At 62.2% G+C, this 55,018-nt stretch carries 53 protein-coding genes (1 of these 53 cut by a window edge); 29 read left to right on the top strand and 24 right to left on the bottom strand.

The window, feature by feature from the left end:
- On the top strand, positions 1-48 hold the 3' portion of the coding sequence (locus AC0Z2B_RS07375) for an N-acetyltransferase family protein (RefSeq protein ID WP_476295758.1). It extends 396 nt beyond the left edge of the window; 48 of the gene's 444 nt are visible here — the last part of the coding sequence; its start codon lies off the left edge, out of view; it ends in the stop codon at positions 46-48.
- A gap of 227 nt (positions 49-275) precedes the next feature.
- On the opposite strand, the gene AC0Z2B_RS07370 is transcribed toward AC0Z2B_RS07375, so the two are convergent.
- Positions 276-875, bottom strand: coding sequence for a histidine phosphatase family protein (locus tag AC0Z2B_RS07370; RefSeq protein ID WP_476295757.1), 600 nt, complete (start codon positions 873-875; stop codon positions 276-278).
- A gap of 206 nt (positions 876-1,081) precedes the next feature.
- Here AC0Z2B_RS07370 and AC0Z2B_RS07365 point away from each other — a divergent pair, with 206 nt between their 5' ends.
- Positions 1,082-1,693, top strand: coding sequence for a histidine phosphatase family protein (locus AC0Z2B_RS07365; protein WP_476295756.1), 612 nt, complete (start codon positions 1,082-1,084; stop codon positions 1,691-1,693).
- Positions 1,694-1,720: 27 nt separating this feature from the next.
- On the opposite strand, the gene AC0Z2B_RS07360 is transcribed toward AC0Z2B_RS07365, so the two are convergent.
- Together AC0Z2B_RS07360 and AC0Z2B_RS07355 are read right to left on the bottom strand one after the other, a co-directional pair.
- On the bottom strand, positions 1,721-2,167 hold the full coding sequence (locus AC0Z2B_RS07360; RefSeq protein ID WP_476295755.1) for an NUDIX hydrolase: 447 nt from the start codon (positions 2,165-2,167) through the stop codon (positions 1,721-1,723).
- 1,043 nt (positions 2,168-3,210) lie between these two features.
- A complete protein-coding gene (locus AC0Z2B_RS07355) occupies positions 3,211-3,819 on the bottom strand; it encodes a class I SAM-dependent methyltransferase (protein WP_476295754.1) in 609 nt (202 codons plus the stop codon).
- 853 nt (positions 3,820-4,672) lie between these two features.
- On the opposite strand from AC0Z2B_RS07355, the gene AC0Z2B_RS07350 reads away from it, so the two are divergent.
- From AC0Z2B_RS07350 to AC0Z2B_RS07340, 3 genes are read left to right on the top strand one after another with little or no spacing between them, the layout of a single operon-like run.
- A complete protein-coding gene (locus tag AC0Z2B_RS07350; RefSeq protein WP_476295753.1) occupies positions 4,673-5,107 on the top strand; it encodes a nuclear transport factor 2 family protein in 435 nt (144 codons plus the stop codon).
- Positions 5,104-6,573: an FAD/NAD(P)-binding protein gene (locus tag AC0Z2B_RS07345; protein WP_476295752.1), complete on the top strand. Its 1,470-nt coding sequence runs from the start codon at positions 5,104-5,106 to the stop codon at positions 6,571-6,573. Before AC0Z2B_RS07350 ends, AC0Z2B_RS07345 begins: the two co-directional genes overlap by 4 nt.
- The gene (locus AC0Z2B_RS07340; RefSeq protein ID WP_476295751.1) at positions 6,570-7,235 is read left to right on the top strand and encodes a glutathione S-transferase family protein; all 666 of its coding nucleotides are present in this window, start codon (positions 6,570-6,572) and stop codon (positions 7,233-7,235) included. Before AC0Z2B_RS07345 ends, AC0Z2B_RS07340 begins: the two co-directional genes overlap by 4 nt.
- A 7-nt stretch (positions 7,236-7,242) precedes the next feature.
- Here AC0Z2B_RS07340 and AC0Z2B_RS07335 read toward each other — a convergent pair whose 3' ends face one another.
- Entirely contained in the window at positions 7,243-7,971 is a 729-nt protein-coding gene (locus AC0Z2B_RS07335) for an ArsR/SmtB family transcription factor (protein WP_476295750.1), read from the bottom strand.
- 137 nt (positions 7,972-8,108) lie between these two features.
- Between AC0Z2B_RS07335 and AC0Z2B_RS07330 the strand changes: the two genes are divergently transcribed.
- The 6 genes from AC0Z2B_RS07330 (at position 8,109) to AC0Z2B_RS07305 (ending at position 15,154) form a co-directional block, all read left to right on the top strand.
- Complete coding sequence (locus AC0Z2B_RS07330) at positions 8,109-9,485, top strand: MFS transporter (RefSeq protein WP_476295749.1); 1,377 nt, start codon at positions 8,109-8,111, stop codon at positions 9,483-9,485.
- A gap of 87 nt (positions 9,486-9,572) precedes the next feature.
- Positions 9,573-10,913 carry a lysine N(6)-hydroxylase/L-ornithine N(5)-oxygenase family protein gene (locus AC0Z2B_RS07325; RefSeq protein WP_476295748.1) on the top strand — a complete coding sequence of 447 codons (1,341 nt, stop codon included), beginning with the start codon at positions 9,573-9,575 and terminating at the stop codon, positions 10,911-10,913.
- Positions 10,914-10,929: 16 nt separating this feature from the next.
- On the top strand, positions 10,930-11,283 hold the full coding sequence (locus tag AC0Z2B_RS07320; protein ID WP_476295747.1) for a cupin domain-containing protein: 354 nt from the start codon (positions 10,930-10,932) through the stop codon (positions 11,281-11,283).
- A complete protein-coding gene (locus tag AC0Z2B_RS07315) occupies positions 11,280-12,404 on the top strand; it encodes an NAD(P)/FAD-dependent oxidoreductase (protein WP_476295746.1) in 1,125 nt (374 codons plus the stop codon). The genes AC0Z2B_RS07320 and AC0Z2B_RS07315 overlap by 4 nt, the downstream gene beginning before the upstream one ends.
- A 4-nt stretch (positions 12,405-12,408) precedes the next feature.
- Positions 12,409-14,031, top strand: a complete 1,623-nt coding sequence (locus tag AC0Z2B_RS07310) for a methionine--tRNA ligase (RefSeq protein ID WP_476295745.1) — start codon at positions 12,409-12,411, stop codon at positions 14,029-14,031.
- Positions 14,012-15,154, top strand: coding sequence for an NAD(P)/FAD-dependent oxidoreductase (locus AC0Z2B_RS07305; RefSeq protein WP_476295744.1), 1,143 nt, complete (start codon positions 14,012-14,014; stop codon positions 15,152-15,154). The genes AC0Z2B_RS07310 and AC0Z2B_RS07305 overlap by 20 nt, the downstream gene beginning before the upstream one ends.
- A 282-nt stretch (positions 15,155-15,436) precedes the next feature.
- Here AC0Z2B_RS07305 and AC0Z2B_RS07300 read toward each other — a convergent pair whose 3' ends face one another.
- A complete protein-coding gene (locus AC0Z2B_RS07300; RefSeq protein ID WP_476295743.1) occupies positions 15,437-15,976 on the bottom strand; it encodes an Imm57 family immunity protein in 540 nt (179 codons plus the stop codon).
- Positions 15,977-16,355: 379 nt separating this feature from the next.
- Between AC0Z2B_RS07300 and AC0Z2B_RS07295 the strand changes: the two genes are divergently transcribed.
- Complete coding sequence (locus AC0Z2B_RS07295; RefSeq protein WP_476295742.1) at positions 16,356-16,772, top strand: DUF4279 domain-containing protein; 417 nt, start codon at positions 16,356-16,358, stop codon at positions 16,770-16,772.
- 631 nt (positions 16,773-17,403) lie between these two features.
- Here AC0Z2B_RS07295 and AC0Z2B_RS07290 read toward each other — a convergent pair.
- The 3 genes from AC0Z2B_RS07290 to AC0Z2B_RS07280 form a co-directional block, all read right to left on the bottom strand.
- Positions 17,404-17,919 (bottom strand): hypothetical protein, encoded by a 516-nt coding sequence (locus AC0Z2B_RS07290; RefSeq protein WP_476295741.1) that lies wholly within the window; start codon positions 17,917-17,919, stop codon positions 17,404-17,406.
- Positions 17,920-18,158: 239 nt separating this feature from the next.
- Entirely contained in the window at positions 18,159-19,169 is a 1,011-nt protein-coding gene (locus AC0Z2B_RS07285; protein ID WP_476295740.1) for an Imm50 family immunity protein, read from the bottom strand.
- A 93-nt stretch (positions 19,170-19,262) separates the two neighbouring features.
- Positions 19,263-19,556, bottom strand: coding sequence for a hypothetical protein (locus tag AC0Z2B_RS07280; RefSeq protein WP_476295739.1), 294 nt, complete (start codon positions 19,554-19,556; stop codon positions 19,263-19,265).
- A 528-nt stretch (positions 19,557-20,084) separates the two neighbouring features.
- Between AC0Z2B_RS07280 and AC0Z2B_RS07275 the strand changes: the two genes are divergently transcribed.
- Both AC0Z2B_RS07275 and AC0Z2B_RS07270 read left to right on the top strand, forming a co-directional pair.
- The gene (locus tag AC0Z2B_RS07275; protein ID WP_476295738.1) at positions 20,085-20,489 is read left to right on the top strand and encodes a hypothetical protein; all 405 of its coding nucleotides are present in this window, start codon (positions 20,085-20,087) and stop codon (positions 20,487-20,489) included.
- Between the two features lie 572 nt (positions 20,490-21,061).
- Positions 21,062-21,529 carry a DUF1203 domain-containing protein gene (locus tag AC0Z2B_RS07270; protein ID WP_476295737.1) on the top strand — a complete coding sequence of 156 codons (468 nt, stop codon included), beginning with the start codon at positions 21,062-21,064 and terminating at the stop codon, positions 21,527-21,529.
- A 97-nt stretch (positions 21,530-21,626) separates the two neighbouring features.
- On the opposite strand, the gene AC0Z2B_RS07265 is transcribed toward AC0Z2B_RS07270, so the two are convergent.
- Both AC0Z2B_RS07265 and AC0Z2B_RS07260 read right to left on the bottom strand, forming a co-directional pair.
- Positions 21,627-24,338, bottom strand: a complete 2,712-nt coding sequence (locus AC0Z2B_RS07265) for an AAA domain-containing protein (protein WP_476295736.1) — start codon at positions 24,336-24,338, stop codon at positions 21,627-21,629.
- Positions 24,339-24,443: 105 nt separating this feature from the next.
- Positions 24,444-25,238 (bottom strand): alpha/beta fold hydrolase, encoded by a 795-nt coding sequence (locus AC0Z2B_RS07260; RefSeq protein WP_476295735.1) that lies wholly within the window; start codon positions 25,236-25,238, stop codon positions 24,444-24,446.
- A 189-nt stretch (positions 25,239-25,427) separates the two neighbouring features.
- Here AC0Z2B_RS07260 and AC0Z2B_RS07255 point away from each other — a divergent pair, with 189 nt between their 5' ends.
- From AC0Z2B_RS07255 to hpaR, 7 genes are all read left to right on the top strand, one after another.
- Entirely contained in the window at positions 25,428-27,374 is a 1,947-nt protein-coding gene (locus AC0Z2B_RS07255; protein ID WP_476295734.1) for a hypothetical protein, read from the top strand.
- A 97-nt stretch (positions 27,375-27,471) separates the two neighbouring features.
- Entirely contained in the window at positions 27,472-28,479 is a 1,008-nt protein-coding gene (locus AC0Z2B_RS07250; RefSeq protein WP_476295733.1) for an SEL1-like repeat protein, read from the top strand.
- Between the two features lie 101 nt (positions 28,480-28,580).
- Complete coding sequence (locus AC0Z2B_RS07245) at positions 28,581-28,820, top strand: hypothetical protein (RefSeq protein ID WP_416425010.1); 240 nt, start codon at positions 28,581-28,583, stop codon at positions 28,818-28,820.
- A 264-nt stretch (positions 28,821-29,084) separates the two neighbouring features.
- Positions 29,085-30,584 (top strand): APC family permease, encoded by a 1,500-nt coding sequence (locus AC0Z2B_RS07240; protein ID WP_476295732.1) that lies wholly within the window; start codon positions 29,085-29,087, stop codon positions 30,582-30,584.
- Entirely contained in the window at positions 30,565-31,131 is a 567-nt protein-coding gene (locus tag AC0Z2B_RS07235; protein ID WP_476295731.1) for a DUF3156 family protein, read from the top strand. Before AC0Z2B_RS07240 ends, AC0Z2B_RS07235 begins: the two co-directional genes overlap by 20 nt.
- Positions 31,132-31,245: 114 nt before the next feature.
- Positions 31,246-32,202, top strand: a complete 957-nt coding sequence (gene feaR / locus AC0Z2B_RS07230; protein WP_476295730.1) for a transcriptional regulator FeaR — start codon at positions 31,246-31,248, stop codon at positions 32,200-32,202.
- A gap of 76 nt (positions 32,203-32,278) precedes the next feature.
- Positions 32,279-32,704, top strand: a complete 426-nt coding sequence (hpaR, locus tag AC0Z2B_RS07225; protein ID WP_473002963.1) for a homoprotocatechuate degradation operon regulator HpaR — start codon at positions 32,279-32,281, stop codon at positions 32,702-32,704.
- A 67-nt stretch (positions 32,705-32,771) separates the two neighbouring features.
- Here hpaR and hpaI read toward each other — a convergent pair whose 3' ends face one another.
- The 7 genes from hpaI to AC0Z2B_RS07190 all read right to left on the bottom strand — a co-directional run bounded on the left by hpaI (position 32,772) and on the right by AC0Z2B_RS07190 (position 38,869).
- Positions 32,772-33,566 (bottom strand): 4-hydroxy-2-oxoheptanedioate aldolase, encoded by a 795-nt coding sequence (gene hpaI, locus AC0Z2B_RS07220; RefSeq protein ID WP_476295729.1) that lies wholly within the window; start codon positions 33,564-33,566, stop codon positions 32,772-32,774.
- Positions 33,567-33,681: 115 nt separating this feature from the next.
- Positions 33,682-34,485: a 2-oxo-hept-4-ene-1,7-dioate hydratase gene (hpaH, locus tag AC0Z2B_RS07215; protein ID WP_268150593.1), complete on the bottom strand. Its 804-nt coding sequence runs from the start codon at positions 34,483-34,485 to the stop codon at positions 33,682-33,684.
- Positions 34,486-34,499: 14 nt separating this feature from the next.
- A complete protein-coding gene (locus AC0Z2B_RS07210) occupies positions 34,500-34,904 on the bottom strand; it encodes a 5-carboxymethyl-2-hydroxymuconate isomerase (RefSeq protein WP_473002958.1) in 405 nt (134 codons plus the stop codon).
- Between the two features lie 12 nt (positions 34,905-34,916).
- Entirely contained in the window at positions 34,917-35,840 is a 924-nt protein-coding gene (gene hpaD, locus AC0Z2B_RS07205; RefSeq protein WP_476295728.1) for a 3,4-dihydroxyphenylacetate 2,3-dioxygenase, read from the bottom strand.
- Between the two features lie 125 nt (positions 35,841-35,965).
- Positions 35,966-37,426 carry a 5-carboxymethyl-2-hydroxymuconate semialdehyde dehydrogenase gene (hpaE, locus tag AC0Z2B_RS07200; protein ID WP_476295727.1) on the bottom strand — a complete coding sequence of 487 codons (1,461 nt, stop codon included), beginning with the start codon at positions 37,424-37,426 and terminating at the stop codon, positions 35,966-35,968.
- A gap of 5 nt (positions 37,427-37,431) precedes the next feature.
- The gene (locus AC0Z2B_RS07195) at positions 37,432-38,199 is read right to left on the bottom strand and encodes a fumarylacetoacetate hydrolase family protein (protein ID WP_476295726.1); all 768 of its coding nucleotides are present in this window, start codon (positions 38,197-38,199) and stop codon (positions 37,432-37,434) included.
- Positions 38,200-38,209: 10 nt separating this feature from the next.
- Positions 38,210-38,869: a fumarylacetoacetate hydrolase family protein gene (locus AC0Z2B_RS07190; RefSeq protein WP_476295725.1), complete on the bottom strand. Its 660-nt coding sequence runs from the start codon at positions 38,867-38,869 to the stop codon at positions 38,210-38,212.
- Between the two features lie 151 nt (positions 38,870-39,020).
- On the opposite strand from AC0Z2B_RS07190, the gene hpaA reads away from it, so the two are divergent.
- The gene (hpaA, locus tag AC0Z2B_RS07185; protein WP_473002947.1) at positions 39,021-39,926 is read left to right on the top strand and encodes a 4-hydroxyphenylacetate catabolism regulatory protein HpaA; all 906 of its coding nucleotides are present in this window, start codon (positions 39,021-39,023) and stop codon (positions 39,924-39,926) included.
- Between the two features lie 389 nt (positions 39,927-40,315).
- Here hpaA and AC0Z2B_RS07180 read toward each other — a convergent pair whose 3' ends face one another.
- The gene (locus AC0Z2B_RS07180; RefSeq protein ID WP_476295724.1) at positions 40,316-41,620 is read right to left on the bottom strand and encodes an MFS transporter; all 1,305 of its coding nucleotides are present in this window, start codon (positions 41,618-41,620) and stop codon (positions 40,316-40,318) included.
- Between the two features lie 288 nt (positions 41,621-41,908).
- Between AC0Z2B_RS07180 and AC0Z2B_RS07175 the strand changes: the two genes are divergently transcribed.
- Together AC0Z2B_RS07175 and AC0Z2B_RS07170 are read left to right on the top strand one after the other, a co-directional pair.
- Positions 41,909-43,078: a p-hydroxyphenylacetate 3-hydroxylase oxygenase component gene (locus AC0Z2B_RS07175; RefSeq protein WP_473002941.1), complete on the top strand. Its 1,170-nt coding sequence runs from the start codon at positions 41,909-41,911 to the stop codon at positions 43,076-43,078.
- A 34-nt stretch (positions 43,079-43,112) separates the two neighbouring features.
- A complete protein-coding gene (locus AC0Z2B_RS07170; RefSeq protein WP_476295723.1) occupies positions 43,113-44,039 on the top strand; it encodes a p-hydroxyphenylacetate 3-hydroxylase reductase component in 927 nt (308 codons plus the stop codon).
- A gap of 60 nt (positions 44,040-44,099) precedes the next feature.
- Here the strand turns inward: AC0Z2B_RS07170 and AC0Z2B_RS07165 are convergent, their stop codons facing one another.
- On the bottom strand, positions 44,100-44,921 hold the full coding sequence (locus AC0Z2B_RS07165; protein WP_476295722.1) for an AraC family transcriptional regulator: 822 nt from the start codon (positions 44,919-44,921) through the stop codon (positions 44,100-44,102).
- A 147-nt stretch (positions 44,922-45,068) separates the two neighbouring features.
- Here AC0Z2B_RS07165 and AC0Z2B_RS07160 point away from each other — a divergent pair, with 147 nt between their 5' ends.
- Genes AC0Z2B_RS07160 through AC0Z2B_RS07150 form a run of 3 tightly spaced genes read left to right on the top strand, consistent with a single transcriptional unit; the run spans position 45,069 to position 47,988 of the window.
- Positions 45,069-46,205 carry a tyramine oxidase subunit B gene (locus AC0Z2B_RS07160; RefSeq protein WP_476295721.1) on the top strand — a complete coding sequence of 379 codons (1,137 nt, stop codon included), beginning with the start codon at positions 45,069-45,071 and terminating at the stop codon, positions 46,203-46,205.
- A gap of 29 nt (positions 46,206-46,234) precedes the next feature.
- Positions 46,235-46,657: a RidA family protein gene (locus AC0Z2B_RS07155; protein WP_476295720.1), complete on the top strand. Its 423-nt coding sequence runs from the start codon at positions 46,235-46,237 to the stop codon at positions 46,655-46,657.
- Between the two features lie 35 nt (positions 46,658-46,692).
- Positions 46,693-47,988, top strand: a complete 1,296-nt coding sequence (locus tag AC0Z2B_RS07150; protein WP_476295719.1) for an NAD(P)/FAD-dependent oxidoreductase — start codon at positions 46,693-46,695, stop codon at positions 47,986-47,988.
- 32 nt (positions 47,989-48,020) lie between these two features.
- Here the strand turns inward: AC0Z2B_RS07150 and AC0Z2B_RS07145 are convergent, their stop codons facing one another.
- Positions 48,021-49,247 (bottom strand): MFS transporter, encoded by a 1,227-nt coding sequence (locus tag AC0Z2B_RS07145; RefSeq protein ID WP_416425009.1) that lies wholly within the window; start codon positions 49,245-49,247, stop codon positions 48,021-48,023.
- Between the two features lie 262 nt (positions 49,248-49,509).
- Here AC0Z2B_RS07145 and AC0Z2B_RS07140 point away from each other — a divergent pair, with 262 nt between their 5' ends.
- Positions 49,510-50,274: a hypothetical protein gene (locus AC0Z2B_RS07140; RefSeq protein ID WP_476295718.1), complete on the top strand. Its 765-nt coding sequence runs from the start codon at positions 49,510-49,512 to the stop codon at positions 50,272-50,274.
- A gap of 260 nt (positions 50,275-50,534) precedes the next feature.
- Entirely contained in the window at positions 50,535-50,789 is a 255-nt protein-coding gene (locus AC0Z2B_RS07135; RefSeq protein WP_473002926.1) for a hypothetical protein, read from the top strand.
- A gap of 62 nt (positions 50,790-50,851) precedes the next feature.
- Here the strand turns inward: AC0Z2B_RS07135 and AC0Z2B_RS07130 are convergent, their stop codons facing one another.
- The 4 genes from AC0Z2B_RS07130 to AC0Z2B_RS07115 are packed head-to-tail and all read right to left on the bottom strand — an operon-like array spanning position 50,852 to position 54,761.
- Positions 50,852-51,718 (bottom strand): urea carboxylase-associated family protein, encoded by an 867-nt coding sequence (locus AC0Z2B_RS07130; RefSeq protein ID WP_476295717.1) that lies wholly within the window; start codon positions 51,716-51,718, stop codon positions 50,852-50,854.
- An 11-nt stretch (positions 51,719-51,729) separates the two neighbouring features.
- Positions 51,730-52,407, bottom strand: coding sequence for a GntR family transcriptional regulator (locus AC0Z2B_RS07125; RefSeq protein WP_416425005.1), 678 nt, complete (start codon positions 52,405-52,407; stop codon positions 51,730-51,732).
- Positions 52,404-53,906 (bottom strand): amino acid ABC transporter permease/ATP-binding protein, encoded by a 1,503-nt coding sequence (locus AC0Z2B_RS07120; protein WP_476295716.1) that lies wholly within the window; start codon positions 53,904-53,906, stop codon positions 52,404-52,406. The genes AC0Z2B_RS07125 and AC0Z2B_RS07120 overlap by 4 nt, the downstream gene beginning before the upstream one ends.
- A 15-nt stretch (positions 53,907-53,921) precedes the next feature.
- Complete coding sequence (locus AC0Z2B_RS07115) at positions 53,922-54,761, bottom strand: transporter substrate-binding domain-containing protein (protein WP_476295715.1); 840 nt, start codon at positions 54,759-54,761, stop codon at positions 53,922-53,924.
- Between the last annotated feature and the right edge of the window lie 257 nt (positions 54,762-55,018).

Genomic DNA, 55,018 nt, shown 5'->3' with positions numbered 1-55,018 from the left:
ACCGGGCTCGGTGCGCATGATTACCTGACGTACGAGCGCCTCGTTTGAGAGGGTTTTGTTGTTTGTCCGCTTCTGGACGAGAGCCGTCTCTGGTAACCAGCCATTCCCGCTCCAACGCGGACAGCCCTCGATCGACTCGGTGTCACTCGCTAACTCAGCGCCAGAGCTCTTTGAGTCTTTTGCGCAACAACTCCAGTGCTCGCTGGAACACCGAATGGCATTCGGTGTAGGGGAGGTCTTCGAGCGAAGCTGAGGACGAGAGCACGACTGCACAATTATCCAGGTGGGAGCGAGGCCTGTAACGTCTCCAGATCGACTCTCGGGAGTTCGAAGTTTTCCAAAACGAGCATACTGCCGTTGGAGAGCTGCCAGCTGTAGAAGTCTGAAAAGTCGCTTCTGGCCAGTGCACGGATTGTCTTTGCGACGAAGCCATGCGCAACGAGAAGAATACGCTTCGATACGTATCTCGACTCCAAATCGATCAACCCGTCTCTGACCCGTTGCACAACGTCAACGATCGACTCCCCGCCGGTCGGGGCAAGCCCCCATTGGCGCGTTATATTTCGCGACCAAAGCTGCGGATATCGCGCCTTCGCTTCTGCCTGAGTCAACCCCTCGAAAACCCCAACATCACGCTCTCGAAAGCAGTCCGTTATCTGCACCGGGAGAACAAGTCTCTCGTTCAGGATACTGGCGGTTTCTATCGCCCGTAAACGTGGGGACACGATAAGTGCGTCCAGCTCAGGGGGCATATTCGCGGCCAGCGCCCTGGCTTGTTCACGTCCTCGTGCTGTAAGCGAAGGATCGAGCGAACCCAGGTAACGTTGTTCGGCATTCGCCCAGGTTTCTCCATGCCGCACCACATACAAATCCATGAGTTCCACCTCATCAGGCCAAGAGCGGGAATTGTAGCCATCTTGCAGTGGCTGGCGCTGCTGATCTCGAACAGCCGCTTCTGGCCGGAAGCGCTTATTCAGAGGCTTGGTATCTGTCGAGCAAGGTAAGGGTTCACATGCCTGTCACGCACATACCCTCAAGATATCGCGACAGGGAGCGGACGACCATAAGGTGAGGCGAACGCATGAAACGGTACTACGTTGTAACGCACGGAGAAGCACAGCATCATCTCGATCAAGTCGTCGGGGGCTGGTTTGATTCAAGTCTGACCCCGAAAGGAATCAAGCAAGCCTATGCGTTGGGAAGTTTTTTCGCCTCCGCGCACCTGGCGCAGAGCGTGGCAATCTACTCGTCAGACTTGCTGCGGTGCCGAGAAACCGCAGCAGTCCTCGGCGAGGCCATGGGGCTTGAAGTGAACTACGACCAGCGGCTGCGAGAGATGTCATTTGGCGAGCATGAAGGCATGGACCAGGCGCTGCACAATACGGTCATGCAAGCTTCGGCTGCAACGCCGTGTGGCCGCATGGACCATGCTATCTGCCCGGGTGCGGAAACCCGACGGCAGCTGGCGCAGCGCCTGTCCGACTTCGTCCGGGATTTGAACGCCGAGGTTGAATGCAACGTCTTCGTGACTCACGGTTTTGCGGCAAGCCTTTTGATTAGCGCGTTGCAGCGGGTTTCCGTGGATAGCATGGCGTTCGTGTCGTTCAAAATGTCTCCCGGGAGCCTTTCCGAACTGGTAGAGGATGACGTGTTCAAGAACATCACGCTGATGCAGCTCAACGTGCGGGTGTAGTCGCTCCTGACCGGCAGGCCAGCCTCGTCAGATGCCCGCGCGCACGAGGATGTCTACAAGCCCTTCCGGAAATACCCGCTCATTGGTGGACCTCAATTCTTCAATGGACCACCAATAATGGTCTGTCATGACCTGGCGCTCATGGGGTGACCACTCCGAACGGGATAGGGGCTGGTCCCCGGCATGCACGACAAAATATTGCTCCACGGCCAGCACCGTCTCGCCACTGGGTAGAAGCAGCGAGACACGCCGGTGCGCCACTGCTTCCCCCGTTACTGAAGCTTGCAGACCGGTTTCCTCACGCAACTCGCGCATCGCCGCAGCGTGGAATGTCTCGCCTTGCTCCAGGCCACCTCCAGGGGTTGCCCAGTGGCAAGTGCCTGCCAAAGCATCCTGGGTATGGGTAAACCTGAAAAGGAGCACTTTTCGAGACGGGCTGATAACGAGCAATCGCGCTGCCTTGCGTTCGCGCATACGTGGTTTCTCCTTCTACAACCGCGGACCGTAAATGCTGGATAACCCAGATGATATCCACGGCTCTTTTGCTGATGAGCAAATTGGCTCAACCGGGTGTTCCAACTGGCAAAACGCCTAAAAGTCTGCGGGCCTGCTAATTGGTGGTTTGCTGCCAAGCTTGGCTAACTCATCCCATTCAGTAATCTGGGCCTGTCTTCGTTGCGGAAAATACAAGCACAACTCAGCGCCCACTTGGCCCTTCATGGAGGGGGCCGGTTTCGTGCCCTGGATCACTACCGCAATGATCCCGCCCGGCCCGGAGAAATAAGCGTTCGAGCGAAAAAGCGATGGCCCGGTCAAGGTGCTCAAGGTTTTGCAGGCTGCCCGCGCCGCGTTTATCAACGCCGGTTCGCGGACAGCATCAGCATTTGCCGTTACCCACCCCAGCAAAGCTATCCAGAAAGCCAAGCACTTCCATGTCAATTTCCGAATCTCCAGTCGGTGAAAAAGCTATTTATCGCGCAATGCGAGCAGCTAGCCAGCTGATGACGTTATCCGAAAAAAATGACCGTTGTAGTCCGCAGGCTGTGGTCATAAAAGTGGAATCTCACTCGTGGATCATGCTGGGTATTAGCGGAGGAGGGATACCCCATGGATTGGAAGCTGGCGCTGGTATTGTCTGCAACGATTTTCACTTGTCAGGCCCACGCGGATTCAGTTGCACAAGTACTGGGAGGCGCGCTCGGCTCGCTGGATTGCGTTGAGATTAACGATGTAAGTAGCAAGCGTGTGTGCGAAGCACGCGCGGTATCAAACGGCGGGGGATGCCGTCAGCTGTCATCCTCTGCTGATCGTGAAACCTGCCGGGATAGATCTGTCTTTCCACGCAAGGCTCGGCTCGCGCGGCTTGGGGGGTGATCCGATAAAGGCAGATCTGCGCTGGCCGCCGATCGAACAGGCCGCGCCTGCTGCGCCGCGCTTGCCCGGTACCGAACTTGATCGCTTCGCGGGCGGCTTGGGAATAAGCCCGTTGAGGACGACGGCGCTCAAACCCTGACACCTCAGCAAGTTACGGTAATGGTTTCGGGCTTTCTGACGATGAGGTCGAAGCGGTGCCAGTTGAGTGGGCCGTCGCCTCTTTCAATCAACGTTTCAGTTTCCCGTAGCAGCGCGATCTCCATGCCGCCGCAGAGCCGGCGAATATCCTGCTCGGTGTGCAGAGTGAGGTTTTCTAGCGCGGACCATCCATGTCGGACTCCGAAAAAATGACCGACAAACACGCCACCTGGTATCAGGGCACACCGAATGTGGTCCCACAGCAATGCAAAATGGCCAGGCCGGCAGAAGGGCAGCGACAGGCCGGCATGGATCAAGCCTGAGCGCGGCAACGGTGGCATTTGTTCAAAGCTGGCGAGCGCAGTAGTTAATTTTCCGTGCTTTTCCGCTGGGCACGTCGCCGTAGTTAGCGCAATGGCTCCAGGCTCTTTATCGATAGCCAATACGTGCCAGCTCGCGTCTAGCAACTGTCTTGTCTCATTGCCCGCACCACAGCCCAGATCAACGGCCCACGGAGCGCTTGTCCATTCAGGCGCTAGGTCCAGCGCTTTGGCTAGCAGTGCGGAGGGGCCGCGTGTGGCGGTTTGCTGATAAAAGGCGTTCCAAGAGGGCACCGTTAAACCTCAATTCGTCCATGCTTTGGGGTACAGGAACCCTAAACCAGATTCGATTGCAGGTTGTCGATCGGATGTCTGAATTTGGCCGAAAGCGGACTGTAGTGACCGGCGGCTTCTGATGGCCAGCCCCAGCGCTGTAGCCGCTGCCGCAGGCTGCGCTGGCCTTAGGCCCGGCCAAATATCTCCAGGGTTCACGCAGGCCAGCGCAGCCTGGCGGCAGCGGCTACAGCGCGTGGCTGAGCCTTAGCCGTCGGGGGGATCTGCAGCTTCTGGCCGAAAGTGGCCTGTGATAGCCAGCCGCCCCCAACCCAAAGCGCACAGTCAGTGACCCGCTCGGCGCTCGCTAACCCAGCGCCGCGACTCTTTAAACGTGTTGCACAAAAACGTCAGTGCTCGTTGGAACACCGGATGGCACTCGATGGTAGGGGATATCTACGAGCGAAGCCCAGAAAAACTCGAACACGTGGCCGTGGTCGTCCAGTGTCTGGTGGGTCCAGTGCTCGGGCAGGGCTTGCCCTGAGCGGCAAAGATGAAACGAGCATATCTGCTCTAGATGGTCAGCTTTCCAACATCCCAGATCTGTCTCAACCATAGCGTTTCGGATACCGGGCGCCTCTGCCAGTTCGCGCAAAGCAGCCTGGCCAGGGGACTCTTTGTCCTCGATATTACCTGTCGTTGGGGAGCACCTGCCAAACCTTCCGGTAGCGCGTTGAGGTTTCACCGGCTTCAGTACTACGCCGCGGGTACCGCCGCCTGACGGACACTTCGGGCTGGGTCGAAGTAAAACAGATGCGGGATCCATTATTGTCTTGCTCTCTTTTGGCGCGGTGCTGTTACCCGAGGAAAAGCCATGACTTCATCTATAGATTCTGGCCTCTTGAGTATTTATGAGGCTTGGCACGCCACTGTCTGTGCAGGCGACCTAGCCGCCACTGCAGCACTGTATTCATCTCAAGCCGTCTTTGAGACACCCCTGGTGCTGGCGATCTACCCCGACCATGGCAGCGGGGTACTGGTGGGGCGTGAAGCCATCCAGCAGTTTATGGAAGACAGCAAGCGTAAGTTTCCTGGTGATCTCGCTGAGTGGTATCGCACTGACAAGGTGTTTATCAACGGTCGCAACCTGACGTGGGAATACCCGCGCAAAACGCCAACGGGCGAACAGGTCGACTTGATGGAAATGCTCGAAATTGATAACGGCCTGATCACCTACCACCGCGTTTACTGGGGCTGGTATGGCGTGCGGTTGCTGGCGCCGATCCTGGCCAGGGCGCGGTCGCTGTGAGCCTGCGTAAGACGGTTACAATTATCGGTGGGTCAGCCACCGCAATTGCGGCATTTATCAAGCTGGTGCGTACCACTGCGGCTAGTCGCATCGACATCATTGATCCCAAAGGGATGGGTGACTCAATCGCCTTCACCGCCTCCCAGGATGGGCTGTTGTGCAACACCTCGGTGCAGACCATGTCGGTGCTGGACGATGACATGCATGACTTCCAGCATTATCTTCAGGCACAAGGAATCAAGGTCAGTGCAGACGCTTTTGTTCCCCGTGCCTGGGTTGCGGGCTACCTCACGCAACGATACGCCGAGTACCGGGATCTTGCCGAAATCCGGGGTATCCAACATCACGTGGTGCGCTCAACTGTGCGCCATATCAAGCTGGCGGATCCGGGCGAATATGTGTTGGTGCTGGATGATGCTACCTGTCTCTCATCCTGTGCCGTGTTGGTATGCACCGGCAGTGCGGCGCCCTTTGTGCCGGCCTTGGTCAGCCCCCACGTGGGAGCCCCAGGCATTTTCTCGACGCCATACCCAACCCGGTCCTGGATGAAGAGCCTGACGAAACCTTCACGGGTCTTGGTACTGGGTAGCCGCTTATCGGCCATCGATAGTGTGTTGCTGCTATGCGGTGCAGGGCATACGGTATTGATGGCTTCGCCGTCCGGTCGCCTGCCAGGGGTGCGTACCGCCACCCCCCGGGATTGCGCGGTCACCTTGGATAAGACTCGATTTGCGGATTTGGACCTGGAGAGTCCCAGGTTGTACTGGCATTTACTGCGGATCGTTGCGCGCTCGGCGAAGGCTATCAATGGTCGATCACTGCGTGAGCAGATTGATCGTGGCATGGAGCCTGCCCAGCGTTTGCGTGGGGAAGTCGCCTTGGCCAGCCGTGGCGTGACAGATTGGCAAAATCTGCTGGTGCAGTGCATGGACCTCGCGGATGTAAAACTGCGCGCTGCTCCGCCAACGGTGCGGGTGGCGGCATTGAAGAATTGTTGGGAATCGGTGGGCCGCTATCTGTTCGCGATGCCGTTGCAAACCGCCACCTCCCTGTTGCGGCTGATCGATGAAGGGCGACTGCAGTTAGCACTGAACCTGCCGACCAAGCTTGAGTGGCACGGTGCATGGCAACTCCACGACAGCCACGGGAATGTCGACGCGGTGGACGCCGTCGTGTGCGCCACCGGTTACCACAAACAGTGCTTCCACGCCACGCCAGACGGTCTTGAATTGCAAGTAGCGCCCACTGCACCGTGCACCCCACCACACGTGTCAGCGCAACTGCAGGTCAGCCTGCCTGGCGCTGCGAGGCCGGAGAACATCTGGTTATTGGGCGTGTGCTCGTACCTGGCTGCGCCTATGGTCAACTCGGTTTATCAATCGGTCCGCCAGGCCAGCGAGGTCGTGATGATGCTCAATGGGCAAACTTCATCAGAGGGCGAATACCCAATGCAGGTAGCGATATGAAAGTTTACGGCGACAGGGGTTCGAGCAATACCCGGCGTGTGCTGACCACTGCTGCGTACCTGGGACTGGACATTGAGTTCGTGTTTCTCGACCTCTTCAACGGCCAGAACCGCATGCCGGAGTACCTGGCTCTGAACCCGAACGGCACGATCCCCACGTTGGTGGACGGTGATGTGGTGCTGTTTGAGGCCTCCGCGATCATGATCTACCTGGCTGAGCGGGCGGGCTCTTCTCTGCTGCCAACCGGCTTGGCGAGATACGAAACACTCAAATGGATGTTTTGGGCTGCCGAACACTTTCGGCGTGGGCCTACCGTGCTGATCGAGCAACGCTTTATGGGCCGCTTCAAGGGCCATCCCGAGAATCAAATACTGGTAGCCGAAGCCTTGCAGGCGATTCATCGTTATTCGTCGGTGCTCGACGAGCACCTGAGTACGCGACGGTTTGTGGTCGGCGATGCGTTGACGTTGGCGGACATCGACCTGGCAGCTCCCTTTAGCCACATCCCACGTACCAAGGCGCCATTTCTGGAGTATCCCCACTTGGCAGCCTGGTATGAGCGGGTCAACTCACTATCGGCCTGGCAGCAGAGTGGTGTGGCTCAAGAACACAGAATTGCAGAGATCGAAGGGCTGTTCGATTCACAGCAGGAGCCGATATGAACGTTGCTCAGGCGGGTGCCGTCTGCCGCACGGGGGAATCAAGATGGCGCAAATGACCGATGCCCAGATGCGCCTCGAAGGCACGCCAACCAGCGCCTGTAACGTTTACAGCGCGCGTGCCCGCAGAGCGGCGCAGCCAACCCTGCTGGCAAAAGGTTTCCAGCAAATGGGTGCCGAGCGGGCCGGCGATGTGGTGTTGACGTTCGGTCCAGTCCAGGCAGCGCCGGGTTTGGTCGTACTCCTGGAAGCACGGTTCTCCGCTTTCCGGGCTCAACAGCCGCAACCATTCGATCCCGCGTCTGGTCAGCACGTATTCACGATCATTCAGTTCCAGGATAAAACCGCGCCCCAACATTCCCAGGGTCACGGCCACGCCGACCTGGCCGGCAAGGTGGTCATAACAGCAGCGGGCGAAACGCAGATCGTGAGCCGCACGGTTAGGCAGGCTACTCCAGGTGCTGGTTTGCGGAGAGATGGCGGCCAGGCTCTCCAGTACATGAGAAACATCGGGACCGGCCAATTGATAAAAGCGGTTACGTCCCTTGGTGTCGACAGTGAGCAAGCCGCCGTCGAGCAGTTTTGCCAGGTGTGAGCTGGCCGTTTGCGGGGTCACACCGGCCGCATCGGCCAAGGCACTGGCAGACAGTGAGCTGCCATCGGATAGGGTGATCAGGATGACCGCGCGCACTGGCTCTGCGATCAAGTATGCCATGGATGAAATTTTAGGCTGGATCATTCTCTTTAGCTCCGTGCTGTGCGAGAAGGCTTTGGCTTTCAGGATGGCATAGGCAACCACATTTCGATAGGGCTCGAAGTGTTTTTTATAAACGCGAGATATAGTCGAATCGACATTGAGTAAGGGAAGTACGAAATATGGAGCTTAACACGCGTTACCAACGGCAGGTGTTGATCGCGACAAGCTTAAGTTACGTAATTGTCATTCTTGATACTTCTATTGTAAATGTGGCACTCAATTCCATGTCCGAAAACTTCGGCTCGGATATTGCCGGGCTGCAGTGGGTCATTAATGCCTATACCCTGGCGTTCGCCAGTTTGTTACTCACCGGTGGTTTACTGGGTGATCGCTTCGGAGCGAAAAAAATCTACGCCATAGGCCTAGGTCTGTTTGCGCTGGCCTCAGCGTTGTGCGGTCTTGCCGCCCACCTGCCCGGGTTAGTGGGGGCCCGCGCATTACAAGGGATGGGGGCCGCGCTGCTGGTGCCTTGCTCATTGATGTTGATCAATAACGCCTACCCACAGGCTCATCAGCGCGCCGGTGCAATCGGTGTGTGGGCAGGCTGTGGCGGTATCGCCATGGCGGCTGGCCCCTTGGTGGGCGGGGTGCTGATCGAACTGTGGGGCTGGCGCAGTATCTTTCTTGTCAACGTACCGATTGCGCTGATAGGTGTGTGGCTTACTACGCGCATTGCGCCTTCAGAGCCAGTCGCCCCCAATAGGCACCTGGACCTCACCGGCCAACTCACTGTGATGATCGCGTTGGCAACTTCGGTGGCGGTGTTGATCGAAGGGGCCAGGTGGGGGTGGAATTCGGTTTGGGTGTACACCGGGGTCGGGGCAGCGTGTATCGCCTGGTGCGTCTTTCTGATGACTGAAAGCCGGCATAGGGACCCGATGTTGCCATTGTATTTTTTTCGCAACAGAGTCTTTTCGGGTGCTGCGTTCCTGTCGTTGATGTCGGCCTTGGTGTTCTATGGTCTGTTTTTTCTACTGAGCCTGTATTTTCAATCGGATCGTGGCTGGTCGCCCTTGAAGACAGGACTTGCGTTTTTGCCGCTGACCGCAATGGTCACGTTGGGTAGTTTCACCTGTGGCCGTCTGACTCGAGCGTACGGTGTTCGTGCGGTGCTGTGTTTGGGGTTCACTTTGTACGCGCTGGGATTTATCGGCTTGTTCGCTTTGGCAAGCGACGCGCCCTATTGGCGCATCGCCGTTTGCTACCCGGCAGTGGGGTTTGGCGCGGGGGTGATTACACCGGCTGCCACGTCCGTGCTCATGAGTGTGGTTGACCGGACCAAGGCCGGTGTAGCGGCAGGCACGCTGAACGCCAGCAGGCAAAGTGGCTCAGCCTTCGGCGTAGCGATCTTCGGCGCCTTGCTCACATCGATTCACCCTTTGAATGATGCCATCCACGTCGCCGTCAGTGTCGCGATTGGCTTGTCACTGCTGTCCGTGCTGCTGGCTGCGCTGGTGTTGAAAGCGCCGGCGACGCAGCCTGCTGAAAGCGTATAACTATAAAAAATTGCCAAACACACGTTTGTGACTGATAGCGGGGCGCGCGACCGTGCCCAAAAAATGTCATTAATAGAGATAGTTGCCATGAGTAAGTACTTAGCAAGTGCTGCTGTAGATATAGCGGGCATCGGCATTGGTCCGGCCAACTTGAGCCTCGCTGCCTTGGCCCAGCCCAACCCCGGCATTAAGTCGGTGTTCTTCGAGCGCAACAGCGAGTTTCAATGGCACGCGGGTATGATGGTGCCGGAGGCGGCCTTGCAGGTGCATTACCTGAAGGACCTGGTCAGTTTGGTTGATCCTTCCAACCCACTGTCGTTTCTCTCTTATCTGGCGAAGAAAAAACAACTACTGAGTTTTATAAACGCTAACTTCGACCAAGTGCTGCGTCGCGAATTCAATCAGTACTATCGTTGGGCGTGCAGCCAATTACCGAACCTGCATTTCAATAGAGAAGTGCGTTCGATCGAGTTTGAAAACGGCCTGTTCGTTCTCAAGGGCGATACGTGGGTGCAGCCGACGCGCAATCTGGTGTTGGGCACCGGGCAGCAGCCCTTTATCCCCGCGTTTGCGCGTGGCCGTATTGGCGACACCCTGTTTCATTCCTCCCAGTACATGACCCGCAAACCCACTTTGAAAGGCAAGCGCGTGGTGGTAATCGGCGGCGGCCAGACGGGAGCTGAAATCATTCAACACCTGTTGTCCGACGCAACTACGCTGCCCGCCAGCGTGACCTGGGTTTCGCGGCGGTGGAATTTCTCGCCGCTGGATGAGTCGCCTTTTACCAACGAACTGTATACCCCCCAATACAGCGACCATTTCTTTGCACAGCCCGAGGCAGTGCGCCTGCCGCTGCTGATAGAGCAGAAGCTTGCCAGCGATGGCATCTCCCAGCCGCTACTGCAGTCGATTTATCGGCGGATGTATGAGCTCAAACATGTGCTGCACCATCCCTGCGCAATCCGCCTGCTACCGGGCCGCGAGCTGACCGAAATCAATCAGCATCACCATCACTGGAGCCTGTCGATGTTGCATGGACACAGTCAGGCTCACGAGTTGTTGAGTGCGGACACAGTAGTGCTCTGCACGGGGTACGCCTACCAGATGCCGGAGTGCCTCAAAGAGATCGAGCCGCGTATCTCACGTCGTAATGGCGAATACGTGTTCAACACTGACTATTCCGTGGAGTGGGACGGCCCGGAGGGCTCGGCCATCTACGTGCAAAATGCTGCCCGCAGCCAGAAAGGTATCGCTGATCCAAACCTGGGGCTGATCCCCTGGCGCTGCGCGAACATCATCAACAGCGTCAGCGGCCATGCCTTGTACGATCTTGAGAAGCCTGAGGCGTTTGTCCAATGGGGCCGTAGCGAGGTGTTCGAAGAAGCCAACGATGCACATATTGATCGTCTGCCAGCCTTAGCCAACTAGACCCAGGAGTTCTTTCATGGAGCTGACCACACTGCTCACCACCGGCCGCGCCCCGGTGATTCGAGAGGCCGAAGAACCTGTGGCGTTGCAAGGCGTGCGTCTGTATTTGCATCGCTTTGCCGGCAAACTGGCCAATGCGCCCATTCAGTCATCGCGCTTCACCATCGATCCTGGGTGTGGAACCGAGGAGGATAAACACGCGGTCAACGAAATCTGGTTTGTGAGCTGCGGTAACCTGGAGGTGTTTTACGACAATGCCTGGCATGCGGTGAAGGAGGGCGAAAGCCTATATTTCGCCCCGTGGCGAGCGCATTTCGCGCGCAACAATGGCACGGTGCAGGCCCAGGTATTCTCGGTGTGGTGGGCATGATCATGCGCGATGATTTCGATCTGGTGATTGTTGGCGGCGGCATCATGGGGGCATGGGCTTTGCACCACGCGGTACAACGCTATCCCCACTGGCGGATTTTGCTAATCGACCGCTACCGCATCGGCGACGGTGCGACCTCTCATTCGGCAGGCGTGTTACTGGCCACTGGCAGAACAGAACACGAGCGCACATTGGCTGGGGAAAGTGCAGAGCTCTACCGCGCATTGCGGGATCGGCTCGGGGTCCGTACCACCCAGGCACCGGTGTATTGGCTAGCGGACGGCAGTCTGATCCCCGAGATTCAGCGCACGTTGGTTGAAGGTACGGTGCTTCCTGTCGACGCTTCAGGGTACAACATCGGTGCACGCCTAGGAGCGCCACTCACCGTAGGTGCTACCGAAAAACTGCTGTTCGGGGGAACCGCCGAAAGCTATGAGCCAGCCTTGGTGGCGCGGTTGTTGATCAGCCTGAGCCTGACCAACGCCAACGTGCGCTGCATGGAAGGCTTGGGCGCGCAGAAAATCGACGCGGTTGGCAATGGTACGCTCCTGACCTTGAGCGACGCCACTACCGTTCGCAGCCGGCGCACCCTGGTGGCGTCAGGGCCGTGGGTCAGTGAGTCTCCATTTGAGTGCACTGCCATAGACCACGGGTTGCGCGTCAAGAAGGTGGTGGCCTTGCACATCGACGGTGTCCCGCCGACGGACGCAGCGGCGTTGTTCCTACCGCAATCCGATGCCTACCTGATGCCGCTGGCGGCCAGAAACCAGTGGCTGTTCAGTTTTCGCTGTGATGAATGGGACGTTGTGCCGCGCAAGCACGCGCTGGAAATCAACGAGCACGATGTGCAGGTCGCCCTGCGAACGCTGAGGCACTACCTGCCTGACCTGGTTCCATTGTGTCGTGGCGGCAGGGTGTTCTGCGATAGCTACAGCCCCAGTGGTGATCCTGTGGTGAGGTTGGAGCCAGGACGCAATCTGGTGTTTGCTGGTGCTGGCAGCGGCAAGGGTTTCCGCCTGGCGCCTGGCATCGCCCGCGAAGCCCTTGATGTGCTTGTGACTCACTGGCCCGATGAGACGGCCTCGGTCGAACCAATACATTCCGCTTTTTCGATGGATTGAAAAGATGACTGCTATCACCGCGCAAAAATTTTTCCTTATGCCCATACCTCCCACTCCCAACGGAAGGCTGCACCTGGGGCACATCGCAGGACCTTATCTACGAATGGACATGCTGGGCCGCTACCTGCGCACTCAGGGCCATAGCGTCGATATCGTCTCGGCGGTGGATGGCTTCGATTCCTATGTGCTGTGGAAAGGCCTGCAAGAGCAACGCTCGCCTGAAGAGGTGGTTCGCGACTACCACGGGCAAATCGCCAATGACTTGCGGGCGTTGGATGTTGAGGTCGACGACTTCCTCGAGTTGGTTCAAGGCCCTTACGCGCAGCAACATGCCCGTAATGCCCAGTGTACGGTAGAGCGACTGATAGCGTTGGGGGTGACTGAAACTGTCGTTGAACGCGTGCTGTATTGCAATGAGACCCAGCGTTACATGGCGGGAGCCTGGTTGTTGGGGCAATGCCCGTATTGCCGGGCCGGGGCAGGCGGATATTTTTGTGAGGCTTGCGGCGCGCTATTTCGGCCCGAATCAATGCTCAACCCGCACCCCCGAATGGGCGACAGCCCGTTGCACTGGGTTGACGTGGAGAGCGTGTTCCTGAAGGTGGCCGATGCTGAACAGTTGCTGCAACGCTTGGCTGCATCGGGTGTGTCCGTGTCGATCATTGACGTGATTGCACGTTTCCTGGAGCGGGAAAATGGCTTGATCCGGCTGACAGCACCGGGAGACTGGGGCGTCGCATGGAGCCCGGATCGCTTTGGCAACCCCCGTGTGTTGTTCGAGTCCGGATGGGAGTACGCGCTGACCTGCGCTGATCGCTCTTACGAGAAGGCGCCGCAGTATGGTCATGCGATGGTGCGCACCAGTGATGTGACGACTCTGGTCAGCTTCGGCATTGATAACGCGGTTCTTTTGCTGGCTGGTAGTGTTGCGGTCATGGATGCCTTGCAAGACCACCAGTCGTTCGATTATGTGCTGACCAATTATTTCTACAACCTGCAAGGGGCCAAATTCTCCACCAGCCGTCTGCATGTGGTGTGGGCCGCCGATATCGTCGACAGAACCCCGGCCACCAGTGATGGTGTACGTTATTTCCTGAGCCGCGAAAGCCCGGAGAACGAAGAAACCAATTTCGCCATTGAAGAGTTTGTCGAGGTGGTCAACGTTGATCTGGTAGGGAGCCTTGACCATCGCATAGACCTGGCGCTGTCCAGCCTCGATTACCATCAGCCCCAGACCATCGAGTCGGCGATGTCCCCCAGCCTGGATGCAGCGGTGACAACACTAGGTTTGGCATTCCGGCTGGACGCCGTGTCGGTGCGCGATGCCTGGAAAGTCTTGCACCAATGGATACAACGCTCGGACCTGCAATTGGCGGAGCCTGCCCACGCCTATTTGTGGCTCAAAGGCCTGGCCTACCTTGCAGCCCCCATCATGCCACGGCTGGCGCAATACCTGTGGCAGCGACTGGGGCATGAGGGCCTGCCGGTGGTCCAGGCGCTCTACACCGCTTCGTGGCCGAGAGCGGAAACAATCCCGCGCAATCGGTTTGCGCCGTTGTCGGCGGTGGCGTTGGCCCCGTGCCTGCCTGACAGCGTCGTGCGGGGGTATGAAACCAGTGAGGCATGAATACGCCGACGTCATCGTGATTGGAGCCGGGACCACCGGTACAAGTGCGGCATGGCACCTGGCGCGTGCCGGCCTGTCAGTCAGGCTGCTGGACAAAGGCGCGATTGCCAGCGGATCGTCCGGGGCCTCGCCAGGGATAGTGCGCGAATACTATGCCGACCCTGCCCTAAGCCAGTTAGCGGCCAGTGGCGTGCAGGCGTACCGCAAGTGGCAGCAACAGTTTCCCGGTGAGTGTGGCTATCAGTGCACGGGGTTTCTGACTGCAATTCCCGTAGACGAGCAAGCAGCTGTGAAGGGCAACGTTGAACGCTTGCAGGCGGCTGGTGCTTCCCTGGAATGGCTTTCGACGACACAGGCGCAGTTGCGGGTGCCTGATTTACACGTAGCCGGACTGGCGGGCGCTGTTTACGAGCCTTTTGCGGGCTACTGCGACCCTGGTCTCACCGCCCGCAGTTTTGCTGCGGGCGCTCGTGCACTGGGGGCGATGATCGAAGAAAATCGAGCAGCACGGCGGATTGTGTGCTCGGCAGGGCGCGTCATCGGCGTGCAGACCGACACCGGATTCATTGCCTCTAACAGAGTGGTCAACGCCGCTGGCCCGTGGGCCGCGGCGCTGGCCTATGGCTGCAAGGCGCCGCTGCCGATCCATGCCTCGCGGCAATGCGTGGCTGTCGTCGAGTCAGCAGGCTCCGAGCCACCGATGCCGGGCTTTTGCGACCGTGAAGCTGGATTCTACCTGCGCCCAGACGCAGCGGGGACTTATTTCATCGGGTCGTTGCTCACGTCTGATAGCCTACCCATTGACCCGGATGCATTCGATCGCAGCCTGAGCGACAACAACGTGCTGGCCTACCGTGACCGCGCAGCCAAACGCTTGAAGCGTTTAGTCGGGGCACGAGCGATGGGTCGACGTGTCTCGTTCTTTGACAACACCCCAGACGGGAACCCGATTGTCGGTGCCGACCCCCGGGTGTCCGGGTTGATGGTTGCGGCGGGTTTAAGCGGGCATGGGTTTAAGTTTGCGGTACTGTTCGGGCAGGCGATTTCGCAGTGGGTTCTGGATGGATCAGTACCTCAGGAGTTGGCCCCCTTTGCGGTGGAACGATGGTTGCCGCAGACTTGAAAGACCGGCATCGGCTGAACAGTGGGTGCCGATGTACGGTTTGAGTATGGAGGCATCGCTAGGCTCTGTACGAAATGCATTCCAGCTCGCCCATGCTGCGTTGAAAACAAGCTCGTGCGCGACTCCGACCGTTCTTCGCCTGTTTTCGCCTTGCCTGGCATTCCATCCCGACGGCTACGGCTACGGCTACGGCTACGGCTACAGTGCTGGGGCTGGCCGTCCACCGGTTGAATTCACAGTCGAAAGCAATCCTCGGCAGAGGATAGCTATCGGCTATCGGCCTCAAAAGTCTTGGTGTTGGCATTTTTTGTTTTGTGAGATCAGGGTTTTTAAGTTTTTTAATGAACCGGCTATATTGGATTCGGTTGAGCAGATGGAGTCCATTGAAGTGTTTTCTAGGATCTCGCGGTTGGCAGTGCTTAAGTTTTTTACGATTGCGCTACAGTCAGAATGCAGTTTTGCGGGTTCTGCGGAGGTCAGTTGATGCATTAGCCTTCTTCCTTTTTTTAGGGCGTAGCACGTATAGTCCTCAGAGAGTGAGGCATCTAATCTGTATTTCAATAGACCGATAAATGCCTGGTTGGATTTCTTTGAATTTTTTTCGCCTAGCAGCGCTAGTCCCAACTCTCCTCGATCATCGCTGCATGCCAGTGGAGTATGAGAGCACGCGGCTCTGCCGCTTTTACTCGCGGCGCTTGCGATCGCCCAAAAAACAGCTGCATCAGCCATCGCAATTTCTCTTGCCTCCCTCCCTATGATTTCCGCGTTAGAGAAGGTTGAAACAAAGATTAGGCCCGCAATTGCAAAACGTATTTTCTTCATGTTTTATTTCGCTTGCATTTTTGTAGGTGTGCTGGGCTCGACGACTAGGGTCAGAGGGTCATTGTAGGGGTATAGCGTATTTATTTGGGGGGGGAGGTGACCCTAGTGGGAAAAAATCCACCTATGGCAGTTATGGCTCCGGCGCGGTTAGGCACCCTTGATACGCTACTGCTGCCCCACAACCCATGGCGGACCTTGGAATCGCTAACTGGTTCGCGTACTGAGCTGCAGTCCTCAGTGATAGGCCGAGTTTTCGATTATTTTGGCTGCGCTTTTTGAGGGAATACTCTTCGTTTATGCTGTGGCAGATTGGCGGTCTCCCGAAGCGTTTCTGCGCTAAAATCGGTGGGCGGCTGCAGATAGGGAGATCTTGGAAGCTATGCCCGCATTAGACAGAGGCGTTGCAGCACTTCGTATATTTGGTGACGATCTTGATCCGGAGGAGCTGAGCCGCTTGTTTGGCCATTCTTACACAGACGGATGGGTCAAGGGGGATGAGTATTCGCTGTCATCCGGTGCGGTTGTTACCAAGAAAACTGGCGGGTGGATACTCGAAGCTGAACCGGTTGAAAACGCAGATTTTGATGGTCAAATTTTACGGCTGTTGGGCAGTATCGACGTTAGCTTGGATGCCTGGGCTTCGGTGGCGAGTCGATTTGAAATGGACATCTTCTGTGGATGGTTCATGCGCAAATCCATCGAGAGAGTCAGGGTTTCGCCCCGCATAATGCGAATGCTTGGTGACCGTGGTATTCCTCTTGTCGTGGACATTTATGCTCCGTCAGATGAGGACTAACGTGGGTTTTCGCGAAAACTGGGTTCGTTCACGAGGCGGGCGGAGGGAACGCGTCGGGCTTGAGCGAAGCGGTCGCCCTTGGCAGATATCGGCGTGTAAGATGCCCGCATTATAATGAAGGGGGGTTGTATGCTTGGGCGTGTGGCAACTCTGTTAGCAATGACCCTTGCGTCATTTACGGCTTCATTCGCTTCCGAGGACTGTCCACCTCAAGAGCAGGATTTGGCAGCCCTTAAAGCTTTGCTGGTGAAAAAACCTGAGATATTGGCCAGACAGGAGGCCGGAAGAGCACGCCCACGATTTCTTGCAGTAATGGGCTATGCGGCCACATTTCCTGGCCTTGGCGATGACCCTGGCAGGTTGAAGTGTTTATTCCGCGGAGCATCTATGATGCCAATGCCGGGCACTTCGGATGTCCTGTGCAGCGATGAAATCATTGGACTTCAGCCTGCTGCGGCTCGATTTGCCGAGCGTTACAACCAAGTGCTTGCACAGGCTATGGATCTGAAGTGCCCTTGATTACCGATACCGGCTGGGGCCAGCTGCTCTTGGCCGGAACTGCTTTGTAACCATGTGGCCTGTGCCCTTGCCCGATTCCAGATCAAACCTGATTTGCAATGCGTTGGAACCATCAGCATTCAGGTTTTCCGCCAACGACGACGAAATGCTGGTCACCCTCCCAGGCAATCAGCCTCCAGTCCTCAGCTGAGGAACTGTCGGGAAATACTTCCAAGGTAAATCCGTCATCAAAATGCAAACGCATGCCGGCGAAGCAATCACTTGAAACTGATTGCACCTTTACTGGCGAGGGTTGCCTGTTTGCGATCCAGGCGCTCATGCGCGCGTCCCGGAGATTACTTAGCTCTGGATTCCAGCTTTCAAATTCAGAGGGTATTTCAGCGGCCTCTGGTGGCTGCCAGTAATCGCTGCGGCCAGTGTAAATACCCTGTGAATTGCCGATTCGCCACGGGCATTGAATATGCAATGCCCACTCACCAGTCTCGACATTACGCCCTAGCGGGGTTTGGCGCTGGCGAAGTTTGCCCAGTTGTAGTGTCAACATGTCCGCAGCCCGAGCAGCGCCAACCAAAGGTTGGCCCACCAACGTGCAAAGTACGCTTTCCACCCTCTGTTTCACGTCATTCAACCGTGTTCTCCTTAACTCCCCGTTGAGTGCTTAAACAGCCTACACGTTTCCTCATAAAATGCGATGGCTCGGAGCGGACGGGTGTCCCATTGCGGTTGAAAAACTGCGACAACATGAAAAATATTCACTGGCATCCTCCGTTGCCACGGGGCGGTTAGCGACGATCCGAATTCGTCGCTATGTATAGTCAAACCTCAGCCTGCTCCGCCATCTCTGCAGCCGTGGCGGGTGAACTGAGTTCAGAGCAGTATGGTCACGTCACTGACTTCTACGCTGGTGCAGCGGATGACGCCTCCTATCCCAAAGATGGAATCAAACTCGGCTTCGACTGAGTCATTTTCCAATCGGCTGAACGTGATTGAATTAATGACGTTCTGGTGGTTGAAGTCTTCAAGGGAAAGAAATTGCAGGTCGATGAACAGAAACTCTATTAGCACGCTTTTACAGCAAACCATCTCGTACTCCGCGGTGCCGGCCCCGACCTCTTTGTACTGACAAACGTTAACGCAAAGGCGAGCGGAGGTTTTGCCTGCCTGGCCGGGCGCGGCACGAGCGGCTGAAAACGAAATGACTTCAGCATCATGAAAACTAGGCCAGTAGCCCAGCGCTTCAATCACGTTTTCGGTATTGCAGATATAGGTTGGACATTCCATGCTTAGCTTTCCAGGGGAGGCGGTGAGATTCAAGGCCAACCACATTACCACTTGGCGCACGCTAACTTCACCTGATCCGGGTGAGGATACGGAGTTAACGAAAGCGCGGAGGGCCACTTCTGGCTCACCTATGTAAGTACCGAGGGGCGGCAGAATCGCTGTGTTGTACTTTAACTCGGTCGTCCCATCATGGTAAATCGAGACCATCCAGGAGAGCGGGTCGTCAAATAAATCAATATCGTCAGCGCCTGGATACCAGATATCGCTAAAGCAATGCGCAAAATCACCGGTTGCGATCTGGTCAATTTTCTCAAATGCTGACCAGTTTAAGTATATTTTCGTCGGGGCTTGAACGGAGAATTTTCCCAAGCCCTCGCGGATATCAAACCCCTCACTCAATGCGAGGGTTTCGTACCTTGACTGGCTAATGGCTTGCGTCTTGCTGGCCTCTAACGGCAGCTGAATGTTGAATTTGGCTGCGAATAACGAAAAAATTCTGTTTTGCAAGATGATCAGTTCTGTTCCTTCAAGTGTTCTGAATTTCGGAAATTTTTTATTATACAAGCTCTCAAAGTTATCAATCTTGTGTGATTCCATAAATACCTCTACAGGTACTAACTTGCCCACTAGGATGGTGGGAGTCTAGCGGGCCTTATTCATCGAATCAATCCCACCGAGGCGTAACCGGCCTCAGGTGCCGAACCTCAGAATTGCAGGATATAGAAGTAATAACCCTACAAGGCAAAACACCACGCCAGCTTTAGCCGCAAGTTCAAGCCAAGGGAATGGACTGCTGCCTTCCGGATTACCCCAACCACCGGGTAGGTCATCGTCAATCGTAATGAAATGGCCGACGAAGGCCCATGTAGCAAAACCTATAGCGGTATAGACGTAGGGCACTCCCAAGGTCAGTGAAAGAATGACAGCGGCGAAGCAAATGGTCCCGAATACGAATGAATAGTATTTCAGATAAAAAGCAGTCATTGATTATTCCTCCCGTGCCAACTACACCAACTATAGCTTTTTGGAGAAGATAGGCATTATGGCCGCCATGCACGCCCTTCGACCGCGACCAACGCATGCTTCAGAACGCTGGCATACCTGTCACACACATAGCCTCAACATATCGCGGCAGGGCGCGGACGACCATAAGGTGAGGCGAACTACGCATGAAGCGGTACTACGTTGTAACGCACGCAGAAGCACAGCCCGAAGGAATCAAGCAAGCCAATGTCGCCCGGGAGCCTTTCGCCGCAGCGTGGAATGTCTCGCCTTGCTCCAGGCCACCTTCAGGGGTTGCCCAGTGGCTAGTGCCTGCCAAAGCATCCTGGGTATGGGTAAACCATGTCCGAATCTCCAGCGGTGAAAAACCTATTCATCGCGCAACGCGAGCAGTTAGACAGTCGTTGACGTTATCCGAAAAAAATGACCGTTGTAGTCCGCGGGCTGTGGTCATAAAAGTGGAATCTCACTCATGGATCATGCTGGGTATTAGCGGAGGAGGGATACCCCATGGACTGGAAGCTGGCGCTGGTATTGTCGGCATCGATTTTCACTTGTCAGGCCCACGCGGATTCAGTTGCACAAGTACTGGGAGGCGCGCTCGGCTCGCTGGACTGCGTTGAGATTAACGATGTAAGCAGCAAGCGTGTGTGCGAAGCACGCGCGGTATCAAACGGCGGCGGATGCCGTCAGCTGTCATCCTCTGCCGATCGTGAAGCCTGCCTGGATAGATCTGTCTTTCCACGCAAGGCTCGGCTCGCGCGGCTGGGTGGTGATCCGATAAAGGCAGATCTGCGATGGCCGCCGATCGAAAAGGCCGCGCCTGCTGCGCCGCGGTTGCCCGGTACCGAACTTGACCGCATCGCGGGCGGCTTGGGAATAAGCCCGTTGAGGACTACGGCACTCAAACCCTGACACCTTAGCGAGTTACGGCAATGGTTTCGGGCATTCTGACGATGGGCACCTGGTATCAGGGCACACCGAATGTGGTGCCACAGCAATGAAAATTGGCCAGGCCGGCAGAAGGGCAGTGACAGGCCGGCATGGATCAAGCCTGAGCGCGGCAACGGTGGCATTTGTTCAAAGCCGGCGTCTAGCAACTGTCTTGTCTCGTTGCCGGCGCCACACCCCAGATCAACCGACCATGTTTCGGGGTACAGGGACCCTAAACCAGCGCCTATTGCAGGTTGTCGATCGGATGTCTGAATTTGGCCGGTTAGCGGCCTGTAGTGACCGGCGGCTTCTGATGGCCAGCCCCAGCGCTGTAGCCGCTGCCGCAGGCTGCGCCCCGCCAAATATCTCCAGGGTTCACGCAGGCCAGCGCAGCCTGGCGGCAGCGGCTACAGCGCGTGGCTGAGCCTTAGCCGTCGGGGGGATCTGCAGCTTCTGGCCTCAGACGTCCGGCCGCGAAGTGACTGAGCAAGAAACGGATAGTGCAATCAGCAGCCGTTGGGTTTCGATGGGTTGGCAGCCGACAGGAGACGCACATGACCTTTCGTATAACAGGCCTTTCCCCCGAACCTTTTCAGGGATTGTTCTATCTAGCGGAGCAGGACTTGGCCGCGCTGGGTGTCATACGCTACCGAGTCGACAGCCACCCCGGCTTCCCTGACCGTATCGAATTGAAGGACGCCGAGATAGGCGAGAGCGTGCTGTTGCTCAACCATGTCTGCCAGCCGGCAAATACGCCTTACCGCGCTTCCCACGCGATCTTCGTCCGGGAAGGTGCGATGCAGGCTTATGACGCGGTTGACCAGGTGCCGGAATCAATGCGGATTAGGCTGTTGTCGCTACGAGCCTATGCGCAGAGCGGCATGATGGTTGACGCTGACGTGGTAGCCGGCACAGCGATCGAGGCAATCATTGCGCGGATGTTTGCAGACCCGAAGGTCGGCTACATCCATGTCCACCATGCCAGGCAAGGGTGCTATTGCGGACGGATAGACCGTGCTTGACCTTGATCAGTTCTTGCGTCGTGCGGAGGATCAACCGAGGGCTAACCAAGGGGGAGGGCCGGTGGCCGATGTTATAGAGCATCGGCCACGTTGCGGCCTATGCACCCGATTCAGGGCTGGCCCACTGCCCGACAAACTCGGCTACCCTTCGCGCAATAGCACTCTCCACTGTCCGCAGTCGTAGAATGGGAATGCCACAGCTCGCCAGAATGTCATTCTTCATGGCATCCCGCGCGGCCTGCACGGGGTGGTCGTGGTACCCACCATCGACCTCGATCACGCCTACCGGTGTCTTGCCCACTTTGAAGTAGACCACGAAGTCGCAACTGGCGCGCTTCATGAACGCCCGCTGGGGGGCTGTCCAGTTCCCGTTGCCGGGCGATGCGAGTTGATCCAGCTTGATCTGGCTGTGGAACGTCAATGCCTGGCATGCCGGGGCGCACAGGGCTTCGCGCACAAGCTGCGCCACGATCTGCTCGGACTTATAACGTGAATCCTCGAGCCGCAGGCGGGCATTCAAGCGCGCCAGGGACTGATCATACTCGCGGTACAGCAAGTCGAATGCCGACACTACCGGGGCGCGTACAATCTGTTCCTCCTGCGCGTAATAGCTGATGTAACGGATCAGGGCAGCAATGTGGCCATTGTTGTCGCTGAATACCTCGTCGCCGGTCACCAGGGTGAAGCGATGCTTGGCGCGCGACACCGCCACGTTGATCATGCGTGGGTCGTCGACGAAATCCACACGTGTTCTTGTCTGGTTGTAGCGCTTCTTGTCCAGCACGGTGGAGAAGACGATTTCGTCGCACTCGCGCCCCTGAAACTTGTGCACGGTGTCCTTGACGAAGTCCGTCGGCAGGTGGGTGCTGGAAAGGCTGACTTGTGCCCGAAATGGGGCGATGTAACCGCGGCCTTCACCGTCCATGCCGACGGGCGGCCCCTCGTCCTCAAGCACCTTGAGCAAAGAGTCCAGCTCCCGAAGATTGGTGTTTTTGCGGGCATGGTTGCCCTTGGCCGTCACGATCAGGCGCAAGGGGGCTTCGCCCTTGTCCACAGTCATTGGTACTAGGGCATTGTCGTAGAACTGCTGGTTGCAGAACTGGATGATCCTGGGGTGGCATCGGTAATGCTCTTTCAACAACGTCCTGGGCAGCGCGTTCTTGAATACAGCGATGCACGAATCCAGCAGGCTGTAGCGCTCGCAATCGTAGGCCTCGGCGGGTGCTTGAATCCCCAGTTTCACGGGAATGTGCGGCAATTGGCGGTTGTCTCCGACAACGATCAGGTTCTTTGCGCAGCCCAGTGGCAGGATGCCTGGCACGATGTCCTGCAGCGACGCTTCGTCGATGATCACGTAGTCGAGTAGCGCCCCCGGGGCGATCGAATTGACGATGGAATGCGTGCCGCTGCCCAGGATAGGGAACCGCTGGACGAAAGCGTCGAAATGCCTGCGGTAGGTGTTGGCATCGAAGCTGTCCGACGGCGGTACCTGAGCTTGCAGATGCTGTTTGAGGTGACGCATTGACGCTGCTGTGAGTTCCTTCAGCAAGGCTGTGAAATTTGCGCTTGCCAGGGATTCACGACACGCGTGCAACTCCGCTTCCTTGTCCCTGGTCGACTTGTCGTAGTAATGCAGCTGCAGGGCATGGAACACGGCCAGGCGCGCCTCGCCTTCGACAAACGGTTTGACACGAAAGACTCTGAACTTGAACAGTAGCTCAATGCGGTCTTTGAGCTGGATGCGTTGCTCGCCAAGGTGAGCCAGGTAGGCCATGAGGTCCGCAGTCTTGCGCGGTGTCAGCCCGTACTTGCGTAGCGAGCCTGTGGCCTGTACACCGCTTTCTGCCTGCCACTGCTGCAGGTAGCGCCGCTCGATGGCCAACTCGTCCAGCTCGATTTGCAGTTGAGCAGCCTTGTTGTGCTCTTGCAGGTGCTGCTTCAAGCGGGCCAGCAAGATCTGGATCTCCTCCAGGGACGGCGCAGGCTCGGGCATGCTTGATGGCCATGCAGGCAGGCTGGTGAAGAAGGTCTCTCGGTTGTCCTGGTTACCCAGTTTTGCGACCAGGTATCCCAGGCCGCATTTCTCCAGCTTTTCGTAGACATTTTCCACGGCGGCATTGTTGTTGGACAGCACCGCCACGCTCTGCCCGCGCAGCAGGATGTTGGCGAGGATGTTGAGGATGGTCTGGGTCTTGCCGGTGCCCGGCGGGCCTTCGATTACGCTGATTTGTGAGCTGAACGCCCTCTCTACTGCCTGGTACTGGCTTTCGTTCAGCCCGAACGGATAGACGAGTCCCTCGCCTGGGGCCAGCTTGCCAATATGCCCCGTGCAGTACGCTTGCAAAGCAGTGCCGGCGATGGCGGGCAATTTTCCTAGCTGGGTAACTACATTGCTGGCTATGGCATGCTCAGTCTTCGATTGGGCGTGATCCTGTCGGGCGTTCGCCACGGCAGTGAGATAACGGAAGACAGGCGTGTTCTTCATTGCCGTCGGGGCGGTGAAGATGATGCTATCCATTTTGTGAACATAGGGCCTGTCGGCGCCGGGATAGCGCACCACGGCATATCGTTCGCCGTATATCACGGCTTTTTCGACAGGTGTGGCGATAGTGCTGCCGGGTTTGGTCAGCAGTATATTGCTCAACTCTCGGGTGGGAGTAACCTGGCAGTTACTGAGCGGGCGAGTGTATTTTTTGCTGGAGGGGAAATGACAGGTCAGTTCCAGCTCCTGGCCCCTGTCGCTCCAGCGAATCGCCCAATTGCTGATCTTTGCGGTCTTGTCTACGCCATCTACCTGAATCGAAGCCATATTCCCTTATTCCCCTGCACCTGGCGCCCGGGTTCACCCGCGCCGACTGCTGCTTTCTCCAATGGTGTCATGTTGCCATTATTGTGTGGGTAGGCGATAGTTAACTTAAGCGTTTGGAGTCGACGCCTGCGCGCGCCCCTCCCGACACAAAAACGCCCGCACCACCTCCGCCGTCTCCCTTGCACGCGTCACCACGAAAAAATGCCCCTCGTCCTCCATCACCCGCACTTCGGCACCCCGAATGGCACGCCGCAGGATGCGCGCGTTGTAGGGCTGGACCAGGGTGTCGCGGTCACCGGCAAGAATCAGCGTGGGCTGGCGCAGCCGGTGCAGCCGCAGCAGGCTGGTCCAGCCCGCCAGGGCGGCCAGTTGGTGGTAGTAGGCGCCGGGGTTGGCGGTAAGCATGCCCTTGGCCACGCCGAAGTGCAGCAGCGACTTCAGTGAGTTGCGCGAGCCTTTTTCTGGATGGCCCTTGACGTTGCTGCCGCGGCCGAGAAAGTCCAGCACGTCGCCAGGCTTCACCCACATCGCCGGCCCGGCCGAGGTGGCCGCCAGGATCAGCCGGCGCACACGGGCCGGGTAGCGCAGGGCGAACTCCTGCGCCAGGGCGCCGCCCCAGCTCACGCCGAACACATCGACCTGCTCCAGGCCCAGCTGCGTGAGCATCCCGGCAATCACCTCGGCATGGCCGGGCAGGCGCAGCGGCCAGCGGGGCGCCTGGGATTGGCCGACGCCGGGCACGTCGAGGGTGAGGGTGGTGTGATCGGCCAGCTCGTCGCGCAGCGGGTCGAAGGTTGGCATCAAGCCGCCCAGGCCGTTGAGCAACAGCAGCGGTGCGCCCTGGCCGCGGACCGAGACGTGCAGTTGCAGGCCGTTGACCGTGAGTGTTTGCGTTGTCATGGGTAATTACTCCTGGTCACCCCTACACCATAGTCGCTGCCGCCGGCGACGCGGTTGAAACGTTCTGTCGAGATAATTTCCTCCCCAGAACCGCAGTGTCCGTGGACGGAAGTGGCATACTTCCACGCCTACCCAAGGCACCAGGCGACAAATGCCGCCGCACGCCGTCCTGTTTGGCAATGAGCGTACATGCACCCCGAACATCTTGACCTGTCCAGCCCCCTGTTCCTGCCCGTTACCCAGGAGACCTGCACACGCCTGCTGGCCGACGACGGCGCGGCCGGGCTCGCCGCCCTGAGCGCCCCGGAACTGGCTGCCGTGCTGGTGATCCAGAACCTGGCCCAGGCCGCGGAAAAGGACCTCAACGCCGCCGGCGTCGAGAAGGTGCTGGCCCGGCTGATCGCCTGGGCGGCCACGGCAAAGCAGCCGGCGGGCCTGCTGGGCGAGGCGCAGCGGCTGTTCGACCAGGGCAAGCTGTACTACGGCCTGGAAGCCATCAAGCAGCTGCCGTTGCGTTTCCTCGAGGCCGAGGAGGTGGCGGCGCAGGCCTACCTGCTGCCGGGCGGTGAGTGGGACAACTGCTTCAGTGTGCGCCACCACCAGGCGAACAACCCGTACCGCGAGCAGGTGGTGACGGCGCGGCACCGGGAGCGCTGGCTGAGCGACGCCCAGGACAAGCTGGTGCGCACCTTCCGCGCCAACCTGGGCGAGGATTTGCATGTGCAAGGCTACGCGGGGGTGGGCAAGAGCCACCTGCTGGGGGCCCTGCTGGAGTTCCTCACCCCGGAGGCCACCCTGGTGCTGGCGCGCACGTCGGGCAAGCTCGAGGTGTTGCGTGGCCACATGGGCGGGCCGCGGGACAGGAAAGCGGGGGCCACCTTCGAGGGCTTTGCCTATGCGCTGCTCAAGCACTCCAGGTTTCGCCCGCCGAACAAGGTGGCCGGGCTGCCGGCCGGACAGGCGCTGGCGTTGGAGTTGAATATCCTGGGCTTTCGCGGCTACGACGCCCAGGCCACGCTGAACCTGTGCATCAAGGTGCTGGAGCGGTATTCGGGCTCCAGGGACTACAGCCTGGGCGCCGGCCACCTGCCGCATTTCCAGCAGCCGCTGAGCAGCACCGACACCCAGGTGTTGCTCGAATACGCCAGCCGCCTGTGGAGCTACCTGGACGCCAACCCGGCGTGGGCCGGGCGGGGCGACTTCGCCACCTTGCTGATGATCAAGCGGGCCAGCCTGGCAGGCAGCGTGGTGCCGGCGCGCTTCACCCATGTGCTGATCGACGAGAGCCAGGACATTCCCGCGTCGCTGTTGCAGATCATCGAGCGCGGCAAGCAGGTGTTGATCACCCTGGGCGACGAGTACCAGCAGGTCAAGGGGGCCACCGTGCGGCGCACGCGCGAGGTGCGCAAGAGTGACCTGAGCTATTCGGTGCGTTCGGGGCGCAACGTCGAGCGCCTGGTCAACCCGCTGATCTCCCGGCACTCGGCCAAGAGCAAGGTGTACTTCGAGGGCGCCCGCAACGCTGACGTGGGGGTGGAGCATTATCCCGAGGGCTTCGTGCCGCCTGAAGGCTGTGCGGTGCTGACGGCCTCGCGCTGGGACACCATGCGCTGGGCCATGCAGCTGGAGCAGGCCAACTGTGCCTTCAGCCTGCCGGACAAGGCTGCACAGGCCGACCTGCAGCTGTTCATGACCACGGCCATCACCCTGTTCAAGCCCGCGTTCTACAGCCGTGACCAGGCCGGCCACGCGGATTTCAACGAGCTGCTGGACTGGCGCCAGGTGCGCGAGGCCCATCAGTACGATGAAGCCTTCCTGTGGGTGGAGTCAGCGCTGGAGAAGGGCTTCAACCTGGCCGACATCACCCGCCTGAACCGCTTGCAGGTGCAGGCCGGCAAGGGCTGCCTGCTGATGATGGCGCAGGACGCCGGCGGCATGGAGTTCGACCGCGTGCTGCTGACCCCCGAGCTGCTGACCACGGTGCAGTTCAAGGACGCCTACGCCTTCGACGAGCGGATCTGCGCGGTGTACATCGCCATTTCCCGGGCGCGGCAGCAGCTGTACCTGCCTTTCGACGTGGTGGAGTGGGTGGAATATCATAAGGGGCAGCTGTTCCGGGAGTTCCACGGGTACTGATGCGGCCCCAAGCCGTCGCCGTTGCCGAAGGCTGCGCTGGCCAGCGCAGCGCCGGTGGCAGGGCCAGCGGCTGGATAGACATGGATAGGGAAATCATATGACAGCTTTCACACGACAGTGGCGTCTCGCCCTGGCGTTATCGTTCTGTTGGCCAGTGGCCGGTTGGGCGCAAGCAAACGTCGCCAGCGCCTGCCCGTCCCAGCGTTTCGAGCAATTTCTGCCAGCGTTTTCGGCGGACATTGGCCTGCAATCCGCCTTCCTCAAGCACCACGTGCGCGCGTTGCACCTGGTGCCTACCGCCGCAGGCGTCGTGCCCTACCAGCCGTTGGTGGACAGCCGGGCGCTGAAGTTTCCGCTCATGAACGCTATCGCGCACCCGCCGCTGGACTCGATCAACCTGGCGGCCGATGGCCTGTCTGCCACCTACACCGACAAGCGCGCAGGCCTGGGCAACATCAAGGTCTACACCTTCGCCCGCGAGCGCTGCTGGGTGCTCACGGGTATCGAGGACTGGTCGGTACGCGATGCGCAGTTGAAGTTGCCCGGCACCGCCGGCATGTCACTGGCTGAACAGCGCTGCGCCGCCAGGGCGGATGTCTACGGGCAGCTTGGCGGCCCTGAGCGTTACCCGTTGACGACCGAGTTTTTCCAGGCAGCGGAGGAGTACTGGCTGTGCGCTGCCGGTTCGGGTGACCCGGATGCCAGCTACAGCGCTGCCAGCCTGAGCATGTCGGAAATGGCGCCTAACCTGGGCTATGCCGCTACAGAAAAACTTTACCTGGCGGCCCTGAAGGGGCACCCCGACAGGGCCGCCATGCTGGCGTGGTATTACTGCGATGGTGGCGACCCGGCGGGCGCCGACACCTGCGTCGCCCCGGCGCAAGCCCGGGCCGTGTTGGAGCAAGGCGCAGCGACCGGCAATGCGCAAGCCCTGGGCTCCCTGGCCGAAGGGCTCGAGTCAGGGCGCCTGGGCCCCCCCGACGTGCCGCGTGCGCTGGCGTGCTACCGCGCCGCCGTGCAGGCCGGCAACAACGAGGCGAAGCCGGCAATGGATCGATTGCTCGCCAAGAGCGGCATCGCCGGCGAACCGGCTGGATGCCTGTAGGCACCCACCGCCCACCCGTCGGCGCCGCGGCACTTGCGCCGCTCCCCCGGCCTCCCACCTATAGGCGCGGATACCCCGCGCCCCCTAGGGGAGTCATCATCATGGTGAACACAACCAACGGACCAGAAGCCGCGTATCCAGGGCCGGATGACAACACGCCCGAGACGGGCGAAGGCCACGACTCGGGACTTGAGCACGCCAGTTCCGAGCCGAAACAGGGGACCGGCGAACGCCCGGTTGACTGGGATCCGCCGCCCGGCAACCCGGGGTCCGACCAGGATGCCCAGGTGGACCGGGACAAGGGCAGCGCGAAGACCGACAGCTTGATCGATTCGGAATAGGCGTAATGCCAACAGGGGGAGCGGCTATGTCCCCCTGGGTCACACCCCCCAGAAAACACCCCCAGTCCGGTGGCCAGCGTCCGCCGGGCGTGCCATGGTCGGCGGCACGCTGGCAGGCTGCGGCAAATTCCTCGGCAGCCATGGGCAAGATTGGGCAAGGGCAGAAGGTGCAAAGTGCAGGCACGCGGCCACGGGCATCAGGGAAGATGGAAGGCAGTGCGCTGCTTATCTTTTTTGTCCAACCCACGCTGGGGCATGCAGACGATGTCGACCCACCATAAGCTCACAGAGCACCTGAACCGCGGCACCGTGGGCTTTCCCACGGCGCTGGCCAGTACTATCGGCCTGATCATGGCCAGCCCGGTGATCCTTACCGCGACCATGGGCTTCGGCATCGGCGGCAGCGCGTTTGCCGTGGCCATGCTGATTGCCGTGGTGCTGATGTTGGCCCAGGCGACCACCTTTGCCGAAGCCGCGAGCATCCTGCCCACCACCGGCTCGGTGTATGACTACATCAATTGCGGCATGGGGCGCTTTTTCGCCATCACCGGCACGCTGTCCGCGTACCTGATCGTGCATGTGTTCGCCGGCACCGCGGAGACGATCATGTCCGGGGTGATGGCGCTGGTGAACTTCGAACACCTCAACACCCTGGTCGAGTCGGCGGGTGGCTCCTGGCTGTTGGGCGTGGCCTTCGTGCTCGGCTTCGGCGTGCTCAATGCCTTTGGCGTCAGCGCCTTCGGCCGCGCCGAAATCATCCTCACCTTCGGCATGTGGGTCACCTTGATGGTGTTCGGCGTGCTGGGCCTGGTGGCGGCGCCGGCGGTGCAGTTGGACGGCTGGTTCGGCGAGTCTCTGGTGGGTAGCGACCTGGTCACCATCCTGTCGCTGGTGGGCATGGCCATGTTCATGTTCGTGGGCTGCGAGTTCGTCACGCCGCTGGCGCCGGACCTGCGCAAGTCGGCCTCGACCATGCCCAAGGCCATGATTCTCGGCTTGCTGGGGGTGGCCACCTGCATGTTCGTCTACGGCGCCGCCATGAAGCGCCAGGTCGCGAACCTGCTGCTGGACCCGGCCACCGGCCTGCACCTGTTGGACACCCCCATGGCCATTCCCAAGTTCGCCGCCCAGGTGATGGGTGACATTGGCCCGATGTGGCTGGGCGCAGGCTTCCTGTTCGCGGGCGCCGCTACCATCAATACGTTGATGGCCGGCGTGCCGCGCATCCTCTATGGCATGGCCGTGGACGGCGCGTTGCCGCGGTTTTTCACCTACCTGCACCCGCGCTTCAAGACGCCGGTGGTGTGCATCGCCGTGGCCGCGTTGATCCCGTGCCTGCATGCCTGGTACCTGGGCGGCAACGCCGACAATATCCTGCACCTGGTGCTGGCGGCAGTGTGCGCCTGGAGCACCGCGTACCTGCTGGTGACCCTGTCGGTGGTGATCCTGCGCATTCGTCGGCCCGACCTGCCGCGTGCCTACCGCTCGCCGCTGTTCCCACTGCCGCAGATCCTGTCCAGTGCCGGCATCCTGCTGGGCATGTGGTACATCACGCCACCGGGGATGAACCCTGCGGACATCTACGTGCCGTTCGGCATCATGCTGGGAGGCACGGCGGCCTACGCGTTGTTCTGGACCCTGGTGGTGCAGAAGGTCAACCCGTTCAAGCCAGCCCGCGTCGAGGACGTGCTGGCCAACGAATTCGCCCGCGAGCCGGGCCAGCCTGCCACGGAGCACAGCGCCCATGTTACGTCGCCTGCTTGACCGAGCCCCGGCGGGCTACCGCCCGGGGGCGACCCTGGAACAGGTGCGGCGCAACCTGGGGTTGGCGGCGCTCGCTGGCGCCACGCCGGGCCAGGGCGCGTTCGAGACCGCCCAGGGCCTGCCCGTGGAGGTGGCGGAGCGGGTTGAAAGCCAGTGGCTGATGCACCTGGTGATGACCGAGTTCAGTGTGCGGGCGCCTGCCTCGCAACAGTGCGAGCTGCCATTGCAATTGCGCCATAGTGGCGCGTTGCGGCGCACCGGCGTGGTCTGTGTCGGTGCTGGCAGCAAGACCGGCTGGGGCGCCGAGGTCAAGCGCGCGCTGGAGCAGGACCAAGCCCTGCGCACGCTGTTGATGCCGCTGGATTTCAAGCGCCTGCAGCTGCAGGCCCGCCAGGGCGAATGGCGTATCACCCTGGAACACATGGGCGCCAGCGAGGTGGTCAACCGGCTGCCGGCGTTCCGCCGCTACGTTCGCCTCGACGACGTCCAGCGGCCGTTGCTGCTGGCAGCCCTGGCCGGCCTGCAACGCTGCCTGGCGGCCGTGTAGCGACCCTGGCCTGGTTATTGCTCAAGGTTCCACACCCAGCTTTGTAGTTGTGCCCCAATGGATAACATGTTAACTATTGAGGCACAAGAATAAGTAATGCGTGTGGAGGTATACATGAGCAGTCTGCAGCCGAGCCTGGATGGACTGGAGCGCTGGACCCGGACTATCCGCCAGATTTGTGGCCACTTCGACACGGAGCTGGCCTTCAACCGCGCGCTGTTCATTGGCGACATATCCCTGGCCTGCCGCGGCGGCCTGGAAGTGGCCACCCTGCGCACCAATGCCGGCCGCATTTCCCGCGCCGGCAATGCCCCCGACACCACCGACGATGGCCAATGCTTCCTGGTCAGCCAGCGTGCCGGCCATTCGCGCATCACCCAGGGCGGCGCCAGCGTCGAGCTGGGCCCGGGCGACCTGGCGCTGATGGACTCGGTGGGCGCCTGCCAGATCACCCCGTTCGGCCTGATCGAGCACGCTTCGCTGTCGCTGCCGCGCCCCCAGGTGCTCAAGCAACTGGGGAAGGGCACTGCGGCGTTCGGCAAGATTTCCTCGAAGAAGATGTGCGGGCGGATGCTGCACCTGCTCGTGGACCAACTGTGCCGCGAGGGCGAGCCCGAAGACCCTGACGGGGTGCGCGGCGACGCCCTGCAGGACGCCTTCGTGTCGTTGCTGGGCGGCAGTTTCGAGGGCCATGACGAAGGCCTGGGAACGCTGGCGGAGCTGGGCAGCCGCCAGCTGCGCAGTCAGGTGCAGCAGGTCATTGGCGAGTCCCTGGGGCAGCCAGGCCTGACCCCGGCCAGCCTGGCCCTGCGCCTGAATATCTCGGTGCGCCACCTGTACCGGCTGTTCGAGGAAGACGGCGACAGCGTCTGCCGCTACATCCAGCGGGCGCGGCTGCAGCGCAGTGCCGACGACTTGGGCAACCCGTTCCTGCGCGGCGAGTCCATTACCTCCATCGCCTATAAATGGGGCTTCACCGATTCGGCGCATTTCAGCCGCGCCTTCAAGAAGCAGTTCGAACAATCGCCCAAGGATTACCGTATCAACCACGCGATGACAGGGGCGGCCTGATCACTGTTCGCAGTGTCGTCGGCGCTGCGGAAATGCTAAATTAGTTAATCTATTAACTTGAATGCCTGGCCCTCCCATGTCCTCACCCCGACCGTCCTTGACCCTGAACCTGCTGCAGGCGCGTGAAGTGGCCATGAGCTTTTTCCGCCCGTCGTTGAACCAGCATGGGCTGACTGAACAGCAGTGGCGCATCATCCGTATCCTCAGCCAACAGGGCGAACTGGAAATCAACCAGCTGGCCGACCTGGCCTGCATCCTGCGGCCCAGCATGACGGGGGTGCTTACACGCATGGAGGCCGCCGGCATGGTGCGCCGGCGCAAGGCCGAGCAGGACCAGCGGCGGGTGCTGGTGCAACTGGACGCCGAGGGGGAGGCGCTGTTCGAGTCCATGAGCCAGGACATGGAACGCAACTACGGGCGCCTGCAAGAGCAGTTCGGCGAGGAAAAGCTCAAGACCCTGCTGGCGCTGCTCAACGACCTCAAGGCCCTCAAACGCCCGTAGCAGCCTTACACCGCGCCGTACCCGTCTGTAGCAGCGGCCGCAAGGCCGCGTCTGAACGCGCCGCGCGTCAGTAGACGCCGTTGCCGATGGCGGCCGGCGGGGTGTCCTTGAACTTCGCCGCCAGGCCCTGCAGCCCGCGCATCAGCACCGTGGTATCGACACCCACTGCGACGAAGGCCGCGCCCAGTTCCAGGTAGCGCCGCGCCAGCGTTTCATCGGCGCTGAGGATGCCCGCCGCCTTGCCTGCCCGCTGCACCCGCACGATGGCGTCCTCGATGGCGGCCTGCACCTCGGGGTGCCCCGGGTTACCGCGGTGGCCCATGGCCGCGCTGAGGTCCGCCGGGCCGATGAACACGCCATCCACGCCTTCCACGGCGGCGATGGCGTCGAGGTTGGCCAGGCCTTCGCGGTTTTCTATCTGCACCAGCAGGCACATCTGTTCATCGGCCTGCTCCAGGTAACCCGGCACGGTGTTCCAGCGCGACGCCCGCGCCAGTGCACTGCCCACGCCGCGCACGCCGGACGGCGGGTAACGGGTGGCGCGCACCAGCTCGCGGGCCTGTTCGGCGCTTTCCACCATGGGTACCAGCAGGGTTTGCACGCCAAGGTCCAGCACCTGCTTGATCAGCGCGGTGTCGCCGATCACGGGCCGAATCACCGGCTGGCTGGCGTAGGGCGCCACCGCCTGCAACTGGCCCAGCAAGCTGCGCAGGTCGTTGGGGGCGTGCTCGCCGTCGATCAGCAGCCAGTCGAAACCGGCGTTGGCGGCCAGTTCTGCGCAGTACGGGTTGGCCAGGCCCAGCCACAGGCCGATCTGCGCCTGGCCGCTGCGCAGGCGTTGCTTGAAGGTATTGATGATCATGCAAAAACTCCTGTAGCCGCTGCCGCAGGCTGCGCTGGCTCGCGTGAGCCCTGGAGATGTTCAGCGTACTCCAGGGCCAGCGCAGCCTGGCGGCAGCGGCTACGGTGATGGTGGGTTAGACAAAACGGCAGGCGATGGAACCGAGCATGTCGTAGTCGACATGGAAGGTGTCGCCCGGGTTGGCCGCCACGGGGCGAGTGAACGAACCGCCGAGGATCACCTGGCCCGGCTGCAGCGTCACGTCATAGGCCGCCAGCTTGTTGGCCAGCCAGGCCACGCCCTTGGCCGGGTGGTTGAGCACCGCAGCCGACACGCCCGATTCCTCGATGACGCCGTTGCGGTACAGCACCGCCGGCACCTTGCGCAGGTCGATCTCGGTAGGCCGCACGGCGCGGCCGCCCATGACCACGCCGGCGTTGGCGGCGTTGTCGCTGATGGTGTCGAACACCTTGCGGGTGGCCTTGGTCTGCGGGTCTACCTGCTGGATGCGCGCGTCGATGATTTCCAGCGCCGGGATCACCCACTCGGTGGCGTCCAGCACGTCGAAGACGGTGACGTTGGGGCCCTTGAGCGGCTTGCCGAGGATGAACGCCAGCTCGACTTCCACGCGCGGCACGATGAAGCGGTTGAAGGGAATGTCGCTGCCTTCGTCGAAGAACATGTCGTCCAGCAGCGCGCCGAAGTCCGGCTCGGTGATGTTCGACGACACCTGCATGGCCCGCGAAGTGAGGCCGATCTTGTGGCCCACCAGCTTGCGCCCGGCCTTGATCTTGTTCTCTACCCACACGCGCTGGATGGCGTACGCGTCCTCAATGGTGATGTTCGGCTGGTCCAGGGAGAACTGGCGCACCTGTTCACGGCTGCGCTCGGCCTCGTCGAGGCGTTGGGCGGCTTGCTGGATGAAAGCGTGGTCGAGCATGGGAAACCTCGGAATCATTGGTTGAACAGGGGGTGCAGGCTGCTGCGCTTGGCGTCGTAGACCTGGCCGGGGCTTTCGTCGATCTGCAGGGTGATGCCCACGGGGCGGCGTTCCAGCAGCGGCGCCAGGTGGGCTTCCAGCACCTGGATCAGGGCATCGCCCACGGCCTTGTGCACGGCGGCGCTGCGGCCGGCGGCCATGCGCAGGTTGGCGTAGAGAAAGCCGTAGTCGCCATTGCCGTCGGCCACCGCGCAGTGCTGCGCCGGGTAGGCCAGCACGCGGGTGCCGCCGGTGGGGAACACCTGTTTGCCGGCTTCGTCACGCTGGGCCAGCATGGTGTCAGCCAGGGCGCGGGTCAGGCCCTTGAAGTCGGTTTCCGGTTCAAGGTCAGGGGTGTAGAGCAGTACCAGGTGAGGCATGGGAACTCCTGTTTACAGGCGGCTGGTGGACACCACATTGGCGAGGTTGGCGGCCTGCACGGGGGGAATGCGCGAGCCGTCCTGCGGCGTCACCGGGAAAATCGCGTTGATCTGCCCGGTGCCCGAGGCGGCGAAGTAGGGCGTCAGCACCTCGACCTTGCCGTCGTACTCGGACCAGCCCAGCGCCCCCAGCAGCATGGCGGTGTCGTGCATGAAGCCTTCGCCGTGGCCCTTGGCCGCGTACTCGGGCAGCATGCCGCAGAACTCCTCCCACTCGCCGTGCTGCCACATCTGCACCACGCGCTCGTCCAGGGTTTCCAGGAACGGGCTCCAGATTTTCGTGGCGAACTGCGGCGCCTGGCCGTTCTGGGCAAAGCGGTGTGACAGCGAGCCGCTGGCCAGGAACGCCACGGTGCCGTCGTAGTGGTCCTCCACCGCCTTGCGCATCGCCCAGCCCAGCCGGGCGCTGTCGTTGAGGTAGTGCGAGGTGCACAGCGACGAGACCGAGATCACCTTGAAGTGCTGGTCCTGGTTCATGTAGCGCATGGGCACCAGGGTGCCGTACTCGGGCGCCAGGGTGGTGGCGTGGTGGGCCATGGTCTCGACGCCGAAGCGGTTGCCCACCTCGGCCAGGATCTGTCCCAGTTCGGGGTTGCCGGGGAATTCATAGCTCATGTTGCTGATGAAATGCGGCAGCTCGTTGCTGGTGTACAGGCCCTTGAAGTGCGGGCCGCAGTTGATGTGGTAATTGGCGTTGACCAGCCAGTGGGTGTCGAACACCACGATGGTGTCCACGCCCAGCTCGCGGCAGCGCCGGCTGATCTCGTGGTGGCCGTCGATGGCCGGCTGGCGGAAGCCCTTCATCGGGCCGTCCAGTTCGCTGACGTACATGGAGGGTACGTGGGTGATCTTGGCGGCTAAGGCGAGGGTGCCCATGGTCCGTCTCCTGAGTATTGTTTTTATGACGTAGCCGCTGCCGAAGGCTGCGCGGGCCCTGGAGTGCACTGGAGCACTTCAGGGCTCATGCTGGCCAGCGCAGCCTGGCGGCAGCGGCTACGGATTTATACGCCCCAGCGCGGGATGTGGTGGCTGCCCATGGAGATGCACACGTTCTTGATCTCGGCGAACACCTCGAAGCTGTACTGGCCACCTTCACGGCCGGTACCCGAGCCTTTCACTCCACCGAACGGCTGGCGCAGGTCGCGCACGTTCTGGCTGTTGATGAACACCATGCCCGCCTCGATACCATAGGCCAGGCGGTGCGCCTTGCCGATGTCCTGGGTCCAGATGTAGGAGGCCAGGCCGTACTCAGTGTCGTTGGCCAGCTTCAGCGCCTCGGCCTCGTCCTTGAACGGGATCAGGCACACCACCGGGCCGAAGATCTCTTCCTGGGCGATGCGCATGTTGTTGTTCACGTCGGCGAACACCGTGGGCTGGATGAACTGCCCGCGCGCCAGGTGCGCCGGCAGGTTGGCCGGGCGCTCCAGGCCGCCAGCCAGCAGGGTGGCGCCTTCTTCCAGGCCGATCCTGATGTAGCCGGTGACCTTGTCGTAGTGGGCCTGGGTAATCATCGAGCCGACCTGGGTTTTCGGGTCCTGCGGGTCGCCGACGATCAGGCGCTTGGCGCGCGCGGCGAACTCGGCGACGAACTGCGGGTACACGCTTTCCTGGATGAAGATGCGGCTGCCGGCGGTGCAGCGCTCGCCGTTGAGCGAGAAGATGGTGAACAGCGCAGCGTCCAGGGCGCGCTCAAGGTCGGCGTCCTCGAAGATCAGCACCGGCGACTTGCCGCCCAGTTCCATGGAGTACTTCTTCAGGCCCGCGGTCTGCATGATCTTCTTGCCCGTGGCGGTGCCGCCGGTGAAGGAGATGGCGCGCACGTCCGGGTGGCGCACCAGGGCATCGCCGGCGGTGGCGCCGTAGCCCTGGATCACGTTGAGCACGCCGTTGGGGATGCCGGCTTCCACGGCCAGGCGCCCCAGTTCGTTGGCGGTCAGCGGCGACAGTTCGCTCATCTTCAACACGGCGGTGTTGCCCAGCGCCAGGCACGGCGCGGTCTTCCAGGTGGCGGTCATGAACGGCACGTTCCACGGCGACACCAGGCCACACACGCCCACCGGCTGGTACAGGGTGTAGTTGAGCATCTGGTCGTCGACCGGGTAGCTGTGGCCGTCCATGCGCGTGCACACTTCGGCGAAGAAGTCGAAGTTGTGCGAGGCGCGCGGAATCAGCACGTTCTTGGTCTGGTGAATCGGCAGCCCGGTGTCCAGGGTTTCCAGCTCGGCCAGGTGCGGCACGTTCTGGTCGATCAGCTCGCCCAGCTTGCGCATCAGCCTGGCGCGTTCCTTGGCGGGCGTCGCCGCCCATTTCGGGAAGGCTTCCTTGGCCGCAGCCACGGCTTGCGCGACTTCCTCGGCGCCGCCGCTGGCGACTTCACCAATGGCTTCGCCGGTGGCTGGGTTGTAGTTGACGAACACGTCCTTGCTTGCAACTTCGCGGCCGTTGATCCAGTGCTTGATCATGATGATTACGCCTTATTGTTCTTGAAGAAATCAGCTTCGCTGACGATACGGTTGACCAGCCGGCCCACGCCTTCCACTTCCACCACCACCTCATCGCCCGGCACCACGTCGGCCAGGCCCTCGGGCGTGCCGGTGGCGATCATGTCGCCCGGTTGCAGGGTCATGAAGCTGGACAGGTATTCGATCAAGAAGGGGATGTCGAAGATCATGTCGGCGGTGCTGCCTTCCTGGCGCAGCTCGCCGTTGATCCAGGTGCGCAGGGTCAGGTTGCTGACGTCGGGCACGTCATTGACGTCGACGATCCATGGGCCGACCGGGGTGGTGGCGTCGCGGTTTTTTACCCGCAGATTGGGGCGGTAGTAGTTTTCCAGGTAGTCGCGGATCGCGTAGTCGTTGCACACCGTGTAGCCGGCCACGTACTGCAGGGCGTCCTCGCGCTTGACGTTGCGCGCCGGCTTGCCGATCACCGCCACCAGTTCGCACTCGTAGTGCATGTAGGCGACGTTGTCCGGGCGCCAGGTGACCTGGTTGTGGCCGGTGTAGGTGCCCGGCGACTTGACGAAGGCCAGCGGCTCGGTGGGCGGCGCGAAGGCCAGCTCCTTGGCGTGGTCGGCGTAGTTCAGGCCCAGGGCGAACATGCTGCCGCTGGCGGGCGGCAGCCACTGCACCTGGTGCTCGTTCAACAGGCGGCCATCGGCCAGGCGCACGGCGTTGTCGGCCTCGACGGTGACCGCGTGGTCCTGGCCTTCAAAACGGATTTTGGCGTGTTTCATCTGCGTTCCCTTACTCGGCCACGATGCGGTTGGTGAGCCGGCCAAGGCCGGTGATGTCCACGTCCACGCGGTCGCCGGGGCGCACGTCGACGCGGCCCTCGGGAGTGCCGGTGATCAGCACGTCGCCGGCGTGCAGGGTCATGAACTCGCTGAGTTCGGCGATCAGTTGGGGGATGCCGCGCACCAGGTTGGCGGTGGTGTTTTCCTGCACCAGCTCATCGTTGACGAACAGCTTGAGGGTCAGCTGGTGCGGGTCGGCGATGGCGTCCACCGGCACCAGGGTCGGGCCCAGGGCGCAGAAACCGTCGCGGCACTTGGCTTTCACCGCAGGGCGGTAGTAGCTGTCTTCCGGCAGGCTGAATTCGTTGACGATGGTGTAGCCGGCCACGTAGGCCAGGGCATCGGCGGCGCTGACGCGGCTGGCGTCCTTGGCGATCACCACGCCCAGCGCCGGGCCGGGTTGCAGGTGCTCGACGCCGGCTGGGTAGACCACTTCGCCCTGGTGCACGTTGCGGGTGTTGGGGGTCTTGATGAACAGCACCGGCTTGACCGGCGCCTGTTTGTAGGGCGCCTGGTCGAATTCGGCGAGGCGTTGGTGCAGCAGGCCCTGGTAGTTCAGCGCAACGCCGAACAGGGTACCGGTCGCAATGTCATGCAGGGCACGGGTCATGCGGTTCTCCTGGTGGGGCAGGGCGTCGCGGCCCTGCGAAAAGTAATTAATGTGTTAACTTTATAATTAAGAAGTTAATCATCGTCAAGCGTGGCACAATGGCCGTGCGGGCCGGCCAGCCACGCCATAACAAGAACATCGAGGTCGCGACATGAAGGACAGGCAACCCATCCCCAACATCAACATTGGCCAGGTCTACGACCAGCGCTACAGCGACGCCGAGGTGCACTACGACCGCCTGGGCAACCTGGCCGGGTTCTTTGGCCGCAACATGCCGGTGCACCGCCACGATCGGTTTTTCCAGGTGCATTACGTCAAGAGTGGCACTGTGCGGGTGTACCTGGATGACCAGCAGTTCGTGGAGTCGGGGCCGATGTTTTTCCTCACGCCGCCGACCATTCCGCACTCGTTCGTCACCGAGGCCGACGCCGATGGGCATGTGCTGACGGTGCGCCAGCAACTGGTGTGGCAGTTGATCGAGGCCGACGCCGCCTTGGCGCCCGGCCCGCAGCTGCCGGCCGCCTGCGTGGCGCTGGCGCACCTGGGGCCTGAGTACAGGGGCGAGATCGCTCGGCTGGAGCGTTTGTTCGACGAGCTGGCGTGCGAAATCGAGGCCGACCAGCCGGGGCGGGCGGCGGCCCTGGAATACCTGACGCGCTTGATCATGATCAGCCTGCTGCGCCTGTGCGCCAACTCGCTGGCCGCGCGCCCGGCGCGCCATGAAGACCTGAAGATCTTCCACCGCTTCAACGAATTGATCGAGGTGCACTACCGCCAGCACTGGCCGCTGTCCAGCTACGCCTGCGGCATCGGCGTCACCGAGGCGCGGCTCAACGACGTGTGCCGGCGTATCGCCGACCTGCCGTCCAAGCGGCTGATCCAGGAGCGCCTGATGCAGGAAGCGCGGCGCCTGCTGCTGTACACCGGCAGCTCGGCCAACGAAATCTGTTTCGCGTTGGGGTTCAAGGACCCGGCGTATTTCAGCCGGTTTTTCCAGCGCTACGCGCAGATGACCCCGGGTGAATACCGGCAGCGGCAGGCGGGTTTGAAGGGGTAACGGCGTGCTCATTATTGTTATCGCATGGCGTGTGACCTGGGCTCCATGATTGCCGCTGGGCGTGCTGCCGGAAATGGCGTTTCGCTGGGTCTGATTGCACTTTTCATGGCAACCTGTAGCAGCGGCCGCCAGGCCGCGTCACAGGCACTGCGCTCCAGCTGATACACCGCGTGCACCAGACGCCGCCTTCGGCAGCTGCTACAGGACGGCGCCAGCTACCACAGCGCCAGCGTACGCTGATGTCCTTCCGCGGGCCGCTGTGCACCAGGCGCACGTTGTTGTACGTCGCCACCGGCAGTTGCGGCAGCAGGGTGCCAACCTTGAGCACGGTCTGGCTGTCATCGGCTGGCTGGTGGCTGGCGCCATTGGGCAGAAGGCATCGCGGTGGTTTACTGCGGGTTGACGATGGCTGCCCGGGTGCGCAGCACCAACAGTCCGCCCAACGTGATGAACCCCGCCAGCACATACAGCGCCAGGCTGGTGCTGTGGGTGGTATCGCGCATCCAGCCGATCAGGTAGGGCGCCAGGAACGAAGCCACGCTGCCGATGGAGCTGATCAGGGCAATGCCCGCCGCCTGGGTGTTGTTGGCCAGGAAGGCCGGCGGCAGCTGCCAGAACATCGGCAGGGCGGCGCTGGCGCCCATGCCGGCGATCACCAGGCCGGTCATCACCAGCGGCGCATGCGTTGGCGCGACACCGGCCAGGGCGATGCCCAGGGCCGCCATCAGCAGTGGCACCAGCAGGTGCCAGCGGCGCTCGCGGTGGCGGTCCGAAGAGCGCCCGCAGCCGAGCATGAACAGGCAGCCGGCCAGGTAGGGCACGGCGCTGAGCACGCCCACCTGGCCGTCACTGCCGATGCCGGCGCCGTGGATCAGCGTCGGCATCCAGAACGCCAGGGTATTGACCGCCAGCATCACCGCGAAATAGATCGCCACCAGCAGCCACACGTCGCCGTCGCGCACGATCCCGCCCAGGGAGGTGATGGATTTGCGCTGCTCCTCGCCGGCCATTTCTTCGCGCAGCTCGCGCTTTTGCGCGGCGCTCAGCCAGCTGACGCGTTCGAAATGGTCAGGCAGGGCCTTGAGCACCACCAGGCCCAGCACCACCACCGGCAGGCCTTCGATCAGGAACATCCATTGCCAGCCGCGCAGCCCGCCCACGTCATGGAAGGCCTGCAGGATGCCCCCCGACAACGGCCCGCCCACCACGCCCGCCATGGGCACGGCAATGGCAAACAGCGCCGTGACCTGTGCCCGCCGCCGCGCCGGGTACCAGCGGTTGAGCAGCACCAGGATGCCAGGGAAAAACCCGGCCTCGGCCACCCCCAGCAGGAACCGCAGTGCATAGAATCCCGGGGCGCCATCGATCCACAGCATGCTGGTGGACAGCAGCCCCCACACCACCATCAGCGTGGCGATCCAGCGCCGCGGGCCCACCCGCTCCAGGGCCAGGTTGCTGGGCACGCCGAACAGCGCGTAGGCGATGAAGAACAGCCCGGCGCCGAAGCCGTACACCGTGTCGCTCAGGTGCAGGTCGGCGCTCATCTGCATCTTGGCGAAGCCGATGTTGATGCGGTCCAGGTGGGCGAACAGGTAGCACAGCAGCAACAGCGGCATCAGCCGCCAGGTGATCAATGAATGGGTGGAGCGGGAGCCGGCCGCCGGGGCCGTGGACGCGGAAGAGACGGTGCGCATGAGGGATGTTTTCCGTTTTTGTTTTTGTTGATGTCTTGATCATGCGGGGCGGGGGCGGAGGGTGAAATGCAATTTGCACAGGACGGCTTGCACTTTTCACGACGGGGGGGGGCAGCTGGTTTTGCCGTGCCATGAAAAGTGCAATCGGCAATCCGGAACGTGCATTTTCCGGTGCTGGTGGCGACCACATACTGAAATGGCATTCATGAATGAGCCTGCGCAAGCCGCCCCCAACCGGGCAGGAACGACAGGCTCATGGTCCCCCCCAATAATAAACAGAGTGGCACCATGAAAAAGCCCAATCCCCTGCTCGAAGACCTCAAGGCCATCCTGCCGCCCATCGCCGCCAATGCCTTTGCTGCCGAAAAAGACCGCAGCGTGCCCGCCGAAAACATCGCCCTGCTGAAAAGCATTGGCATGCACCGCGCCTTCCTGCCCAAGAAGTTCGGCGGCATGGAAATCTCCCTGCCGCAGTTCGCCGACTGCATCGCCCTGTTGGCCGGCGCCTGCGCCAGCACCGCCTGGGCCATGAGCCTGCTGTGTACCCATAGCCACCAGCTGGCGATGTTCCCCGCCCGGCTGCAGCAGGAAGTGTGGGGCGAGAACCCCGACGCCACGGCCAGCAGCAGCATCGCGCCGTTCGGCCGTACCCAGGAAGTGGAGGGCGGCGTGAGCTTCAGCGGCGAAATGGGCTGGAGCAGCGGCTGCGATCACGCCGAGTGGGCCATCGTCGGCTTCCGCCGCACGAACGCCGAAGGCAGCCAGGACTATTGCTTCGCGGTGCTGCCGCGCAGCGACTACCAGATTCGTGACGACTGGTACGCGGTAGGCATGCGTGGCAGTGGCAGCAAGACCCTGATCATCGACAACGCCTTCGTGCCCGAGCACCGTATCCAGAAGGCCAAGGACATGATGGAAGGCAAGTCCGCCGGGTTTGGCCTGTACCCCGACAGCAAGATCTTCTACTCACCGTACCGCCCCTATTTCGCCAGCGGCTTCTCCACCGTCAGCCTCGGCGTGGCCGAGCGCATGCTGGAGGTGTTCCGCGAGAAAACCCGCAACCGCGTGCGCGCCTACACCGGCGCTGCGGTCGGCGCGGCCACCCCGGCATTGATGCGCCTGGCCGAATCCACCCACCAGGTGGCGGCCGCCCGGGCGTTCCTGGAGAAGACCTGGCAAGAGCACGCCGAGCACAGCGAGGCCCACCGTTACCCCAGCCGCGAGACCCTGGCCTTCTGGCGCACCAACCAGGGCTACGCCACCAAGATGTGCATCCAGGCCGTGGACCGGCTGATGGAAGCGGCGGGCGGCGGGGCGTGGTTCGAGACCAATGAACTGCAGCGCCTGTTCCGTGACGCGCACCTCACCGGCGCCCACGCCTACACCGACTACGACGTGTGCGCGCAGATCCTGGGCCGCGAGCTGATGGGGCTGGAACCGGACCCCAGCATGGTCTGAGCCGTTTGCCCTCACTTGATAATTGGAGCCTGCCATGTCTACCGAATTCGACACCCGCGCCTTCCGCCGCGCCCTGGGCAACTTCGCCACCGGCGTCACCGTGGTCACTGCCGCTGCCGCCGATGGCCGCACGGTCGGCGTCACTGCCAACAGCTTCAACTCCGTGTCCCTGGACCCACCGCTGATCCTGTGGAGCCTCGACAAGCGCTCCAGCAGCCACGAGGTGTTCGAACTGGCCAGCCACTTCGCCGTCAACATCCTGGCCGCCGACCAGATCGACCTGTCCAACAACTTCGCTCGCCCCAAAGACGACCGCTTCGCCGGCATCGACCACCAGCCCGGCGAGGGCGGCGCGCCGGTGCTCGCTGATTGCTCGGCGCGTTTTCACTGCGAGAAATTCCAGCAAGTGGATGGCGGCGACCACTGGATCATGATCGGCAAGGTGGTGCAGTTCGACGACTTCGGCCGCTCGCCGCTGCTGTATCACCAGGGCGCCTACTCCATGGTGCTGCCGCACACGCGCATGACCCGGCGGGAGGAAGGCCAGCCGCCGAGCACTCACTTCCAGGGCCGCCTGAGCCACAACCTGTATTACCTGATGACCCAGGCATTAAGGGCGTACCAGGCCAGCTACCAGCCACGGCAGCTGTCCACCGGCCTGCGCACCAGCGAGGCGCGCATGCTGATGGTGCTGGAGAATGATGCGGGCCTGAGCCGCTGCGAGCTGCTGCGCGAAGTGGCCATGCCTGCGCACGAGGTCGACGAGGCGGTGGCCAACCTCAAGCGCAAGGGGCTGGTCAGTGACGATGAGGCGCGCGTGCGCCTGACCGTCAAGGGCATCGATGAAACCGAGGCGCTGTGGACGATTGCCCGCGAGCAGCAGGACAAGGTTTTCGGCCAACTCAGCGATGAGCAGATCAACACCTTCAAGACCGTGCTCAAGGCCGTCATCGGTCTCTGACGCGGCCTGCGGCCGCTGCTACATACCCTGTAGCAGCTGCCGCCAGGCGGCGTCTAGCCCTCAAGCAAACGTGATCCGCCCCGCATACCCATCCCCCGCCACCCGCCGCCGATACTCATGGGGCGTGGCGCTCACCAGTTGCTTGAAATCGCGCAGGAAATGCGACTGGTCGCTGAAGCCCAACTCCACCGCCAGCTCGGCATACGCCGTTGCCGTCCCTGCGCCAATTACATCCAGTGCCGCCTGGCAGCGAATGATCCGGCAAAACGTCTTGGGGCTCATGCCCGTGTCCTGGCTGAACAGCCGGTGAATGGTGCGGCTGGTGTAGCCGCTCAAGGCTTCCAGCTGCGCCATGCGCAGGTCACCGCGCTGGCGTAGCGCGGTCTGGATCACCATGGCCGTGACGGCCGAGGTGCGCGCCATCAGGCTGGGCGCCAGGTGGTCATTGAACAGGCTGATCTGCTCGCCCAGCGCCTGGCTCTGCACAATGCGCTCGAAGATGGTGCGGGCGAACGGCGTGGCCTCCATCAGGTCCAGCTCTTGCTCGGTCAGTTCCTGGGCCAGCACCTTGATGAACCCCGGCACCACCCCCGGGGTAAAACGCACGCCGAAGTAATGGTGGTTGCGCTGCAGGGTCACCGGCTGCGCTTGCAGCGTGGTGCCGCAGATGCGCGCGGCAGGGGCGGTGGCGTCGCAGTCGAAGATGATGTCCACGCAGCCGTCGGGCACCGCCAGCAACGCCTCGGCGCTGTCCGCCACGTCGAACGCATAGAAATGCGACAAGGCCGGGTGCGCGGAGTGAGCCACCGCGTAGCGCGAGGAATTGAGCACGAACCACGGTTGCCCGTAGGCGGCGCGTTGCGGGAGTGGTGAAGCTGTCATGGGCGAACCTGCAAGTGACTGCTTTTGCATGGTTTTCAAGAAGCAAGATTCGCGCCGCGTGCCTGTCCGATTTTTACAATACCCACGTTCGCCGGCTGCGGATACTCACCCCACAACAAGCGCCACGGCCTTCAAGGTGAGAAAACCATGTCCACTACCACGATCGATTTCATCTACCTGTCCGAGCAGGACATGATCCGCGCCGGCGTCACCGACATGCCGGCCTGCGTCGACACCATGGAAGAAATGTTCGGCCTGTTGTACCAGGGCGACTACCGCATGGCCGGCCCCAACAACGACTCCCACGGCGCCATGGTGACCTTCCCGGAAAACTCGCCGTTCCCCAACATGCCCAAGCCCACCGCCGACCGGCGCATGATGGCCATGCCGGCCTACCTGGGCGGCAGCTTCTGCACCGCGGGCGTGAAGTGGTATGGCTCCAACGTCGCCAACCGCGAGAAGGGCCTGCCGCGCTCGATCCTGATGTTCACCCTCAACGACCCCGACACCGGCGCGCCGCTGGCGCACATGTCGGCCAACCTGCTGTCGGCCTATCGCACCGGTGCCATCCCCGGCGTCGGCGCCCGCCACCTGGCGCGCAAGGATTCGAAGGTGATTGGCTTACTGGGGCCGGGCGTGATGGGCAAGACCACGGTGGCTGCGTTCATTGCCGTGTGCCCGCAAATCGACACCATCAAGGTCAAGGGCCGCGGGCAGAAAAGCCTGGATGATTTCATCACCTGGGTGAAGGTCACCTACCCGCAAGTCACCACCATTGAGGTGGTCGACACCCTGGAAGAAGTGGTACGCGGCTCCGACCTTGTTACCTATTGTAGCTCTGGCGCCGTGGGCGACCCCACGATCTACCCCATTGTGCGCCGCGAGTGGGTCAAGCCCGGCGCGTTTCTGGCCATGCCGGCCTCGTGCAGCCTCGACGCTGGCATGGAAGCGGGCGACGTGCGCAAGGTGCTCGACAACACCGGCCTCTACCAGGCCTGGTACGAAGAACTGCCCAAGCCCGCCCACCACTGCGTGCCGGTGATTGGCGTGCGGTTCATGGACATGATCGCCGAAGGCACGCTGCGCCCCGACGAGCTGGAGGACATCGGCAAGATCATCGCCGGCGACGGCGAGGGCCGCCGCAACGACGAGGAAATCATCATCATGTCCGTGGGCGGCATGCCTGTGGAAGACGTGGCCTGGGGCACCGTGGTGTACCGCAAGGCCGTCGAGCAGGGCATCGGCGTGAAGCTGAACCTGTGGGAAACCCCGGTGCTCAGCTGATTCCATTTTTACTCCCAGAAGGCAAGACCATGACGCAAATCATCAAGCTCAAGAGCGGTTCCGTGTTCGAGGAAAAGGCCAGCTATTCGCGGCTGGTGGTGGTAGACAACTGGATTTACGTGTCCAACACCGCAGGCCGCAACCCGGTCACCAAGCTGATCCCCGAGGACGTGCTGGAGCAGGCCCACCAGGTGTTCGCCAACATCGAGGCGGCCCTGGCGGCAGTGGATGCCAGCCTGGCCGACGTGGTGTGCTCGCGGGTCTTCATCCAGGACCCGGCCGACGTACCGAAGGTCATGGACCTGATCGGCGAGAAATTCCGCGGCATCGACCCGGCCAGCACCGTCACCTGCCCGCCGCTGGGCTCCACGGTCTACAAGGTGGAGCTGGAGGTCACCGCCTACCGCAACGCCTCGCGCGCCCAGGTCCAGACCCTCAACCTGGGCCAGTAGGCTTTCCTTTTTCCTCTGCATGACGAGTCCTGACCATGGCACCCCGCATCGAGCCCGTGCACACCTCCCAGCAACTGCCCGCCAGCACCACGGTGGTGATCATCGGCGGTGGCATCATCGGCCTGACTGCCGCCCTGACCCTGGCCGAACGTAACATTCCCGTGGTGGTGCTGGAGAAGGGCCGGCTCGCGGGCGAGCAGTCGTCACGCAACTTGGGCTGGGTGCGCAAGACCAGCCGCCACGCCGACGATATCCCCCTGGCGCTGGCGGCAGACCGGCTGTGGGCGCGGATGCCTGAACGCGTCGGTGCCGATGTCGGCTATCGGCAGGCGGGCATCATGTTCGTCGGCCGCACCGAGGCGCAGATGGCCATGCATGCCGGGTGGCTGCAGTCGGTGCAGCACCTGGGGCTGGACTCGCGGCTGCTGAGCAAGCGCGAGATCGACGCCCTGGTGCCGGGCGGGCAGGGCCACTGGGAGGGGGGCATCCATACCCCCTCCGATGCCCGCGCCGAACCGACCCTGGCCAGCAGCGCCATTGCCCGCGCCGCCATGGCCCTGGGCGTGGTGATCATCGAGCAATGCGCCGTGCGCACCCTGCAGACCCAGGGCGGCCGGGTCAGCGGCGTGGTGACGGAAAAGGGCGAGATTCGCTGCGAGCAGGTGCTGCTGGCCGGTGGCCTGTGGTCGCGACGCTTCCTGGGCAACCATGGGGTGTCGCTGCCGACCCTGCCGCTCACCTGTTCGGTGTTGCGCACCCGGCCCATGGAAGGCCCGACGGAAATTGCCGTGGGGGCGCCGGACTTCTCGTTTCGCAAGCACAAGGACGGCGGCTTCATCATCACCCAGCGCGGCAAGCTGGATGCATTCCTGACCCTGGACCACCTGCTGCTCGGCAAGCAGTACCTGCCACAGCTCAAGGCCCAGCGCGACTTCCTGAAAATTTCCCTGGGCAAGTATTTCTTCAACGATCTGGGTCTGGCGCGGCGTTGGCAGGCAGGGGACGTCAGCCCCTTCGAGCGCGTGCGCGTGCAGGACCCGCGCGCCAACGCTGGCCTCAACCAGGACGCCCTGGACAACCTGCGCGCGGCCTGGCCGGTGTTTGCCCAGGCACAGGTTGCCCAGGCCTGGGCCGGCACCATCGACGTCACGCCCGACTCCAACCCGGTGATCGGCCCGGTGGCCAGGATTCCGGGGCTGACCCTGGCCACCGGCTTCTCCGGCCATGGCTTTGGCACCTCGCCGGCGGCGGGGCACCTGGCGGCGGACCTAATCAGCGGGCACGCGCCCATCATCGACCCGGCGCCGTACCGGTTCGAGCGCTTCGCGTAGCAGCGGCCGCAGGCCGCGTCACAGGCACCGCCTCAGCCAGGCTGCACCGCCAGCTCATTGCTGACACTACGCCCCAGCACCAGCACCGTGACAAAGCCTGCGCCCACCAGCGCCGTGGCCAGGCTCAGCAGCATCGCGGTGCCGAACTGGTCGACGATGCGCCCGCCGAAGAACGAGCCCACGGCAATGATCACCTGGAACATCGCCACGAACAGCGGCATGCCGCGTTCCACGTCCTTGGGCGCGACCACGAACATCCAGATGCTGGCGCAGGCCGGGAAGGCACCGAAGGCGAAGCCCCACAGGCCGATCAGCATGGCCGCGCCGGTCATGCCGGTGGCGAAGTGCGGGAACAGGGCGGTGCTGGTGCCGATCATCACCGCCACCAGCAGCAGGGTGTGGCGCACGCTGCGGTTGGCGGCGAAGCCAGCGAACACGTTGCCCAGCACCCCGGCCACGCCGTAGAGCAGCAACAGCGAGCCAATGGTCGGCCCATCGAAGCCGGCGCTCTGCTTGAAGAACGGCGCCACGTAGGTGTACGCGGCAAAGTGCGCCAGGCCGATCAGCAGCACCGCAATCAGGCCAACCCGCGCCTGTGGGTTGATGAACAGCGCCGGCAGGTCACTGACGCGAATCGCCTTGTCGGGGTTGAGCCGCGGCAGCAGCAACACCTGCGCCAACAGCACCGGCACGCCCACCAGGGCAGTCACCAGGAAGGTCATACGCCAGCCCATCAGGCCGCTGAGCCAGGTGCCCACCGGCACGCCCAGCACCGTGGCCAGGGTGACCCCGACCATGATGATCGAGGTGGCCTGGGCCACGCCGACGCCCTTGGGCGCCAGGCGGCCGCTGAGGGCGATGGCCGTGGCCCAGAAACCACCGATGCTGATGCCCAGCAGCACGCGGCCGAACAGCAGCAGGCTGAAGTCGCTGGCGTAGGCCACCACGGCGTTGGCGATGATCATGTTCAGGGTCAGGCCGACCAGCAGGTAGCGCCGGTCCATGGCGCCGATGCCCACCGACAGCAGGGGGGCGGCCAGGGCGGCCATGATGCCCGGCAGGGTCACCATCAGGCCGGCATGGCCGGCGCTGATGCCCAGGTCGCTGGCGACGTCGTTGAGCACGCCCACGGGCAGGAATTCACTGGTCACCAGGGCGAAGGCGCCCACGGCGACGGAGAGTATCGCCAGCCACTGCTGGAGCACGCTCTGTTGGTTATGTTCGGGACGGCCGCGAGGGGCCTGGCTGGCGCTTGGCATGGTACTGGGTTCCAAGTGGGGAAAGCCGCCTGAAGCAGGCGGGCGAAGCGGGGGGAAAGATTGGAGGCAATTATAGGGGGCGGCGTTGGCAGGCCGACAGGCGGTGGGTTCGATAGTAAACATCAGTGCGGTTGATAAAGTGCCTGCCGCACTATCAATAATGGCCTGTCTGCCGCCCCCTTATTGAATTAGCATGGGCGCGCCGAACCCTGCGCGCCCCGTGCCGGGAGGCCCTCCCAATAATGAATCTGCCAGCCCCGCCATGACTGCCTTCTACTTGAAACTGTGCGTTACCCCCGCCTTGATGCTCGCCATTTCCCTTGCCGGCAACCGCTGGGGCACTCGCCTTGCCGGCTTGCTCTCCGGCTTGCCGGTGACCTCGGCGTTGATCATGTTGTTCCTGACCCTGGAGCAGGGCAGCGGCTTCGCGCTGAGCGCCATTCCCGGCGCGCTGGCCGGGCTGTGCGCGGTGCAGGCCACCTACCTGTGCTACGTGCTGGTGGGCCAGCGGGCGCGCGTGCCGGTGGCGTGCGTGGCGGCCCTGGCCACCTACGGCCTGATGGCCGCGCTGATGAGTCACCTGGGCAGCCTGGCGCTGTCGGTAATGGTTACCCTGGTGTTGCTGGCGTCGATCATCATCGTCACCCGCGGCCAGCCCCAGGCTGCCCCGGCGCGGCTGGTGCAGGTGCCGCGCTGGGTGATCCCGATGCGCATGCTGACCGCCACCCTGTTACTGCTGGCCATTACTGCCAGCGCCACCTGGCTGGGCCCCGTCGCCAGCGGCATGCTGGCGCCGATCCCGGTCATCGCCTGGCCGCTGGCGGTGTTCGCCCACGTCCAGGGCGGTAGCCAGGAAATGAGCAAGATCGTGCGCGGCAACGCCATTGGCGGTGTCGGGGTGCTGGGCTTTTACCTGGTGCTGGAACTGACCATGTTGCAGTGGGGCGGGTTGCCGTCGATCGCGGCAGCGGTGGTGCTGGCGGTGGTGGCGACGTTCGTGCTGGCCAGGGTGCTGGACCGGCGCTGAGCGGGGAGGGGGGATCAGCCTACATAGACTCTGGTAACCCCTGCAAAGTTCCTAACCTGTTGAAAATATTTAATATTTTTCATGATTGCAGCGAACTTTTGCTGACCCTGCGGTCTATCTGATGAGGTTCGTGTCAAAAATGACACATCAGACTCAACTGCCTTATCAGAGATTTCCAGACCATGAAATTCCATAGCCCTTCGATGGTACTCGCGGCCCTGCTTTCGTTGCTGACCGCGGGTGCCGCCGGTGCCACGCAAATGCCTGCGCCTGCCATCCAGGCCCCGGCGCCGGCTGCCGCCGTGCAAGGCGCCGCCAACCCATGGCCGAACCTGCTCGGCATGGCCAGCCAACAGCCTGGTGCGGTGCTGGCGTATGACGACCACCGCCGTGACGGCCACTGGCGTTCCCATCGCGAAGAAGTGCGCCGTGCCCAGTGGCGCCGCGAGCAGGCCCGCCGTGAGGCCGAGCGCCGTCGCGAGTGGGAGCGTCGTCATCATTATCATCGCCGCTGAGGCGCTGCGGGCATGACGCGGCCTGCGGCCGCTGCTACTAGCAGCGGCCGCGGGGCGGCGTCCTACGCCTGCACCCCATGGCTACGGTCGTAGCCATTGACCTTTGGCGCGACCCAGCCTGCGGGTGTTTGCGCCGCTTCGTAGATCTCCACCAACAGCGGATAGCACGTGGCCGTGTCCGACGAGTGCTCGGCCGAGCAGTCGCCGCCCGGGCAGGCGGACAGGCAGCCCAGCAGGTCTATTTCCGCAAAGAACTCCAGGTAGTCGCCAGGCTGTACCGGGCTGGCCTTCATGAAGTACTGGCCGGTGTCGCGGGTAAAGCCGGTGCACATGAACACGTTCAACACATCATGCACATGGGGCTCGGCGTCGCGCAGGGTCAGCCCGGTAGAGGTCGACAGCGCGCGCGTCAGGTTCGAGTGGCAGCAATGGTGGTACTGGCCGCCGCCACTGAGCAGGTTGTGGGTGTAGGGGTCGCAGCGCGTGCCGATCACGTCGTGGACCGAACCGCCGAACTCGTCGAAACCGTACCAGTCGAGCGTGTCATGGGTGATGGTGGCCATGGGGCGCAGGGTGGGGAAGCTCGAGAACAGCTGGTCGCCGACCCCCAGGTGCGTGCCATTGAGGGCGCGGGTCTTGCCGGTGTAGAAACGCTCGGTCAGGTCATGCTGGTTGAACAGGTTCAGGTCGCCGACCTGGGGGCCTTCGGTGGACACAATGCGGAAAAAACTGCCGGCCGGCACCGTGAAGGTGGCGGCGTCGCGGGCGGGCACAACCACCGTCCTGACGTGCGTGAGGCCGTCGCGCACGGCGCGGTAGGCGCCGATGTCGGGGCGCGGCAGGGTCTCGACCGGGTAACACAGCACCGGCTTGATGGCCTTGCGCTGCGCGGCGTCGAGGGGAGCTTGGGTAAACGGGGCAGGTTTCATGGGGTTCTCCGTCAGGTACGGGTAGGGTGGCTCAACAGGTCGAGCAGGGCGTGCTCGGAATCGTCGAGGTAACGGTTCATGCTGTCTGCGGCGGCCTGGCGCTGGCCGGCCGCGAGCAGGTCGTGGATCTCGTGGTCGCGCTCCAGCCACGGGCGCTGGAAGTTCGCTTCGTCGGGGGCGACGGCGAACACCAGGCGCATCTGCGCCGCGATGTTGGTGAAGAACGCATCCAGCAGCGGGCTGCGCAGCAGGCCCACGATGTGCTGGTGGAAGCGCAGGCTGTGGGTGCCGAACGCCTGCCAGTCCTCACGGTCGCGGGCCAGCTCGGCGGCCTCGATGGCATCGAGCATGCGGTCGGACTGGTACTCGCGCAGCGGCTGGCTGCCCAGGATGGCCTGGATCTCCAGGGTGCGGCGCACCAGGAACAGGTCGCGCACCTCGGCCACGCCCAGGCGGCGCACCATCACGCCCTTGTTGCGCACGTAGGTAGCCAGGCCCTCGCGGCCCAGCTGGTGCAGGGCCTCGCGCACGGTGTTGCGCGAGGCGTTGTAGCGGTTCACCAGGTCGGCCTCGACCAGGGCCATGCCCGACAGCAGGCGGCCGCCGATGATGTCTTCGCGCAGCTCCTGGGCCACCTGGTCGGCCAGGGACAGGCCCTGGCTGGCGTGTTCGGGAAGTGGAAGGTTCATGCCAGCTGTACGTCCTTGAGGAAGCGGCCCATGCGTTCGCTGCGGTTGTCCAGCAGCTCGCGCGGCGCGCCGGTTTGCACGATCTGCCCGCGTTCCATGAACACCACGCGGTCGGAGACCTGGAAGGCGAACTTCATTTCATGGGTGACGATGATCATGGTCATGCCGTCGCGGGCCAGGTCTTCGATCACCTTGAGCACGTCACCCACCAGTTCCGGGTCCAGCGCCGAGGTGGGTTCGTCGAACAGCATCACCTGCGGGCGCATGGCCAGGGCCCGGGCAATGGCCACGCGCTGCTGCTGGCCGCCGGACAGCTGGTGCGGGTATTTGCCGGCGTGCTCGCGCAGGCCCACCTTGCTCAGCAGTGCCAGCCCCAGGGCGTGCAGGTCGCCGTCAGCGCCGTGGCCGTGGTGGCGTGGGGCGAGCAGCACGTTGTCGAGCACGGTCTTGTGCGGGAACAGGTTGAAACCCTGGAACACCATGCCCACCTGGACGATGCCGGCCATGTGCACCCGCGGCCCCAGGCCGCCGCCGGCCTCGCCGCTGCCACGCAGGAACGGCGCGCCGCATAGCTCCACGGTGCCGGCGTCCAGGCCTTCCAGGCCGTTGAGCGTACGTATCAGCGTAGTCTTGCCCGAGCCCGAAGGGCCGATGATCGACACCACCTCGCCAAAGCGCACGTCCAGGTCGATGCCTTTGAGCACTTCCAGCGGGCCGTAGTGCTTGCGCGCGCCGCGCACTCGCAGCGCGTGTTCGCCCAGGCGCACCGGCGTGGCCGGTTGCACGGCGGTGCCGGCGGCGCTGTCGGCCACCGCGCGGGGCGTGCGCTGGCTGACGTCCAGGTAGCGCTCCAGGCGCCGGAGCAGGTAGCTGAACACCGTGACAATCAGCACGTAGTAGAAGGCCACCGCGAGCATGGTTTCCATCACCAGGAAGTTCTGCGTGTAGAGCTGCTGGCCCACCAGCAGGATCTCCGACAGCGAGATCACCGACACCAGCGAGGTCAGTTTGACGATGGTGATGTACTCGTTGGCCAGGGTCGGCAGCGCCACCCGCAGCGCCTGGGGGATGACGATCAGGCGCTGCACGCCGCCGTAGCGGATGCCCAGCGCCTTGCCGGCTTCCAGCTGGCCCTTGTGCACCGCCAGCAGGCCGCCACGGTGAATCTCGGCGATGTAGGCAGCCTCGCTCAGCACCAAGGCGATCAGCCCGGCGGCGTAGGGGTTGGACAGCAGCACGCTGGTGGCCGGGAACACCTGGGGCAGGTTGTAGACGAAAATCAGCAGCACCAGCAGCGGCAGGCTGCGGAAGAACCAGATGTACAGGGCGGCGGCGCGGTTGAGCGCGCGCTTGGGCGATTGCCGGGCCAGGGCCAGGACGAAGCCCAGCACGATGCCCAGCACCCAGGTTTCCAGGCTCAGTTGCACCACCGTGCCCACGGCCTTCCAGAAGTCGCCGTTGACCAGCAGGCTGGCGGCGTAATGCCAATCAAATTGCATGGGGGTTACTCCGGTTTACTGCGCGGCTTGCGGGTTCTGGCCCAGGGCCTGGGCGATCTCGGCAGCGCTGGGTTCACCCAGGTTGTACTGGGTCAGCAGGGTCTGGTATTCACCGCTGGCTTTCATGGCGCTGAAACCCTGGCGCAGTTCGCCCAGCAGGGCGTCGTTGCCCTTGCGCACCGCCAGGCCGATGACCACGGGGTAGATCAGCGTGCTGGAGCTGATGGTGATCCGGCCCTTGAGCTTGTCGGTGGTGATGCGCGCCACCGCGGCGTCCTCGAACTGCACGTCCACGGCCTTGGCCAGCAGCGCCTGGGCGGCTTCCGGCGAGGTGGGGAACTCACGCGAGTCGATCGGCGCCTGGCCGTTGGCCTGGCAGTAGTCCTTCGACAGGGCGGCCAGCTTGGGAATCCACGAACCGCCCTTGATCGAGGCCACGCGCTTGCCGCACAGGTCCTGGGGCTGCTGGGGGCGGAAGCTGTCGTCGCTGCGCACCATCAGCGAGGCGCCGCTCTTGAGGTAGGGCAGGAAGTCCACCTGGGCGGCGCGTTCGGGGGTCACGTACAGCGCCGAGGCCACCAGGTCGAAGCGCCGGGCGTTGACGCCCATCACCAGGTTGGCGAAGCGCGTGTCGACGAACTGCGGCTGCAGGTTCAGGTGGCTGCCCAGCAGCGTCATGAACGCCGGGTCGAAACCGGCGGGCTTGCCTTGCGCCAGGTACGTGTAGGGCGGGTAGGTGAGGTCCGAGCCGATGCTCAGGCGTTGCGGCTGCAACGTGGCCTCGTCGGCCTGGGCGTGGGCGGCGAGCAGGGACAGGGCGAGAAGCGAACGGGTGAGGCTGGCACGTCTGGACATCGGGAAGCTCCGCTGAGAGATGATTGTTCAACAATCCTTGCGGAGTGAGTAATCAATACCCGTGCCAAAATACGTAAACTTCACCGTAGCAGCGGCCGCAGGCCGCGTCCCTGCCACCGTAACCGACGCTGACGCAGCCTTCGGCAGCTTGTGTCTAGAGAAGGGAATAGAATCTGGGGTGAGAGCGGTGAATGGCAGGTTGTTCGGCAGCAGTGTTGATAAGCACGTGTAGCAGCAGAACCGCCATTCACCTCTCC

The organism is Pseudomonas sp. GYB4201, from assembly GCF_056312595.1.
Note: the sequence above shows the minus strand (reverse complement) of the source record. Positions and strands in the feature narration are given on the sequence as shown.

What these genes read in the sequence shown, in the direction of transcription:
- AC0Z2B_RS07210 (WP_473002958.1), bottom strand. Translation starts at nt 34,904, where the DNA reads ATGCCTCACCTGGTACTGCTCTACACCCCTGACCTTGAACCGGAAACC.
- AC0Z2B_RS07150 (WP_476295719.1), top strand. Translation starts at nt 46,693, where the DNA reads ATGGCACCCCGCATCGAGCCCGTGCACACCTCCCAGCAACTGCCCGCC.
- AC0Z2B_RS07310 (WP_476295745.1), top strand. Translation starts at nt 12,409, where the DNA reads ATGACTGCTATCACCGCGCAAAAATTTTTCCTTATGCCCATACCTCCC.
- AC0Z2B_RS07275 (WP_476295738.1), top strand. Translation starts at nt 20,085, where the DNA reads ATGGACTGGAAGCTGGCGCTGGTATTGTCGGCATCGATTTTCACTTGT.
- AC0Z2B_RS07155 (WP_476295720.1), top strand. Translation starts at nt 46,235, where the DNA reads ATGACGCAAATCATCAAGCTCAAGAGCGGTTCCGTGTTCGAGGAAAAG.
- AC0Z2B_RS07300 (WP_476295743.1), bottom strand. Translation starts at nt 15,976, where the DNA reads ATGAAGAAAATACGTTTTGCAATTGCGGGCCTAATCTTTGTTTCAACC.
- AC0Z2B_RS07235 (WP_476295731.1), top strand. Translation starts at nt 30,565, where the DNA reads ATGTTACGTCGCCTGCTTGACCGAGCCCCGGCGGGCTACCGCCCGGGG.
- AC0Z2B_RS07170 (WP_476295723.1), top strand. Translation starts at nt 43,113, where the DNA reads ATGTCTACCGAATTCGACACCCGCGCCTTCCGCCGCGCCCTGGGCAAC.
- AC0Z2B_RS07335 (WP_476295750.1), bottom strand. Translation starts at nt 7,971, where the DNA reads ATGATCCAGCCTAAAATTTCATCCATGGCATACTTGATCGCAGAGCCA.
- hpaE (WP_476295727.1), bottom strand. Translation starts at nt 37,426, where the DNA reads ATGATCAAGCACTGGATCAACGGCCGCGAAGTTGCAAGCAAGGACGTG.
- hpaA (WP_473002947.1), top strand. Translation starts at nt 39,021, where the DNA reads ATGAAGGACAGGCAACCCATCCCCAACATCAACATTGGCCAGGTCTAC.
- AC0Z2B_RS07295 (WP_476295742.1), top strand. Translation starts at nt 16,356, where the DNA reads ATGCCCGCATTAGACAGAGGCGTTGCAGCACTTCGTATATTTGGTGAC.
- AC0Z2B_RS07245 (WP_416425010.1), top strand. Translation starts at nt 28,581, where the DNA reads ATGGTGAACACAACCAACGGACCAGAAGCCGCGTATCCAGGGCCGGAT.
- AC0Z2B_RS07330 (WP_476295749.1), top strand. Translation starts at nt 8,109, where the DNA reads ATGGAGCTTAACACGCGTTACCAACGGCAGGTGTTGATCGCGACAAGC.
- AC0Z2B_RS07135 (WP_473002926.1), top strand. Translation starts at nt 50,535, where the DNA reads ATGCCTGCGCCTGCCATCCAGGCCCCGGCGCCGGCTGCCGCCGTGCAA.
- AC0Z2B_RS07180 (WP_476295724.1), bottom strand. Translation starts at nt 41,620, where the DNA reads ATGCGCACCGTCTCTTCCGCGTCCACGGCCCCGGCGGCCGGCTCCCGC.
- AC0Z2B_RS07255 (WP_476295734.1), top strand. Translation starts at nt 25,428, where the DNA reads ATGCACCCCGAACATCTTGACCTGTCCAGCCCCCTGTTCCTGCCCGTT.
- AC0Z2B_RS07340 (WP_476295751.1), top strand. Translation starts at nt 6,570, where the DNA reads ATGAAAGTTTACGGCGACAGGGGTTCGAGCAATACCCGGCGTGTGCTG.
- AC0Z2B_RS07350 (WP_476295753.1), top strand. Translation starts at nt 4,673, where the DNA reads ATGACTTCATCTATAGATTCTGGCCTCTTGAGTATTTATGAGGCTTGG.
- hpaI (WP_476295729.1), bottom strand. Translation starts at nt 33,566, where the DNA reads ATGATCATCAATACCTTCAAGCAACGCCTGCGCAGCGGCCAGGCGCAG.
- AC0Z2B_RS07165 (WP_476295722.1), bottom strand. Translation starts at nt 44,921, where the DNA reads ATGACAGCTTCACCACTCCCGCAACGCGCCGCCTACGGGCAACCGTGG.
- hpaH (WP_268150593.1), bottom strand. Translation starts at nt 34,485, where the DNA reads ATGCTCGACCACGCTTTCATCCAGCAAGCCGCCCAACGCCTCGACGAG.
- AC0Z2B_RS07325 (WP_476295748.1), top strand. Translation starts at nt 9,573, where the DNA reads ATGAGTAAGTACTTAGCAAGTGCTGCTGTAGATATAGCGGGCATCGGC.
- AC0Z2B_RS07360 (WP_476295755.1), bottom strand. Translation starts at nt 2,167, where the DNA reads ATGCGCGAACGCAAGGCAGCGCGATTGCTCGTTATCAGCCCGTCTCGA.
- hpaR (WP_473002963.1), top strand. Translation starts at nt 32,279, where the DNA reads ATGTCCTCACCCCGACCGTCCTTGACCCTGAACCTGCTGCAGGCGCGT.
- feaR (WP_476295730.1), top strand. Translation starts at nt 31,246, where the DNA reads ATGAGCAGTCTGCAGCCGAGCCTGGATGGACTGGAGCGCTGGACCCGG.
- AC0Z2B_RS07265 (WP_476295736.1), bottom strand. Translation starts at nt 24,338, where the DNA reads ATGGCTTCGATTCAGGTAGATGGCGTAGACAAGACCGCAAAGATCAGC.
- AC0Z2B_RS07195 (WP_476295726.1), bottom strand. Translation starts at nt 38,199, where the DNA reads ATGAAACACGCCAAAATCCGTTTTGAAGGCCAGGACCACGCGGTCACC.
- hpaD (WP_476295728.1), bottom strand. Translation starts at nt 35,840, where the DNA reads ATGGGCACCCTCGCCTTAGCCGCCAAGATCACCCACGTACCCTCCATG.
- AC0Z2B_RS07260 (WP_476295735.1), bottom strand. Translation starts at nt 25,238, where the DNA reads ATGACAACGCAAACACTCACGGTCAACGGCCTGCAACTGCACGTCTCG.
- AC0Z2B_RS07145 (WP_416425009.1), bottom strand. Translation starts at nt 49,247, where the DNA reads ATGCCAAGCGCCAGCCAGGCCCCTCGCGGCCGTCCCGAACATAACCAA.
- AC0Z2B_RS07305 (WP_476295744.1), top strand. Translation starts at nt 14,012, where the DNA reads ATGAAACCAGTGAGGCATGAATACGCCGACGTCATCGTGATTGGAGCC.
- AC0Z2B_RS07270 (WP_476295737.1), top strand. Translation starts at nt 21,062, where the DNA reads ATGACCTTTCGTATAACAGGCCTTTCCCCCGAACCTTTTCAGGGATTG.
- AC0Z2B_RS07320 (WP_476295747.1), top strand. Translation starts at nt 10,930, where the DNA reads ATGGAGCTGACCACACTGCTCACCACCGGCCGCGCCCCGGTGATTCGA.
- AC0Z2B_RS07115 (WP_476295715.1), bottom strand. Translation starts at nt 54,761, where the DNA reads ATGTCCAGACGTGCCAGCCTCACCCGTTCGCTTCTCGCCCTGTCCCTG.
- AC0Z2B_RS07285 (WP_476295740.1), bottom strand. Translation starts at nt 19,169, where the DNA reads ATGGAATCACACAAGATTGATAACTTTGAGAGCTTGTATAATAAAAAA.
- AC0Z2B_RS07130 (WP_476295717.1), bottom strand. Translation starts at nt 51,718, where the DNA reads ATGAAACCTGCCCCGTTTACCCAAGCTCCCCTCGACGCCGCGCAGCGC.
- AC0Z2B_RS07250 (WP_476295733.1), top strand. Translation starts at nt 27,472, where the DNA reads ATGACAGCTTTCACACGACAGTGGCGTCTCGCCCTGGCGTTATCGTTC.
- AC0Z2B_RS07140 (WP_476295718.1), top strand. Translation starts at nt 49,510, where the DNA reads ATGACTGCCTTCTACTTGAAACTGTGCGTTACCCCCGCCTTGATGCTC.
- AC0Z2B_RS07190 (WP_476295725.1), bottom strand. Translation starts at nt 38,869, where the DNA reads ATGACCCGTGCCCTGCATGACATTGCGACCGGTACCCTGTTCGGCGTT.
- AC0Z2B_RS07280 (WP_476295739.1), bottom strand. Translation starts at nt 19,556, where the DNA reads ATGACTGCTTTTTATCTGAAATACTATTCATTCGTATTCGGGACCATT.
- AC0Z2B_RS07240 (WP_476295732.1), top strand. Translation starts at nt 29,085, where the DNA reads ATGTCGACCCACCATAAGCTCACAGAGCACCTGAACCGCGGCACCGTG.
- AC0Z2B_RS07120 (WP_476295716.1), bottom strand. Translation starts at nt 53,906, where the DNA reads ATGCAATTTGATTGGCATTACGCCGCCAGCCTGCTGGTCAACGGCGAC.
- AC0Z2B_RS07125 (WP_416425005.1), bottom strand. Translation starts at nt 52,407, where the DNA reads ATGAACCTTCCACTTCCCGAACACGCCAGCCAGGGCCTGTCCCTGGCC.
- AC0Z2B_RS07315 (WP_476295746.1), top strand. Translation starts at nt 11,280, where the DNA reads ATGATCATGCGCGATGATTTCGATCTGGTGATTGTTGGCGGCGGCATC.
- AC0Z2B_RS07365 (WP_476295756.1), top strand. Translation starts at nt 1,082, where the DNA reads ATGAAACGGTACTACGTTGTAACGCACGGAGAAGCACAGCATCATCTC.
- AC0Z2B_RS07160 (WP_476295721.1), top strand. Translation starts at nt 45,069, where the DNA reads ATGTCCACTACCACGATCGATTTCATCTACCTGTCCGAGCAGGACATG.
- AC0Z2B_RS07175 (WP_473002941.1), top strand. Translation starts at nt 41,909, where the DNA reads ATGAAAAAGCCCAATCCCCTGCTCGAAGACCTCAAGGCCATCCTGCCG.
- AC0Z2B_RS07370 (WP_476295757.1), bottom strand. Translation starts at nt 875, where the DNA reads ATGGATTTGTATGTGGTGCGGCATGGAGAAACCTGGGCGAATGCCGAA.